The sequence below is a fragment of the Bradyrhizobium sp. SYSU BS000235 genome, assembly GCF_049747295.1.
Classification (GTDB): Bacteria; Pseudomonadota; Alphaproteobacteria; order Rhizobiales; family Xanthobacteraceae; genus Afipia.
In genome coordinates, this window is sequence record NZ_JBMHJM010000001.1 from 3,293,620 (window position 1) to 3,350,882 (window position 57,263).

Annotated in this window: 50 protein-coding genes, 2 tRNA genes and 1 pseudogene (2 of these 53 only partly in view); 33 read left to right on the forward strand and 20 right to left on the reverse strand. The window is 55.6% G+C overall.

Features of this window, described 5'->3' with window-relative positions; translation table 11 throughout:
* Together ACP0KA_RS15330 and ACP0KA_RS15335 are read left to right on the forward strand one after the other, a co-directional pair.
* A protein-coding gene (locus ACP0KA_RS15330) for a hypothetical protein (RefSeq protein WP_424629607.1) crosses the window boundary here: on the forward strand, positions 1-595 show its 3' portion. It extends 311 nt beyond the left edge of the window; only the last 595 of its 906 coding nucleotides appear in the window; its start codon lies beyond the left edge, outside the window; its stop codon occupies positions 593-595.
* 321 nt (positions 596-916) lie between these two features.
* Positions 917-3,019, forward strand: coding sequence for a pentapeptide repeat-containing protein (locus ACP0KA_RS15335; RefSeq protein ID WP_424629608.1), 2,103 nt, complete (start codon positions 917-919; stop codon positions 3,017-3,019).
* A 1,727-nt stretch (positions 3,020-4,746) separates the two neighbouring features.
* Here the strand turns inward: ACP0KA_RS15335 and ACP0KA_RS15340 are convergent.
* The 4 genes from ACP0KA_RS15340 to ACP0KA_RS15355 all read right to left on the reverse strand — a co-directional run bounded on the left by ACP0KA_RS15340 (position 4,747) and on the right by ACP0KA_RS15355 (position 7,293).
* Positions 4,747-5,283: a DUF4142 domain-containing protein gene (locus ACP0KA_RS15340; protein ID WP_424629609.1), complete on the reverse strand. Its 537-nt coding sequence runs from the start codon at positions 5,281-5,283 to the stop codon at positions 4,747-4,749.
* 221 nt (positions 5,284-5,504) lie between these two features.
* The gene (locus tag ACP0KA_RS15345; RefSeq protein ID WP_424629610.1) at positions 5,505-5,696 is read right to left on the reverse strand and encodes a DUF3606 domain-containing protein; all 192 of its coding nucleotides are present in this window, start codon (positions 5,694-5,696) and stop codon (positions 5,505-5,507) included.
* Between the two features lie 167 nt (positions 5,697-5,863).
* A complete protein-coding gene (locus ACP0KA_RS15350) occupies positions 5,864-6,028 on the reverse strand; it encodes a hypothetical protein (RefSeq protein WP_424629611.1) in 165 nt (54 codons plus the stop codon).
* 989 nt (positions 6,029-7,017) lie between these two features.
* Positions 7,018-7,293 carry a SemiSWEET family sugar transporter gene (locus ACP0KA_RS15355; protein WP_424629612.1) on the reverse strand — a complete coding sequence of 92 codons (276 nt, stop codon included), beginning with the start codon at positions 7,291-7,293 and terminating at the stop codon, positions 7,018-7,020.
* Positions 7,294-7,551: 258 nt separating this feature from the next.
* Here ACP0KA_RS15355 and ACP0KA_RS15360 point away from each other — a divergent pair, with 258 nt between their 5' ends.
* From ACP0KA_RS15360 to ACP0KA_RS15370, 3 genes are all read left to right on the forward strand, one after another.
* Complete coding sequence (locus ACP0KA_RS15360) at positions 7,552-8,721, forward strand: zinc-dependent alcohol dehydrogenase (RefSeq protein ID WP_424629613.1); 1,170 nt, start codon at positions 7,552-7,554, stop codon at positions 8,719-8,721.
* Between the two features lie 144 nt (positions 8,722-8,865).
* Positions 8,866-9,318 carry a YidB family protein gene (locus tag ACP0KA_RS15365; protein ID WP_424629614.1) on the forward strand — a complete coding sequence of 151 codons (453 nt, stop codon included), beginning with the start codon at positions 8,866-8,868 and terminating at the stop codon, positions 9,316-9,318.
* 25 nt (positions 9,319-9,343) lie between these two features.
* The gene (locus tag ACP0KA_RS15370; RefSeq protein WP_424629615.1) at positions 9,344-9,604 is read left to right on the forward strand and encodes a GlsB/YeaQ/YmgE family stress response membrane protein; all 261 of its coding nucleotides are present in this window, start codon (positions 9,344-9,346) and stop codon (positions 9,602-9,604) included.
* A gap of 256 nt (positions 9,605-9,860) precedes the next feature.
* On the opposite strand, the pseudogene ACP0KA_RS15375 reads toward ACP0KA_RS15370, so the two are convergent.
* The 4 genes and pseudogenes from ACP0KA_RS15375 to ACP0KA_RS15390 all read right to left on the reverse strand — a co-directional run bounded on the left by ACP0KA_RS15375 (position 9,861) and on the right by ACP0KA_RS15390 (position 13,771).
* Positions 9,861-10,222 (reverse strand): annotated as a pseudogene (locus ACP0KA_RS15375) (CsbD family protein).
* Positions 10,223-10,393: 171 nt separating this feature from the next.
* Positions 10,394-10,918: a hypothetical protein gene (locus ACP0KA_RS15380; RefSeq protein ID WP_424629616.1), complete on the reverse strand. Its 525-nt coding sequence runs from the start codon at positions 10,916-10,918 to the stop codon at positions 10,394-10,396.
* A gap of 879 nt (positions 10,919-11,797) precedes the next feature.
* Complete coding sequence (locus tag ACP0KA_RS15385) at positions 11,798-13,075, reverse strand: DUF892 family protein (RefSeq protein ID WP_424629617.1); 1,278 nt, start codon at positions 13,073-13,075, stop codon at positions 11,798-11,800.
* 441 nt (positions 13,076-13,516) lie between these two features.
* The gene (locus ACP0KA_RS15390; protein WP_424629618.1) at positions 13,517-13,771 is read right to left on the reverse strand and encodes a hypothetical protein; all 255 of its coding nucleotides are present in this window, start codon (positions 13,769-13,771) and stop codon (positions 13,517-13,519) included.
* Between the two features lie 1,069 nt (positions 13,772-14,840).
* Between ACP0KA_RS15390 and ACP0KA_RS15395 the strand changes: the two genes are divergently transcribed.
* Positions 14,841-15,218 (forward strand): response regulator, encoded by a 378-nt coding sequence (locus ACP0KA_RS15395; protein WP_424629619.1) that lies wholly within the window; start codon positions 14,841-14,843, stop codon positions 15,216-15,218.
* 17 nt (positions 15,219-15,235) lie between these two features.
* On the opposite strand, the gene ACP0KA_RS15400 is transcribed toward ACP0KA_RS15395, so the two are convergent.
* The 3 genes from ACP0KA_RS15400 to ACP0KA_RS15410 form a co-directional block, all read right to left on the reverse strand.
* On the reverse strand, positions 15,236-15,979 hold the full coding sequence (locus ACP0KA_RS15400; protein ID WP_424629620.1) for a Crp/Fnr family transcriptional regulator: 744 nt from the start codon (positions 15,977-15,979) through the stop codon (positions 15,236-15,238).
* Positions 15,979-19,143: a CheR family methyltransferase gene (locus ACP0KA_RS15405; protein WP_424631617.1), complete on the reverse strand. Its 3,165-nt coding sequence runs from the start codon at positions 19,141-19,143 to the stop codon at positions 15,979-15,981. The genes ACP0KA_RS15400 and ACP0KA_RS15405 overlap by 1 nt, the downstream gene beginning before the upstream one ends.
* A gap of 416 nt (positions 19,144-19,559) precedes the next feature.
* Complete coding sequence (locus ACP0KA_RS15410) at positions 19,560-20,558, reverse strand: chemotaxis protein CheB (RefSeq protein WP_424629621.1); 999 nt, start codon at positions 20,556-20,558, stop codon at positions 19,560-19,562.
* An 89-nt stretch (positions 20,559-20,647) separates the two neighbouring features.
* Between ACP0KA_RS15410 and ACP0KA_RS15415 the strand changes: the two genes are divergently transcribed.
* The 5 genes from ACP0KA_RS15415 (at position 20,648) to ACP0KA_RS15435 (ending at position 27,100) form a co-directional block, all read left to right on the forward strand.
* A complete protein-coding gene (locus tag ACP0KA_RS15415; RefSeq protein WP_424629622.1) occupies positions 20,648-21,043 on the forward strand; it encodes a response regulator in 396 nt (131 codons plus the stop codon).
* 2,327 nt (positions 21,044-23,370) lie between these two features.
* On the forward strand, positions 23,371-23,550 hold the full coding sequence (locus tag ACP0KA_RS15420) for a DUF3551 domain-containing protein (protein WP_424631618.1): 180 nt from the start codon (positions 23,371-23,373) through the stop codon (positions 23,548-23,550).
* 348 nt (positions 23,551-23,898) lie between these two features.
* Entirely contained in the window at positions 23,899-24,189 is a 291-nt protein-coding gene (locus ACP0KA_RS15425) for a hypothetical protein (RefSeq protein WP_424629623.1), read from the forward strand.
* A 172-nt stretch (positions 24,190-24,361) separates the two neighbouring features.
* A complete protein-coding gene (gene ligD / locus ACP0KA_RS15430; protein WP_424629624.1) occupies positions 24,362-25,282 on the forward strand; it encodes a non-homologous end-joining DNA ligase in 921 nt (306 codons plus the stop codon).
* Between the two features lie 885 nt (positions 25,283-26,167).
* Positions 26,168-27,100: a PhnA-like protein gene (locus ACP0KA_RS15435; RefSeq protein ID WP_424629625.1), complete on the forward strand. Its 933-nt coding sequence runs from the start codon at positions 26,168-26,170 to the stop codon at positions 27,098-27,100.
* Between the two features lie 95 nt (positions 27,101-27,195).
* Here the strand turns inward: ACP0KA_RS15435 and ACP0KA_RS15440 are convergent, their stop codons facing one another.
* A complete protein-coding gene (locus tag ACP0KA_RS15440) occupies positions 27,196-27,384 on the reverse strand; it encodes a hypothetical protein (protein WP_424629626.1) in 189 nt (62 codons plus the stop codon).
* A 1,134-nt stretch (positions 27,385-28,518) separates the two neighbouring features.
* Here ACP0KA_RS15440 and ACP0KA_RS15445 point away from each other — a divergent pair.
* From ACP0KA_RS15445 to ACP0KA_RS15455, 3 genes are all read left to right on the forward strand, one after another.
* Positions 28,519-28,932: a hypothetical protein gene (locus tag ACP0KA_RS15445; protein WP_424629627.1), complete on the forward strand. Its 414-nt coding sequence runs from the start codon at positions 28,519-28,521 to the stop codon at positions 28,930-28,932.
* Positions 28,933-29,597: 665 nt separating this feature from the next.
* A complete protein-coding gene (locus ACP0KA_RS15450) occupies positions 29,598-30,533 on the forward strand; it encodes a DUF72 domain-containing protein (protein ID WP_424629628.1) in 936 nt (311 codons plus the stop codon).
* 69 nt (positions 30,534-30,602) lie between these two features.
* Entirely contained in the window at positions 30,603-31,196 is a 594-nt protein-coding gene (locus ACP0KA_RS15455) for an SOS response-associated peptidase (protein WP_424629629.1), read from the forward strand.
* Between the two features lie 130 nt (positions 31,197-31,326).
* Here ACP0KA_RS15455 and ACP0KA_RS15460 read toward each other — a convergent pair whose 3' ends face one another.
* Both ACP0KA_RS15460 and tal read right to left on the reverse strand, forming a co-directional pair.
* A complete protein-coding gene (locus ACP0KA_RS15460; RefSeq protein WP_424629630.1) occupies positions 31,327-33,294 on the reverse strand; it encodes a transketolase in 1,968 nt (655 codons plus the stop codon).
* Positions 33,291-34,511, reverse strand: coding sequence for a transaldolase (gene tal, locus ACP0KA_RS15465; RefSeq protein WP_424629631.1), 1,221 nt, complete (start codon positions 34,509-34,511; stop codon positions 33,291-33,293). The genes ACP0KA_RS15460 and tal overlap by 4 nt, the downstream gene beginning before the upstream one ends.
* 505 nt (positions 34,512-35,016) lie before the next feature.
* On the opposite strand from tal, the gene ACP0KA_RS15470 reads away from it, so the two are divergent.
* The 4 genes from ACP0KA_RS15470 to ACP0KA_RS15485 all read left to right on the forward strand — a co-directional run bounded on the left by ACP0KA_RS15470 (position 35,017) and on the right by ACP0KA_RS15485 (position 36,843).
* A complete protein-coding gene (locus ACP0KA_RS15470; RefSeq protein WP_424629632.1) occupies positions 35,017-35,241 on the forward strand; it encodes a hypothetical protein in 225 nt (74 codons plus the stop codon).
* A 41-nt stretch (positions 35,242-35,282) separates the two neighbouring features.
* Positions 35,283-35,945 (forward strand): guanitoxin biosynthesis heme-dependent pre-guanitoxin N-hydroxylase GntA, encoded by a 663-nt coding sequence (gene gntA, locus ACP0KA_RS15475; RefSeq protein ID WP_424629633.1) that lies wholly within the window; start codon positions 35,283-35,285, stop codon positions 35,943-35,945.
* Positions 35,915-36,517 carry a DUF1989 domain-containing protein gene (locus ACP0KA_RS15480; protein WP_424629634.1) on the forward strand — a complete coding sequence of 201 codons (603 nt, stop codon included), beginning with the start codon at positions 35,915-35,917 and terminating at the stop codon, positions 36,515-36,517. Before gntA ends, ACP0KA_RS15480 begins: the two co-directional genes overlap by 31 nt.
* 143 nt (positions 36,518-36,660) lie before the next feature.
* Complete coding sequence (locus ACP0KA_RS15485; RefSeq protein ID WP_424629635.1) at positions 36,661-36,843, forward strand: hypothetical protein; 183 nt, start codon at positions 36,661-36,663, stop codon at positions 36,841-36,843.
* A 197-nt stretch (positions 36,844-37,040) separates the two neighbouring features.
* On the opposite strand, the gene ACP0KA_RS15490 is transcribed toward ACP0KA_RS15485, so the two are convergent.
* The 4 genes from ACP0KA_RS15490 to ACP0KA_RS15505 form a co-directional block, all read right to left on the reverse strand.
* Positions 37,041-37,637 carry a cell envelope biogenesis protein TolA gene (locus ACP0KA_RS15490; protein WP_424629636.1) on the reverse strand — a complete coding sequence of 199 codons (597 nt, stop codon included), beginning with the start codon at positions 37,635-37,637 and terminating at the stop codon, positions 37,041-37,043.
* Between the two features lie 86 nt (positions 37,638-37,723).
* Entirely contained in the window at positions 37,724-40,996 is a 3,273-nt protein-coding gene (locus ACP0KA_RS15495; protein WP_424629637.1) for an error-prone DNA polymerase, read from the reverse strand.
* Positions 40,993-42,516, reverse strand: coding sequence for a Y-family DNA polymerase (locus ACP0KA_RS15500; protein ID WP_424629638.1), 1,524 nt, complete (start codon positions 42,514-42,516; stop codon positions 40,993-40,995). Before ACP0KA_RS15500 ends, ACP0KA_RS15495 begins: the two co-directional genes overlap by 4 nt.
* Positions 42,431-43,183 carry an ImuA family protein gene (locus tag ACP0KA_RS15505; RefSeq protein WP_424629639.1) on the reverse strand — a complete coding sequence of 251 codons (753 nt, stop codon included), beginning with the start codon at positions 43,181-43,183 and terminating at the stop codon, positions 42,431-42,433. Before ACP0KA_RS15505 ends, ACP0KA_RS15500 begins: the two co-directional genes overlap by 86 nt.
* Positions 43,184-44,282: 1,099 nt before the next feature.
* Between ACP0KA_RS15505 and ACP0KA_RS15510 the strand changes: the two genes are divergently transcribed.
* The 3 genes from ACP0KA_RS15510 to ACP0KA_RS15520 are packed head-to-tail and all read left to right on the forward strand — an operon-like array spanning position 44,283 to position 47,918.
* Entirely contained in the window at positions 44,283-45,455 is a 1,173-nt protein-coding gene (locus ACP0KA_RS15510) for an ABC-three component system protein (protein ID WP_424629640.1), read from the forward strand.
* Positions 45,448-45,942 (forward strand): three component ABC system middle component, encoded by a 495-nt coding sequence (locus ACP0KA_RS15515; protein WP_424629641.1) that lies wholly within the window; start codon positions 45,448-45,450, stop codon positions 45,940-45,942. The genes ACP0KA_RS15510 and ACP0KA_RS15515 overlap by 8 nt, the downstream gene beginning before the upstream one ends.
* The gene (locus tag ACP0KA_RS15520) at positions 45,942-47,918 is read left to right on the forward strand and encodes a DUF3732 domain-containing protein (RefSeq protein ID WP_424629642.1); all 1,977 of its coding nucleotides are present in this window, start codon (positions 45,942-45,944) and stop codon (positions 47,916-47,918) included. The genes ACP0KA_RS15515 and ACP0KA_RS15520 overlap by 1 nt, the downstream gene beginning before the upstream one ends.
* A gap of 161 nt (positions 47,919-48,079) precedes the next feature.
* On the opposite strand, the gene ACP0KA_RS15525 is transcribed toward ACP0KA_RS15520, so the two are convergent.
* Positions 48,080-48,916, reverse strand: coding sequence for an aspartate dehydrogenase (locus tag ACP0KA_RS15525; RefSeq protein WP_424629643.1), 837 nt, complete (start codon positions 48,914-48,916; stop codon positions 48,080-48,082).
* A 211-nt stretch (positions 48,917-49,127) separates the two neighbouring features.
* Here ACP0KA_RS15525 and ACP0KA_RS15530 point away from each other — a divergent pair.
* Together ACP0KA_RS15530 and ACP0KA_RS15535 are read left to right on the forward strand one after the other, a co-directional pair.
* A tRNA-Cys gene (locus ACP0KA_RS15530) sits at positions 49,128-49,203 on the forward strand.
* A gap of 16 nt (positions 49,204-49,219) precedes the next feature.
* Positions 49,220-49,305 (forward strand) — tRNA-OTHER (locus ACP0KA_RS15535).
* A gap of 120 nt (positions 49,306-49,425) precedes the next feature.
* On the opposite strand, the gene ACP0KA_RS15540 is transcribed toward ACP0KA_RS15535, so the two are convergent.
* Positions 49,426-49,680: a hypothetical protein gene (locus ACP0KA_RS15540; protein ID WP_424629644.1), complete on the reverse strand. Its 255-nt coding sequence runs from the start codon at positions 49,678-49,680 to the stop codon at positions 49,426-49,428.
* 177 nt (positions 49,681-49,857) lie between these two features.
* Between ACP0KA_RS15540 and ACP0KA_RS15545 the strand changes: the two genes are divergently transcribed.
* The 10 genes from ACP0KA_RS15545 to ACP0KA_RS15590 all read left to right on the forward strand — a co-directional run.
* Positions 49,858-50,088 (forward strand): hypothetical protein, encoded by a 231-nt coding sequence (locus ACP0KA_RS15545; protein ID WP_424629645.1) that lies wholly within the window; start codon positions 49,858-49,860, stop codon positions 50,086-50,088.
* Between the two features lie 573 nt (positions 50,089-50,661).
* Complete coding sequence (locus tag ACP0KA_RS15550) at positions 50,662-51,150, forward strand: hypothetical protein (RefSeq protein ID WP_424629646.1); 489 nt, start codon at positions 50,662-50,664, stop codon at positions 51,148-51,150.
* 34 nt (positions 51,151-51,184) lie between these two features.
* Positions 51,185-52,168 (forward strand): formylglycine-generating enzyme family protein, encoded by a 984-nt coding sequence (locus ACP0KA_RS15555; protein ID WP_424631619.1) that lies wholly within the window; start codon positions 51,185-51,187, stop codon positions 52,166-52,168.
* Between the two features lie 23 nt (positions 52,169-52,191).
* The gene (locus ACP0KA_RS15560; protein WP_424629647.1) at positions 52,192-52,695 is read left to right on the forward strand and encodes a hypothetical protein; all 504 of its coding nucleotides are present in this window, start codon (positions 52,192-52,194) and stop codon (positions 52,693-52,695) included.
* A complete protein-coding gene (locus tag ACP0KA_RS15565; protein WP_424629648.1) occupies positions 52,692-53,153 on the forward strand; it encodes a YidH family protein in 462 nt (153 codons plus the stop codon). Before ACP0KA_RS15560 ends, ACP0KA_RS15565 begins: the two co-directional genes overlap by 4 nt.
* A 156-nt stretch (positions 53,154-53,309) precedes the next feature.
* Complete coding sequence (locus tag ACP0KA_RS15570; protein WP_424631620.1) at positions 53,310-54,857, forward strand: arylsulfatase; 1,548 nt, start codon at positions 53,310-53,312, stop codon at positions 54,855-54,857.
* A gap of 80 nt (positions 54,858-54,937) precedes the next feature.
* Positions 54,938-55,861 carry an HAD family hydrolase gene (locus tag ACP0KA_RS15575; RefSeq protein WP_424629649.1) on the forward strand — a complete coding sequence of 308 codons (924 nt, stop codon included), beginning with the start codon at positions 54,938-54,940 and terminating at the stop codon, positions 55,859-55,861.
* Entirely contained in the window at positions 55,848-56,219 is a 372-nt protein-coding gene (locus ACP0KA_RS15580) for a DUF1622 domain-containing protein (protein ID WP_424629650.1), read from the forward strand. The genes ACP0KA_RS15575 and ACP0KA_RS15580 overlap by 14 nt, the downstream gene beginning before the upstream one ends.
* 12 nt (positions 56,220-56,231) lie before the next feature.
* Positions 56,232-56,474 carry a DUF3302 domain-containing protein gene (locus tag ACP0KA_RS15585; RefSeq protein ID WP_424629651.1) on the forward strand — a complete coding sequence of 81 codons (243 nt, stop codon included), beginning with the start codon at positions 56,232-56,234 and terminating at the stop codon, positions 56,472-56,474.
* Positions 56,471-57,263: the 5' portion of an HlyD family secretion protein gene (locus ACP0KA_RS15590; protein ID WP_424629652.1), read on the forward strand. Its footprint extends 149 nt past the window's final position; the window shows 793 of its 942 coding nt (coding positions 1-793); its start codon is at positions 56,471-56,473; its stop codon lies off the right edge, out of view. Before ACP0KA_RS15585 ends, ACP0KA_RS15590 begins: the two co-directional genes overlap by 4 nt.

Below are 57,263 nucleotides of genomic sequence, written 5' to 3' on the forward strand. Positions count from 1 at the left end.
AGATCTCGGTCGGTTGGAAATCTATCGGACACATGTCGCTGTAAAGGACGTGAACCTGCTGTCCGTTTTAATTGCAGCGAAGATTGTTGAGAAGAAGCAGACCGATAAGGGGCGCGCCGCTGAAGCAGCTAAGGAGGAGCCTCCACGGTACATCGAGGTTAAGCCGGAGGTGTTCCGAGTCCCTGCCGGCGATCCTGACCCTAAGCTCGCGTCCGTCATGATGCCATTCGGAAAGGAATTCAATAACGTTCACATAGCGCTCAAGCAGGCGTGCAAGGATGCCGGGATTACGCTCGAACGCGTGGATAATATCTGGCAAGAAGACGCTATCATCGACGACATTTTTTCGTTGCTGTATCGATCCACTTACGTCATTTGCGACTTCACAGGTAAAAATCCGAACGTCTTCTATGAAGCTGGCATCGCTCATACGCTGGGCCGGGCTGTCATTCCGATTGTCCAAAAGGAGGACCACGTTCCCTTCGATTTGCGGCACCGTCGCTATCAGCTCTACGAGGACAGCAAGGATGGTCTGACTTCTCTACAGGCGGCCATTACTAACAGGCTTAAAACGCTAATCGTGCTGAAGGGCTAACGCTAGCAGCCTATGCTGTGTCTTTGAGTAGCCGAGCTGTCTGAGAGTGTGTGTGGAGTATCGTTGCATAGTTAGATTCGGAGTTTGGAAGATTGCTGATCAGAATTGATCACCAAAGTGCGTGCGGAGTGGCAAAGATGGCCGCAGAGGCGACGATCGGCGCCGCTATTATCAGAAAGCGATAATTTCAACATCTTGATGTAAGGCTTTTGAATCTGAGATGTGGGCATATGAGTCTCGCCGAGCAAAGCAACCGCCCGGGTCATGCAGCCGCAGTGATGTGGACTAAGACGTGGCCTCTAAGGGCAGGATAGAATTTTCATGATGTCCGGCGTCAAAACAGATGAATCTACAAACGCAGGAAAAATCGCCGCGTCGGTCGCAACCGTAAATTCGGCCAGCGAGGTGGCTCGAAAATCCTGGCTAGGCTTGTCCAGTCTACTTGTCTTCTTGCTTGTGACAGTTGCTGGAATAACCCACATCGACCTGCTATTGGACTCGCCGGCAAAATTGCCGCTGGTGTCGATTCCGGTGCCGCTTGTTGGATTTTACATTGTTGGTCCGGCGCTCCTAGTTATCGCGCACTTCTCTTTACTGCTTCAGCACGAGCTGTTGCATCAGAAAATTCGATCGCTCCAAGTAGCGATCAACTCCCAAGTTGGAAGAGCGCGGCGGGAGGCTATCGGATACTGGTCACAGGTTGATACTTATTTCTTTACTCAAGCTCTTTCGAGAGGACAGTTATCTCTTCCTGTGAGCCTGTCACTAGCGGTTGTTACGTCAATGTCGGTGGTTCTATTTCCGGCTGCTGTTCTGTTTTATTTTCAAGTCACTTTTTTGCCGTATCACAAGATCTCGGTTACCTGGTGGCATCGTATTTGTCTGTTGTGTGACGTCGCTCTGCTACTCTTTTACGCGGAATCGGTGTGGAGTGTCATGCGGGCTAATCCCCGACGGGGCGCGTCGAGGTCGCTTAGGCCCGGCGTTTTTCCTTTAAGTTTGCGGTCTTCTCTTGTTGTCATATCGAACCGCATAAGATCTCGAAGATTGATACGTGCGGCACGCTTATTAGGTCACTTCGGAATAATTAAGCTGGCGCTTTCGTTGCTGTGTCTATTTTCAATTGCTATCGCCACGGTACCTGACGAATTTTTGGATAGGATAGGTCGCCGGCTGTGGCCAGTGAGAGTGCCTCTTTATGCTCCGGACCGAATGCAAGATCCTCTGGCGGGACAAAGCCAGCGTTTGGTCTTTTATCCCACGGCGTTCTTTTTTGAGAGATATTGGAATCAATCATCGAATGAAGGGCCCGGCTTTTTGGGTTTGAGTCGCAACCTTGTAATAGTGGGTAGCGACCTAAGCGGGCGCAGCTTTCGTTACAGAAACTTGGATTATGTTACTTTCTCGCGCGTGAAATTAGAAGGTGCCGATTTTCGCTTTGCTTCGTTGTCCGGCGGTCGTTTCTTGGCAAGTCAAGCTCAAAAGACAGATTTTTATGGTGCAACAATGCGCGCGGCACAGTTCATTGTTACTCAGGCACAAGAGGCGCAATTCGGTAGGGGACGTCTGGAGCGAATCTTAACAATCGGATCGCGATTTAATGGAGCGAATTTCGATAATGCCGTCCTTAGTTTAGCGGAATTGGATAATAGCGATTTTGACGGCGCCTCATTCGACGGCGTCGATCTCGAAGCTGCTTACGTCTATCAAAGTAAAATGCGTGGAGTGATTTTTGATGCCGCATGTCTTCAAGGAATGGTTTTTACAGATAGGGGGGCGATCGATGATGGCTTTTCGTATGAAGACTCGGGGCGGATGAATGATTTCCGCGGCAGCAGTTTTCGCGGTGCGGGCGTTTGGCAATCTGTTCCCCCTTTCAAGCAGGCCGTTCAATACGTTGACTTCGAAAACGTTGGGCTATCGGCGGTAGGTACGAGCCAAAAAGAGAGGCTGTCCACGCTCTTCGAAAGTCTTACCTTCGTTGCTATTCCAGAAGTGGTGGAGAGACGTATTTACGATTTGCTCTCTCCGGACTCTCCAAATTGGAAATCGTCATCTGAATCCAAAATATGGAGCAATTTTCTGAAGTCGGTTGAAAATACTGCGGCGACGAAGGACAGGGGACAGTTTTTGGGAAAACTTATCTGTAACGACGATAGCAACGAGGGATGGACAGCCAAAGCGATTGCAAGGCACCTCGATGCTCCGTCTACAGCTAAGGAAATTCTTCAGGGCGCTATCGGCGCACTCGATCAACTTGATTGTGCTGGGTCGCGTAAAATCGATGAGAGCCTCAAGGCGAGGCTTAAGCGCCACGCGCAAACGACGTTTGCCTGGGCAGATGAAAGCCTTACCGAGAAGAGGCGCGACGCGCGGTGGGGGGGCGGAAAAACAATGCGAACCTCGATCTGCTCAGTTGATTGATGCTGAATACCTCTGCTGATGTGCGAGAAGTGTCGCATATTACTAGTAAGTGATAATGCGGAGTTTTCTCGCCTGCTCGCAGGCGTAATTCGGACTGGCTGCGTGCATCTCGCCTAAAAGCCATTCGCTCTTAGCGCGAAAGTAAGCAGGCTTCTTCTGCCACGACAGCTTGGTTAGGTCGGCTGGTCGCTCTGTCCTAGGGACTGATTATGCATGAGCTTTACTCTGTCTCCCTCTTTACAATGCTGCGGCCCGAAGATTTCTCACGCTAGTTTCAATATTTTGGTTCCTACGGATGTGTTTGAGAGAAGCCCCGCAAAATGCGTGGTCCCATTTCTAGTTCCGTTCCAGTATCGCAAGTTGAGGGCCGACTGAGGCGTGATGATCGGATCGAGGTTCGCAAGTTAGATTTCCGGATTGCTGGCGGCACCGCTATTGGCGCACTTCAACCGAATGTTGCGATCGCTAGCAAAAACACAAAATGAAGTCAGTTGGCCGGCTGATAGGGAAATACTCGAAATGGAGTTAGTCCGCGGACTGATAAAGAAATTCGCGAAATGGAGTCAGTTGGCTGACTGATAAGCAAAGACGAGAAAACTTATCAGTTGTTCTGTGCGCTCGCGTAGGGATGCGGTGCCTTGCGGGCGGCGTGCGGTCGGGCCTGTACTTTCGGCTTGTTAGCCGAGTGTACATCACGACGTTTGAATCCGAGGCTAGGGTTCATTGCCTCGCTTTCCGGCGGCAAAGTTTGACAACATTGATTTTCGGGGGGCCGCGGAAAAACTTTACACAGCGACAACGGTCGGGCTGCAGGATTCGGAAGGGTCGCGCCAGTTCAAACTGTTTAGCAAAGTCCGAGCCGCCTCAAGCCGCGCTACGTCGAGTCAGGCGAGCTGCTTCAGCAGCGGCTTTCCGGCAATGGATGGTGTTACTGAGCGTGCTTGCAGCGCCGTTACTTCAAGGTGATCCATGCGCTTTCAGGAAGAATCCGGACTAGGCGTCTGGACGCGGCTTGGGCGTCCGGGAGAAATCTGGGCACGAGGGCGATTCCCAAACCTGCGCATACTGCGTCGTAAGTGACGGACATGTTGCCGGTGCTGATGTGCTACTGGCCGCGGATTGACTGATCGTCGATCGTCCAATAATTGAGTCGCTGATTGTCAGGATCCCACGATGGTTCGCAAGGTCGAATACCTTCTGCGGTGTGCCGGCACGCTTAAGATAATCCGGTGAGGCCACCAGCCACATGTCGGTGGGTTCAAGCAGCCGGCTCACGTCGCGAGCTTCGCATTAATCAAAAAGCGGCGCCCAATTATGGAGCGCGGCGACTGTCTGATATGAGGTCCCAATAAACGGCGACTGTGCGCCTTATTGCCGGGTTTCCCGCTCAGTGTTTGTCCGTGCCCGTGGGATCCAGGTCATTCGCGGCTATTGTCACCCACTTCATTGGCTCCTTCGAGGAGGACAATTTCCTCCGCGCCAGCGATTCGATCATGCGATGATGTTTCAAGAAAAGTCGCGTGGCTTGTTCAAGTTGCGCACTGATCGGGCATGTTCCGTCCAAGGTAGCCAGAACACGTAGCGACACGCGACATCGTTGCGGCAGTCCGCTGGTCACCTTTACGAGGAAATGGACATATCGTTCGCTTGTCATCGCAATACCTCTCGCCGAAATGGAGGTAAAAGTCAGGACAAGCTGAACGCCCGCGTTGAGGCTCGGGAACGAATTACTTCTCAGCCTTCTCCAACTTTTGTGCCATCTCCAAATGATGCTTTAGCGCAGGCAGAGTCTTTGAGGCCCAACTTTTCAGGTCGGCGTTGTCGCCACCTTTGCCATATCGCTCAAAGAGGGATACAGCATCTTTGTGCGCGTCGACTTGCATATCAGTGAAGCTTGCACTGAAGTCCTTGCCTGTAAGGCCTTTAAGTTTATCCAGTTTGCTCTTGTGTGCGCTGTCTAATTCGGTAGGAATTTGCGCGCTGACTTTTCCGCCAGAGACAAGTGACTTCAATTCCGAGCTGGTTTTGGTGTGATCTGTCACCATTTGAGCGGCGAACGTCTTCTCTGCAGCCGTTCCTTTGTTTTGAGCGAGCTTATTCGACTCGATCTCGAACATGTCGCTGATAGCGACTTCCTTAACAAAGTCTGCGGTTGCCGGAGTAACGCCCAGTGCGGAATTTACACCCGTCTTCTCCCCAACAGATTGTGCGAGTGCTGGTGTAGCTACAAGCAGGCAGGCAAAGATGAAAGCAGTACGTTTCATGGTGCTCTCCCGAAATTGTCTCTTGGGCGGAAACCCGCTGATTTCGCAACAACGGAAATGATCTTGGTGGGTTCCGTTAGTGACAAGTCGTCCGACGGCCGATTTCCGCAGATTCCGAAGGCAGGCTTAGCCCGGCCTAAGCCGAGCTGAGACGCAACCCCTGCAAGGATCACCGCGCGTGGACAACAGGACGATCGATCCCAATCGCCCATGGAAGAGACCTAGTCGCCGCGCTTCTTGTTTTGGATATAATCCTCAACTGCCGATACACTTACACCAACCGCGCGCACAGCTTTTTGTAGCTCTTCCTCCGTGCACCGCAGACGATCGGTCCAGTACCTTACTTCATAGGGATCATCCACGCTGACCTTACTCCGATCCGGTTCTCCTCGATTATCTCGATCGTCTGCCATTGTGAATCCTCCTCGGACGAGCCCTGACAGTACTCCAACAGGCAGTGGTCGCTCGGAAGCTCAGAAGTTAGAAGTGATTACTGCGCGCCGTCAGAATACCCTGGGCGTTGTCGTGCAGTGGCACGAAGAGCGAAACGGTAGTAGGGCACGCCAGCGCGGCTCACGAATCATTTTCGATCTTCGTGGACAGGCCGCGACTTAGGCTTCTTGTTTCGCTTCTCGTTTCTTGCCTTCTCTTCGACAGAGGTCACGTCCTGAGCGCGTTCCTTATCAGCCGGTTGATCTTCACCCCTGTTGTCGCGGACGATGCCTTGTTGGTCCTTGGCGGTCATGATTGGCTCCTTGGCGGGGCCAACGCGCGACATCATCAAGTGTTCAACGGATACGGTTATTGAGTTGATGGCTTGTCTCCGGACGGTCTTCTCCCGCCAGCAAACACTAGGCACTGATGCCTGCGACCTAAAGAAACGGCAGTGCGGCTTTGACGGGAAGAAACGTATAATCCAATTGACGGCGCGGACGTGATTTTCAGGAATCATCTTAAGCAGGAAGAGTTTGGGGCGCGAGGCCGCCCCGAAAATAAAGCCTAACCAAACGACGTGTCAGTGCGATTACTCCGCACCTACCGACGTTCACAATTTGCGGTAGAATAGCTGCCGCCCGAACCGGCGACAGCGTTTGAGTTTTATGATGTCGATAGAAGCATGGTCACGGCGGACGGAGTGACGGCCGCGAGTTTCCCTCGAGCGCCCTATTGTCGACCGACAAAAAACTCGCACCCAATTTAGCCCACGTTGGCCATCTGTCATTCACCTATGTGAATCATTCCTGGAATCATCGTTTGAGATCCGGGCAAAAGATTGTTGAGGGGTGCACCGAAAACAAAGCGATTATTAACGGGTGTTAAAGCCGGAACCTGTTCGGCACGGTACGCTGTAAAAAAGAGAGTGGTGAATGCAGGCGGCATCCTTTGTGTTGCGTCCACTCGACACTTGTTCACATGCACGTCTGACCTGCCGCGTCCGTTGCGATAAATCTTCGAAAGGAAGAGACAATTGGGAGTCAATCTCATAACCCGTGAGTTGCTTGACGAGCAGGAGTTTCAGAGGTTTCGCAAACGGGAAGAGGAGCTGGCCAGGGTGACTTTTTGTATTCTGAATGCTTGCCCCGTTCATATGCGTGATTTTATCATCCTAAAAAAGATCGTCGAAGGGAAAGCTCCGGAGGAATCTAAAGGGCAGTGCTCCAAAGGTAGATCAACTAGGCTGAAATACCGATGAGTATTAAAAGGGTGGGCCACGCGATATCTGCCGCGCCCGGATTACCAGAGCTTGTTCAATCCCCACATGTCGCGGACCTTCAGGAGCAGAACAGCTCCCGATAGTGTTGCTCCCACGAAATTGGCGGCCACGAGCACCCAATCCCCTTTCATCAGTCCGTACCCAATCCAGCCCATTAGGCCCGCGGTGAGGACAACAAGCGTTCTCCAGGACAAGCCGTCAGTTGCGCCAGCTGGCCAAGCTTTACAGACCTGCGGAAGGTAAGAGAGAGACGTAAGCCCAGCTGCAGCGGTCCCTACGAGTGTTGCTAAATCCAAGGCGTTGCCTCCGTTGAGATGCAGCCATGGCTAACGTGGAGATCCTCACGATGTTGCACCGAAAGAAACGGCTTAATGTCTGAACTGTGCAGAAGGAATTTTCCGGTCTTTCACCCTTCCGAGCCGGCGACGGTTTATGCATCCGCTTAGACGTGATGTCATTTTTACCTTACGGGAAACGATAAGTAGTGAGCGACCTTCCGGAACAAGCTCATAAGCCGAAATTTGTGGTCAAGGAGATTGAACCGGAGGGATGATATGAAGGCATTAACCTGGCACGGGAAGAGCGACATCCGCTGCGAAAGCGTTCCAGATCCGAAGATCGAGGACGGTCACGACGCGATTATCAAAGTGACAGCCTGCGCGATCTGTGGCTCGGACCTACATATCTTCGATGGCGTAATCCCTTCGATGGAATCTGGCGATGTGCTCGGCCACGAGACGATGGGCGAGGTGGTCGAGGTTGGAGCAGAAAACAAAGCGCTAGAGGTCGGCGATCGGGTAGTAGTCCCCTTCACGATCTCTTGCGGCCAGTGCTTCTTTTGCAAGCGTGGCTTCTATTCAGGATGTGAGCGCTCTAACCCGGACGCCAAGAAGGCCGAAAAGATGTGGGGTCATTCCCCCGCAGGCCTTTTCGGTTATTCGCATCTGCTCGGCGGATACGCGGGCGGACAAGCCGAATTTCTTCGCATCCCCTACGCGGATGTAGGTCCCCTCAAGGTGCCCTCCGGGCTCAGCGATGAGCAGGTTCTTTTTCTGTCGGACATTTTTCCGACCGGATACATGGCCGCCGAATTCTGTGATCTGAAGGGTGGCGAGACAGTTGCCATCTGGGGCTGCGGGCCGGTCGGCCAATTTGCGATTAGAAGTGCCTTTTTGCTTGGCGCTGAGCGTGTCATTGCAATCGATACGGTACCGGAACGTCTCGAAATGGCCCGGACTGCGGGTGCCCAGACAATCGATTTCAGACAAGATGACGTTTACGACCGCATCCAAGATATGACGAGCGGCCGCGGCGCCGATGCTTGTATCGACGCGGTCGGAACCGAGCCGTCTACAGCATCCGGTTTTGATGCCGTCGTCGATCGCATCAAAGTCGCCACCTTCATGGGTACAGATCGACCACACGTTCTGCGACAGGCAATTCACTGCTGCCGCAATTTTGGGACCGTGTCGATCGTGGGCGTTTACGGTGGCTTCCTGGACAAGATACCCATGGGGTCAGCAATCAATCGAGGCCTGACGTTTCGCATGGCTCAAACGCCGGTGCAACGCTACCTGCCCCTGCTCCTCGAACGAATTGAGAAAGGTGAAATCGACCCTTCATTTGTAATCACGCATCGAGCGCCTCTGGAGGATGGCCCCGAGCTGTACAAGACCTTTCGAGAGAAAAAAGACGGATGCGTAAAAGTAGTCCTGCGGCCTTAGCTATATAGCTCGAGTTCACGTCCGGCTGGCACTACCGGACGCCAGACTCTCCGGCCCATTGTCGATTGCGGTGGACAATTCAATGCGGAACCCACGCAGAAATGGAACGTTGCCGCCGCAGTCACTCAGCGTCAGGAGCTACACATGTCACGCGGTTTCCCATCGATGACGGCGTTGTTGGGTTTGCTCGCTCTGGCGGGTTATCAGAACAGGGACAAGCTCGCGGAGTTGCTGAAGGGCGCGGGCAATACCCAGCCCGGTGCGAGCAACGAGAAGGGACCGTTGGACGGAGTGCTTGGTAATTTGAGTGGCGGGCTCGCGGGTACTGGGATCGGAGGGCTCTTGGGCGGCGGGCTCCAAGAACTACGCGAGCGTTTCAAACAGAACGGTCAGGGAGATGCCGCAGAGTCTTGGATAAATAAGGGACCTAATAAAGAGCTTCCGGCCCCTCAGCTGAAACAGGCCATCGGACCAGACGTGTTAGCTGCGCTGGAGCAGCAAACCGGCCTGTCGCAAGAGGAGCTTTTGGCGCGACTGTCGCGTGAGCTTCCTACGGCTGTCGATCAATATACGCCTGACGGCCGGCTCCCCCACTAGACAACCAATAGCGAAGGATCTGCACATGGGCATTATATGGACGATCATCATTGGGTTCATTGCCGGCGTCATTGCGAAGTTCATAATGCCGGGAGACAACGAGCCGACTGGCTTCATTCTCACGGCCATTTTGGGAATCGTGGGAGCGTTTGTTGCGACGTTTCTTGGCCAGACGCTCGGTTGGTATCGCCCCGGCGAGGGGGCAGGGCTGATCGGCGCCGTGGTTGGCGCCATTGTCGTTTTGCTGGCTTATGGCATGATCGCAGGACGTCGACGTGTTGTCTAATGGAGCGCAAGTCGACAATGGGTTATCTGCAAAACGGGATTGAACCCCTGGATCAACTGGCGTCGCTACTCTCGATGGCGGTACCTTTTCTCATCGGGAGTATTGCCGGTTGGTACATGGGCGATTTGATCCATTGCTTCCGCCGATAATCACCCAGCGATGGCTCGTTCCTTGTTCCATCGCGGCGAGGTCCTATCTTCGGCGCAGATACTGCGCAGAGATTTCCCGAAAGTTGCGCGCAGTTGGCGCCGCCCATTCAGCGATCGGAGTAGTCGCGCGAGGTACGGTGCAATGGCGGTCTGTTGAGCACCAGTGCCAGCACGAAGCCAATGGCGCCGGCAACGAGCAATGAGCCGAGAGGTTGCTCCTTCACAGTCGAGGCGAGTGCGCGGCTACCTTCGCGATAGTATTCGCTACCGGTGTCCATCGCGTCCTTCGCGATGTTACCTGCGGCTTCGCCAGCGTCGACGCGACATCTTTGGCCTGACCATAGAGGTTCTGCGCAACAGTCGACGCTTGTCGTACGCGCCCGGTAGCTTCGCCTGCGGCAACGCCCTTTGCACTCTCGACTTTGCCCGCTGCATCATTTGCAGCGCCTGCAATTCTATCGTTGTCCATTGAACATCCTCCTGATGTGCTTGCCAACTGCGGTCATTTCTGTGGGGTCCGTCGACCGGCTCGGATCACCAATTCTGCGGAGATTCATGAGACCGCTCCGCCAGTATGCTCGCTGCCTTGGCGTTTGCTTGGTGCGGCGCCGTAGTTGCAGGCGATGTCAGCTGAGTCCGCCTAATGCAGGGTGGCTTTCGTAGCGCCATGGGATGCGCCGCTCACAGCTTCCTGTGTGATCCGCAGGATGCGCCGCGGTTCCTCGATATACTGGGTAAATGCGTTCTGCCAAAACTCGCTGTAGGCCTGCTGCAAATCTGGCAATGACCGGCAGTCCTGAATCGCCTTCATCAGAAGCATTTGCTGTCGCGACCGCTCGCCAAAGAACTCGAACCACTCATGGGCGAAATCTTGGACAATCATGCTTTCCTGCAGTTTCGCTCTTTCCGTCAGCGCGTTCTCGTTCAACTCGCTCGCATTCGCGAGGCCATTTTCCGCGGATGCGGGGGGAGTGCCATGACTAACGGTTTCTGCAGGCGCATCGAGGGTAACCGGTGTGATCTTTTTCGTAAATTTGTCGAGAGAGTCCTTTCTCATCGTTTTTCGAGCGTCCCTATCGCTCGCTCTCGAAGCTGCGGTGAGAGTTCGCTTCTTCATCGTTCTTCGAGCGTCCTTATTGCTCTTTCTCTTTGATTTGGTTGTCATCTATCTTATCCCCAATCCTAGATCGCGGGCGCGGGGAAGGCCGGTAACGAAAATGTCTCTGACCTTTGCCATCGTGTTTCTCCTCGGATTCCTTCGAATCTTGATCTCGTCCGCCGGACGATTGGCGGCCCTTGGTTGCGTGGCGGCAACGCTCACGATCAGATTGTTCAGCGATCGATACCGCTGCGCTTCTTTGGTACCGCCGACTCCGACAACGAGTTGCCACCATCGCAATCGAAAGCTAATTGTTCTGTTCCCTTAGAGGACGATCGGTCGCGCCTTTCTATTACGGCCGGCGCCGGCTCACCTGGTCGCTTAAGGCTGACCCCAGGCCTGGATAGGCAATGCTCCTGCTTCAACGAGTTTCGTCGGCGCGCTGCGGTTTCCGGCGAGAGGAACAAGCAGTCATGTGGATCGTTCGCAGTCACGTGTAAACAAGGAGCGAATCCATGAAGACCATTCTTAGTGCTATCGTTGCGGCTGGACTTCTCACCACCGGTGCAATTGCCCAGACGAGCCAGCCCCAAGGTGGGGCGAACCAAAGTCCAACCAGCCCGACCTCGGAAACGTCCAAAGAGGGGATGCGAGGCGGCGCGATGAACAGCCCGACTGCTCCATCAACCACGGGAGCAGGGACCTCACCCAGGGGGTCGGCGACTTCACCGTCACCGACAACGCAAGACCGGAATCCAGCGACTGGAAATGCCGGGACATCGGGAGGAGAAGGCGGTAGCGGACGCTGACGATCACTTAGCGGAACGCCGGGACCCACGGGCTAGACCATGTCTGGCCCGTGGTCGGATAATCGATCTAAGGAGCGCATATTGGGTCCCGGGTTAACCGCCTGTGGCGATTGGAAGCTAATACGTCGTTGTCTTATTATACCGGAGCCGTTTGTTCTACCGCTTCCGGCATCTTTGCAACCGACATCAAACTGCGGGCAATCTGGTTTAGCAGTTGGTCGGCGTTCTCTTCTTCAGCCAGTGACTTTGAAAGGAGCGCAACGATGGCGCTGTGTCGGGCTTGCTGTGCTAAGTTTTTTGCGGTGGTGTAGCCCGAGATCTCGTAGTGTTCGACGCGCTGTGCTGCGCCGATAAGGGCTAGGTCAGCAAACGCATCCTCTTTGCGCTCCCCTTTCTCCATTACTTCCTGTCCTTCCTCGACTAGGCCCATCATTCCTTTGCAGGGCTTCGCTCGAGCAGTAACATCGAGCAGCGAAAAACACTCGTTTAGCCTTTCGATCTGTTCCTCGGTCTCGAGAAGATGCTGCTCGAAGCATTCGCGCAAGCGATCAAATCGAGCGGATTTAGCCATTTGTGGTAGCGCCTTCGTCAGCTGCTTCTCGGCGTGAAGGATGTCGCGAAGTTCGTCTATCAAGAGTTCCTGGATACCCTCCGGAACGACTTGAGGCGCGCTCTCAGTCTTTATTGCTGCGTCAGGTGCCGATCCATTCGGCGAGAGAGCTGGCGATGTTACGATCTCCCATTCTCCCCCCTCATTCCATGGGCCCCTCGTATCAATCTCACCTTCGTCTCCCACTCCTGTCGAATCGTTGAAAAACTGGTTCACGAGGCCGGGAGTCGGTGCGATCTTGCCGATCGAGAAAGCAGGCTTCTTCATACTTTCGAGCGCCGCGGAAAATGCTTTCATGTGTGTGATTTCGCGAGTCATCAAGAATTGCAAAGCATCCTTGCTGCCAGCGTCATCGCAAAAATTGATGAGTCGCTCGTAGACGATCTTGGCGCGCGCTTCTGCTGCAATGTTGCTACGGAGATCGACGTCGAGTTCGCCGGTAATCTTCAGATAGTCGGCCGTCCAGGGATTGCCCTGAGAGTTGAAGAGATTAACACCTCCGCCCCCGGCAATCGCGATTAGCGGATCAGCTTCGGCCTTCTCCCGATCAAACTTCATCGGCTTGAGATGCATCCGCGCGAGGCATCCTACGATTTCTAAATGACTCAGTTCTTCAGTGCCGATATCCATAAGAAGATCTTTGCGGTCCGGATCTTCGCAATTCAGTCCTTGGATGGAGTACTGCATGGCTGCAGCGAGCTCCCCGTTAGCGCCGCCGAATTGTTCAAGCAGCATATTCCCGAAACGCGGATCGGGCTCATCTACTCTAACGGTGTACATAAGCTTTTTGACATGGTGGTACATTGGCTGCCTCTCTGAGACGAGGGATGATGACTACCAAGCAAACGTTTTTGGGTATGTTCCGGTGGCGCAGTCTATGATTCACATCTCTGAGCAATCCATCCTTCTCGCAACGCGAATTCGGGAGCGAAGCAACGGTCGGCACGGCTATCGTGAGAGCTGGCCCATGTGTTGGGAGCCGAAGGAGAGTAAAAGACGAGCCAAACCGGGTGCTCATGGCGAGACGTGGGCAGGTTACAGATTGTGATGGCCTGCGCATCGGGGCGATCGAAAAAGGAGGCCGGCTGGCATTAAATGAGCACCAGCCGGCCGCTGCCGCGCCGACTTTCAGCAGGAGACTTCGGTCAACGCGACTCTTATCGAACCTCCATCAGTCAGGCCCGTTCCCAATTGGACAGTGTGGAGGGAAAAACATAAACGGGTCGCGGCGCGCGGGATCGCATGTCAGAGATCTTCGCCGCCACTTTCGGTCGGTTCCCACTGCTCTTGAACTAACAGAACCATCGCCGCGTGCGCAGCTGAAATCGCTCCAACGCCGGACGCCGCCGCGATCAACGCGTCTGCCGCAGTCCGTGCGCTTTGTGAATCTCTCACTTCGGCCGAAAGCTTTAGAATATACGTGCGCGCATCGGCGAGTGTGAACAGGGGATGTCCATTGGGCAGCTCCACAACGGCATCGAATTGCGTATCCCAAGGCATTCCAGGGGCTCCTACGCGATACACCCGGTCGCTGACAAAACGCGAATTAATTTTTTAGGTTCCTGCTTCGCTTCGCCAGCGCCGGCACGCGCGAGCAGTGTCATGCTCGGGACGGAATCTCCGACGTTTGTAGATCTTCGTCGGGCAGCCCGGCCGGTGATAAAGGGGGAAACCGGCCGGGTGCCGGTGATCTCTGAAACTCAGAGACCGTAGCGAAGTTGAGCGGGAGATGGAGAGCTTTCTTCGCCTTACGATGAAAGCCAATCTTCTCGGCTCGTTCCCAGAGAAATAGGTCACCTCGTGACCGAACACATCGAAAAGACCCCAAAGCATATCGCGCCAGAGGAGAAACGTTACCGTTTATCCCAGCCCACGACGCGATTCAGCCTCGAGTTTGCGCTGCTGTCGCTTGACTATGCGTCGATCTACAAATGGAAAGCCCTCGTCCTTAGCCTTTATTTGAACGGAGGCGATCGATCGTTTTAGCCGAGCCGCGGCGCGCGCTGGAGATGCTCCAGCAGTGACGAGAGCCCTTAGTTCCTCGAGTTGTTCAGGCATCCAGGTGCGGCTAGTGATGTGGGTTCGCATTAAGTGTTTCCTTGAGCTGCTGGGGTGGGACGCGGACCATCTCGATGGCAGATAACCCTTCGATTCTTCGACCCTGTCGCAGCAACCCTTCGCAGCCGTGAGGAGTGTCTCCGCTTCTTGCAGAAGTGGGGACGTTGGGCACTTGATAGAGCAATGTGTGGGTCATTCTGGCCGCTCCACTACTGGTGGCATTGGCCTATTCTCCCAAGTGCATATAGATGCGCACCCTCATATGTTAAAAACCCCGGCTAAACTGCGGTCTCCTGACAGTTTTATTTCAATTTCGGCGCTGCAAAGGGGGCGTTCTGAAGGAACCTGTCAGGATTAATTACCCAACTGCGTCGAATGCCGGGAGAAAATCGCTGGATTTTGAGGAGCAGCCGCGGTCGGTGCCTTTTGGTTCAGGAAGGCACTGAGACGCTGTGATGCAGTTTGGCAACCATTAGCTCTCCACGGCGTTTGAGTCGTGGGAGATCAGATCATGAAGCATCCCATACTGATCGTCGAAGACGAATATTTCATCGCTGACGATTGCGCTCGGTTCGTCGAAAAGGCGGGCTATCGAGTAGTCGGCCCCTTTCACAATGTAGACGAGGCGAAGGCGAATTTGCCCGATTTTCTCTCTGGAGCGGTGCTGGACGTAAATGTCGACGGCATTTTAGTGTACCAGCTTCTCGACGAACTACTTAAGCGAAATGTCCCTGTCGCAATTTACACTGGATACGATGGCAACGTCATTCCCGCGAGATACTCCCACCTCTCAATAGTTACTAAACCCCGGGAATGCCGGGACGTAGTGGAGCTCCTCTGTCGGCAAATAGAGCGTACGGCAATTGGGGAAACATCCAGAAGTCTTTGAATACGGAATTCTCGGTATCAATGCTTCTGGTAGAGATACAAATAAGTCGGCGAGAACAACGCAATTCGTTTAAGCCCGTTTAAGTCTTCGATCCTTAGGATTCTTTCGCGCAACGATATTAACTTGGCGCTCCGTAGCTCCTGGAGCGTCCGGTTGAGATGGACAACTGACAACCCCGTCGCATCTGCCAAATCCATTTGCGTCAAAGGAAAACTGCAAGTATTTCCGTCTAGTAAACCAACCGGACGAAGACGCTCGAAGAGTTCGCACAAGATGTGCGCCACTCGCTCCAAAGCCATACGGCGACCGAGGTTTACCGCCCACTCTCGCTGGATCGTTCCCATCAAGAGGGTTTCGCACCAGAATGCTTCGCCAAGCGACGTGTGAGTTTTTATAAGTTGTTCGAAGCGCGCTCGCTTAATGTCTGCGTAGACAACAGGTGTAATCGCTCCGATGGAGTGGTCCGTTCGCGATAAGAGGTAAGCGTATGCGTCGCATGTTTCTCCGGGCAGGACAAAATTAAGAATTTGCCGACGGCCATTTTCCAAAGCCTTGTAACGACAGAGCCAACCCGACAAAATAATCCGCACGCTGTCGATACAGTCTCCCTCGCAAATCAAATCTTCCCCTGCACGTCCCCGCCGTATGGCTTCACGAATGGCCTGCTCAAGGGCGACGACTTCGTCATCAGCAAGTTGACGCATTACCTTGAGCCGCTGGATTACAGGTCGCGCTGGGCTTTGATCGAGCAGCGACGTCATTAGTCGCTCACTATCGGCGTGTGCAGGATCCTTTGGCTGAGCGGAACACTAATCGTACAGTGAAGACCCGAGATATCGAAAATCATGGTGGTCTGCCCTTTGAACTCAAAAGCCAGTGTCCTCTCCAGCAATTCAGTCCCAAACCCCCTTCGAGTAGGAGGGCTCACTGGCGGACCAAGTTTCTCGTGCCATACGAAAACGAGCCGTGGCGGAACAGCCGATTCTTCCAAGTTCCAGTTAACTTCGATACGTCCCGATGGGTCGCTTAGTGCTCCGTATTTTAGGGCGTTCGTGGCCAGCTCGTGTACAGCGAGCGCGAAAGTCTCCGCGGCCTTCGGCTGTAGGCGGACAACCGGCCCCGAAACAAGCAGCTGTTCCCCCTCTGTTGCATTGTAGCCGAGCAATTCCTCGACGACCAAATATTCAAGATCGACACCTCCTTCCGGATCACGTGTCACCAGAGCTTGCGTTCTGGCAAATGCGTTGAGCCGGCCATCGAGGTGAGACGCGTATTCCTCCACGTTCAAGCTTGTTTCTGCAGAGCGTCTGGCTATGGAACGAACCACACCAAGGGTATTTCGAACGCGATGTTGAAGTTCAGCCAGCAGCAAGCGTTGCCGTTCCTCCGCCCGAATAAGAGCGGTGACGTCTACAAACGTGATAACCACGCCCGCGGCAAAATTATCGATACTTCGATAAGGCGAGATGCGAACGATGTATCGCCTTCCAGTATCATTCGAGGTCAACTCTCGTTCTGCACCCTCGAGTGTGCGCATCACTCGTAGCGCATCGTCATACAGTTCCTCGACTGGAATGCGAGCTTTGATATGAGCGATTGGTCTGCCGATGTCCGTTTCAACGAGATGAAAAAGTTGAGTAATCGCCGGCGTAAAATTCGTGATTTGAAAATCGCTATCAAGAAAAACAGTCGCGATCTCCGTGCTCTCAAAGAAATTCTTGAGGTCGCTGCTGGCCCGGGTCAATTCCTGGACACGGTGAGAAAGCTCTCCATTCACAGTCGTCAACTCTTCGTTCACAGACTGGAGTTCTTCGCGGGATGTCTCTAACTCCTCGTTTGCGGATTGAAGCTCTTCATTTAGGGATTGATACTCCTCATTTGAGGATTTTAACTCCTCGTTCGTGCTCTCAAGCTCCTCGATCGCTGCCTCTAAGCGCTCCCTAGTGGCATGTAGTTCACTTTCTAACTGCGCGACGTGCTCGGTTCCGACAACTACATTCAACGCGCGATCGTTGTTGGGTACCGCGCGCACCGGTCCATTTTTAAATAGGACAACAAAGTTGCGCGCACCGACCCCGTCCGAAAGCGGTTCTACGGTTATGTCGACTGGCACCAACTTTCCATAAAGCTCAAGCTCGATTTGTTCGATGACAGCGGGTTCGTTGGCTCCAGCAGCTTGAATGAGCGCGTTTCGTAGTTCTAAACGCAAATCTCGATGCACAAGACTTAACAGATCCAGCGTCGCGGCCCCGGGAGTTGGCTCAATATAGCGGCCGGTGTGACCGGAAAAATGAAGTATTTGGAAGTTGGCATCTACTATGACGTAAGCGGGGGAATAGCGCTCCGCAATCCGCTGCGCGCGACGTTCTAGGCCTACATTCTGACCGAGAGATCGTGCGGACGGTATTTCTGCGGTTGTCCGGCCTGAGGTCGTCGTGATGGGAAACTCTGGAGGAACTCTCGTGCCAGTATCGAGCCGCTTAAAAACTCGCGCTCGACGATCCACCGGCGTGAAAAGGGTAGGTTGGCGAGTAACGTTCTCTGAATTTCCGAGAAAAAGAAAGCGTTCAGGCAGAAGTGCAAAATGAAACAGTGGAATGACGCGATTTTGCAGCTCTGCGTTTAAGTAGATGAGGAGGTTGCGGCAAGAGACCAAATCGAGCTTTGAGAATGGCGCATCTTTGATGAGATTGTGTTGCGAGAAGATACACATCTCCCGAAGTTCTTTGACCACACAATACGTGTCGCCTTCGCGGACAAACCATCGCCGCAGTCGCTCCGGCGTCATGTTGGTCTCAATGTTTGTGCGATAACGTCCCGCTCTGGCCGCCGCGAGCGCTCGACCATCAATATCGGTTGCAAAGACTTGCGCTTGCCTAGGCGAGTCGATGCGAGCCATGTGCTCGCGGATTAAGATACCGATCGAGTATGCCTCTTCACCGGTAGCGCAACCCAGCACCCATATACGTACCTGTTGGCCATCAGCCTTATCCTCGAAAAGTTTTGGGATGACTTGCGTTTCTAAAACCTCGAATTCCCGCTTGTCCCTAAAAAATTCGGTGACGCCGATAAGGAGGTCATTAAAAAGCTGTTTGGGCTCTTCTTTATCGCTTCTTAGAAAATCTGCGTACGTAGAAATATCCTCAATCTGAACGACCTGCATGCGCCGCTGTACGCGGCGAAGAAAGGTGTTTTGCTTGTAACCGTGGAAGTCGTTGCCTGTTCGAATGCGCAGGACATCGGCAATGCGAGACAAAGATGTCGAGGCAGCGGCGAGAACTTCATCGTATCCTTGCTTGTCCTCCAAGCGTCCAAGATGTCGAACGTAATCCTCAATATGGCTAGGAATTTCGACTGCCGAGAGCACGAAATCCGCGATGGCGGCCGCCGAGTTACTGTCCTCCAGTCCCGCCGAACTCTCGATCGCGGGCTTTTCCGCTATCGCAAGTCCTCCATGATCCTTGAGCGTAGCAACCCCTAACGTTCCATCGGCGCCCGTCCCGGCTAGGATAACGCCGATTGATCTTTCAGCTCGCTGTTCCGCGAGCGAGATGAGAAAGCTGTCGATCGTAGCTCTCTCGCCGGCTCGTTGCTCAGCTGCTCTCACCGCGAACTGATCGCCTATGACAGTAGTGATCATTCCGGGAGGGCAAACGTAGATCGCGCCGCCCTGTATCGAAGAACCGTCGCGAGGTTCCGCAGGTGCGAATCCTTTAGACGCCCCCAATAACTCTCCTACTTGCGCCGAATTGATTGTCTCTCGATGCTGTAAGGCCAGAACGATCGTCACGTTAGGATCGGGGTCGAGCTTTGACAAAAATCGCTCGATACTCGACTTCTCAATCGCTGAGGCGCCAACCCCGACAATCAAAGGCAAACCTGCCTTTCGCACTGAGTCCGGTGCACGAGGTTCTTGACTCTCCATATGCCGCGCGCCCTTGATAAATGAAAGCAATGCTCCAGTACCAGACTTTGCACCTTTCTGGCGTAGAAATCCATGGCGCCCGTGGGCAGGCATCCCTAACACGTTTCGAAATCGTTGCGTCGGCTACTGTTGCAAGCCCCCTTGAACTTCGCCGATGACGCGCTCGAGATAAGAGATTCGGTGTTTGATTAGCTCGCAATGACGCTCCCATTCCTGTTGGGTTTGTCTGAGCAGAAGCAACAGGTGTTCCGCTTGCTTGGTGTCGTGCCCTGCGACTTGGAGATTTGACAAAAGCCCCACTTGAGTCTGTATACGCTTCCAGCCCTCCTCAATGTCCTTGGCCGCCCTGGACAATACTGCTCGCTCCCTTCTCAGCTCTTCCGCTCGATCATTGAATGGATCTCGCATCCGTTGTCCTATTTCTTTAACCGACGATCGAGCGAACGGAGCACTGTCTGGCGGAGAAGGTCCCCGTGAGCCCGATATTCCTCCGAGCGTTCCTGATATATTTCCGCCAGGGAGGCTCTTCCGCTATCGCAAGCGCTGTCGCGCATTCGTGAAACGAGCTCGGCTCTCTCTTCAATAATACGCAGCGCAATGCGTAGGGCCTCGTCGACGCGGCCTTCCTGTTCTCCCGCTAAAGCATCTGCCGTATATCCGTGACCGACTTGACAGCGAAAGCGAAGAGGCCCGCCAAATTTGACCTGCGAAAGAACCCCACCGCAGCTGGGACAAGTCAATGGAGCCGGATCGGCGAGCGGGAGGAGCGTGTCACTTCCGATACGCTCCCCAGCTGCTATTTCGACCTCAAGTCTGATCTCAGGCGGTATGGGCTTAGGAGCATCGGGAATCTCCTGAACCAACTCGGAAAGAACATCACCAAGCTTGGCGCCCGATACACAAAGATCGACCACCGTCGCCTCTAATGCTCGGCGGGGCATCTCATCAGAGATAGCGTCCGCAGGATCTTGCACTAAGGTGATGCCGCCGCACCGTTTGATCGCGTTCAGGCCAGCCGCCCCGTCGGATAAAAACCCACTTAACACGACGCCGATCACTCGAGGTCCATAGTGGAGCGCTGCAGAGCGGAAGAGCGGATCTATTGCTGGCCGCGACATATTTTCCCGCGGGCCTCGGCCCAAAATCATCCTATCTTTGAACACCAACAGATGGTGATCGGGTGCCGCCAGATAAATGTGCCCATTCTCGATTGCCATGCCACTTTCGGCCTGGCGAACCGGCAGCTTCGATGCGGCGCTCGCTACAGTCGAGAGAATGCCGATGCCTCGGGCAGGTATGTGCAACACAACGAACACAGCCGCCTGTAAAGAGGCCGGCAACCGGCTCAAGACATCCTTCAGCGGCGCAGATGCTCCTGCAGAGCCGCCAATGACGACAATATCGCGGTTACGCATGGAACCTGCCATGTTATTAGCCCGTTAGAAAAAGTTGAAACTTCTCTGGATGTTCCGGGGCGAGAGGTGACTAAAGGGGGAGTACCTCGATGCAGACGCCGACACCTGGAAGTAACTCACTCTCGGGACACTGCGTCCTTATTGTAGAAGATGAATATTTTCTGGCGGAAGATCTCGTCGACGCGTGTCGTCGGTTGGGTGCTGAGATTGAAGGCCCGTTCAACAACCTCCAAGAGGCGCTGGACACGTTGAGTAACCACGAAATCAGCGGAGCCGTCCTCGACGTGAATCTGAAAAATGAGAGGACTTTCCCCCTCGCGCATGCGTTACGAGAGCGAGAGATCCCATTTGTCTTCACCACGGGCTACGACCGCAGCTTCATTGCGGCAGAATTCCAAGATGTACCTTTGTGGGGAAAGCCATTCGATATCGGGGCGATGACCAATGAGCTTGTCGATTTGATTTTGAAGAGCCAGAAGATCTAAAGCGCGTATCTCGCTGATGTTGACTAGCCGCAACAGGAGTTGCCGAAACCTAGTCGACCTTCAGTTGTTCAAAGAGGCATTCATTGCCTGGTAGGGATCGTGCGTGACGACCGATCCACGAGTTGGATTAAATCCATGTATAGGCAAAGGCGTGGGAAAATCCGTCTCGCTTGGTTCACAATTGGCTCACGTCCAAGAACATTTCTTTTTACGTGGCTCTGCTACGCGTTGAGTCGACCACCAACCCGGCTGCGCCCATCATGAAAGCGCGGGAACAGTGCCAGATCATCACGGTTGGAATGAGGGCTCCATGAGCCTTCTAAAGGTCGATCGTTGGGTAAGCGATTGCGCGATTGTAGACACAACGCGGGATTTTTGATGCGATGAGCCGCTCAGTCTTCCTTGGATTTATGATGTTAATTTTTGTTGGTGCGACGAATTCAACGGCGGCAAATCGAGCCCCCGAGCTTCCTCCCGGCGTGACATGTGGCTTGGTCCGAGATCAAGTTGCCCAGCATGGGAAAATTGTCGCTTATACTTGGGCTAAGTTGAACGGGTACTCGAGAAGGGAGATAGCTGAAGCGCGGAAGTGTTTACGCACTTAACTTGCGCAAGCTGGCATCTGCATTGGCGAGAGCCGTTCCCGCGCGAGCTACGCCTGCTCCTATTTCGAACGAAGTGTTGTTGCTGGGCTTCGCCGCTTGCGAGCCGGTGCGCCAAATTGATGTAGCGTTTAGCCTCGCCCTTCCGAACCACTATGAGTTGGGGGCGTTCCGGCTTGCGACGCAATCATCCGCCTCCTACGAATTCCCATCCATCGCGCCGAGAGCGTGACCGGCGATTGAGACGACGCATTCCTGAGAAAACCGAGTGGGTATGTATTTCTTTGCTGTGTTTGCCGTTCCCCCTACGCGAGTAGAGATCGGCATGTCCAATCCGGGTCGATAGAGCCCCGAGGTATACCTCAAAGCCGACGCGCTGCCCCCACCGCAGACGAGCTCTTTAATTCGCCCTGGGGACACCTGGCGCGCACATCCGCTATGTTCTGAAAAACACAAACCAAACGCCTGCTAACAAGATTATAGATCCGACTGTACTCGCAGTTAATAGAGCTAGGATCGTCGGTCCGCGCTCTCCTTGTCTCGCTTCCGTTGCTGTTTCGACTGTCCGGGTGTGTTCGTCGATTGGTTCTGTTTTCGGCATTCTGATCTCGCTGGGCAGCATCAGGCATTTTTGTAAAGAGCCAACACTACGGCGGTGCCGGTGTTCCGTTTTTAGTGGTATCGTCAGTGGCAAATGCTTCGCCGTTGGCCAGCCGAGCTAGATGGGAAGCGGGCGGGCCAAAAAACTTTCGGCTGGCTCAGGTGCGACTAGCCGGGAAGTTCATCTTGCCCTCAAACCAACATCAGAAACGAAGCAGCCCTACGGCCAGCTTAGCTCGAACAGTAATCTTTCGTGAGCGTTCCGGAAAAAGTAACAGTTGGCCACTAAGCCACATGTCTGTCGTGTATCCGACACAATCAGTGCCTCTCTCCTCCGAAAAAATCGCGCCGTCACAACTATCCGCGGCGCGCTAAGTCTTCTTGGGCCTGCCCCTGGGTGGAAACACGATAGCGTAATCGTCCGCAGTTTTGCGCAACTGTCCTGCGCGCTTCAACGCTTCCGAGCGCTCGGGCCCGGGCGGCAATCGACGGGCTTCCTCTAGCGCATCGTCTGCAATCGCCGACAACTTGACAGCCTTCCCGGGCAGAAGAGGTTTAGCGCCGGCACTCTCATTTGGCATTGAACTTCGCAATTGGATTGAATGGTCCCGGCCGGCGGAGTGCTGATCGCCAGAGATACGACCGGGCCGATGCTGCTTGGCAGGGTTCAGCGGCGGGCTAAAAACGCGGAGCCCTCGAAAAAAGTTCCCAACAAAAAAAACCGGCCGTCCGGTCCAGCTGGCTCGACTTTGTCCGCCGATTGTCCCGTCGTCCGCGGCCGTCATCCACTCCGATACGTATGCTATGACGACAGCACACAAGACACTGCCATTGGTATCGCATATCCCTGTGACCAATGTCGCAAGTGGTCGAAGCACCGCACTTCGGATCAACGACCGTCTCCGTTCGTGCGTGGACGCGTCCGTTCGTGCGGGTGGCTGTCCAGTGATCAACCCCTCACACGCTCGCGACGCCGCCATGGAGTTGTTTCTATCGGTCTGATCGCGTGGTGATCTGGGGGCGACGAGCATGCGGCGCTTCCCGGCGCTTAATCGGAACAGCCGCGCAAGTTGCAGCTTGACGCAACGCAAGCAAGCATGACGGAGTAAAACAGTGAAAATCTTAATGACGGTTACGGTTTTGGCCGCGTTCGCGGCTGGTGGCGCTGCGAACGCCACGAACTATAAGTATTGTCTCAAATCGTCCCCCGGACCAGGGGATTGCAAATACCAAACCTATAAGCAATGCCAGGCGGCCATGTCCGGAATAAACGCCACGTGCGTTAGAAACTACGGACCACGGTAAGTATTTAGATGAACAGCCGCGATCCCATTCGGGACGCGGCTTTCGCTATTATAGATGATCCCCTTCGAACTTCCGCCCCACGCCGCCGTCGCAACCTCTTGATTGCATCAACCTTCGTAGCGAAAGCTGAGCATTTACCTTTAGGTTCTTGTCACCGAGCTATTCGCATTCGTTTAAGACGGCCAGATGTTCCGACTCTACGGCGTACGCCTCAGCCCGTGCTGGCGCACACTATGCGGACCAGCCCGGTATTTTTCAATTTGGACCAGTTAATGATCATGCAGAGGCCGCTGGAACACCCCTAAAAGAAACCGGTTAGCCGTGAAAACGAACCGAGGGAGAATGAAAATGAAGATGTTGATCACGGTTGCTGCTTGCGCCCTGCTCGTTACGACGTCGTCCTTCGGACAATCATCTGGGATGAGTCAAAAGGAGAAGGAAGGCATGGCACGCCGGAATCCCATACCGGGTAATCTGAATGCGGGGGGAAGCTCGGCAGCGGCACCTTCGACGGCCTCTCCTGGCGCATCGACAACTGGTGCGGGCGCAGGGGGTGCGGGTGGTGGAGCTGGTGGTGCGGGAGGCGGAGCTGGTGGCGGAGCAGGCGGAGGCGCAGGTGGCGGCGGCGGAGGTCGCTGACTGCAACTGGCACTAGACGTTGTCCGCGCTCGTTTAGGCCGCGGCTTTATTAGCTTCGAACGGTCAGTCAAAGGCGTCCGCCCAACAACAGCAGCGCTGATGGTTGGATGTATATCTCAGCGTGGGGCCTCGTCGCAGGAGCGACGGGGCCTCGGTGTTTTAGGAGCTATAGTTGCGTCGCGTAGCGAGGGAAAAGCTCGGCAAGAAGGCTGTATTCCCCGGTTTCGTTAAACCGGCACTTGCGGAGCAGTTATCACGGCCGCCCAAGGGCGAAGGATGGATTCACGAGGTCAAGTTTGATGGCTATCGTGTCCAGATCCACATCGCGAACGATGCGGTGAAGGTCTTTACCAGACGCGGCCATGACTGGACTTCTCGTTTGAAGAAGATCTCGACGGACGCTTGGCACATCAACGCGCGTTCAGCAATCATAGATGGTGAAGTCGTCGCGCCAGCAGCTGACGGGGTGTCCGATTTTTCAGTGTTACAAAAGGAGATCAGAGCGAAGCGATCGGACAAGCTCGTTATGTATGCGTTCGACCTCTTGTATCTCAATGGCAACGACCTTCGAGCCATCCCCATAGAAGACCGGAAAGAGCGACTGCATGGTCTGATCCGTAAAACCAACATTCTTTTCAGCGAGAGTTTCGAAGCTGATGGAGCAATTATGTTTGCTCGTGCTTGTGAAATGGGAATTGAGGGTATCGTTTCAAAGCGCAAGGGCAGTAGGTATCGCTCGGACAGAAATAATGATTGGATCAAATCGACCTGTCGCCAGCGGGAGACGCTTGTCATCGTCGGCTATGCGCTGAAGGAAAATCGCTTTGATGGGCTTTACGTCGGACGTCGTGACGGCGAGGTCCTTGAGTATGCAGGCAAGGTGGACCATGGATTTTCGAGCGAACAGGTGGCCGATCTTCAAGAGAAGTTCAAAGGCCTCGTTCAGAATACGCAGGCCTATACGAAAAAGATAGCGAAGCCGAAGGCTGTTTGGCTCAAGCCTATGTTGTTGGCTGAAATTGAGTATCGAGCCAGGTCAGCTCACGGAAAGCTGCGGCATCCGTCATTCAAAGGGCTCAGGGAGGATCTCTAGCGCTACCCGAAAGCGACCCAACCGAGGATCGCTAGGAGGGGAAGTGATAAAGCCCCCAGCATAATGATCGGAGAGAGGTCGATAAGGTTCTTGGAGGGTTGCTGGGTATTATCATTGTCGTTCATAACAATTCCTTTGACGCACCGGCCTTCTCAATTCAACGCTCGTCTCGCCACGACGCGCGCCTTTCGAAGCAAAACCAGGACCTCTTGTTCGCGCAGGAGAAGTTCCTGCGCAGGAAGATCGCGTGAACCATAGCCATCCCTGATCATGTCGCGAAGCTGAAGGCAATGCCGCAAGATATCTCGTCGTCGGACGGCCAGGGATTGCAGCGGCGACAGTGAGCGAAGCCACTCGATGTGAGCGACTGTCTTTTTGGCGTATCGGTCTGCTATTTCTTGTTCGCGTGACGCCATTAATTCCTCCGCATCGACGCTCCCCATATTTCGATAATCTCAATCTCGCGGTTATGAAAGTGCGACATCACATCGTCCAAGTCGCGGCAATCAAAAACGTCCCCACAGACCGTACACCGGCCCAAATGCTCTCGCACCATTTTGGTTGTCCAACCTGTGGGTGAACCCTTGCTTGGTCGGTCCATCGAGGGCCTTTCGCGCGCGGACGTGTGCGGTGCTGCTCGGGCGCTTTCGTAGTGTTCTTTCGCGACACAAGCGTGGTTCAATCGGCAAGAATGAGTGGTGTTCCCTCTCATCGTTGAGGTCCGATCGACTCGGAGGTCGGCTGAACACACGGCTTAGCCCGCGCGCCGCTCCGTACCGGTCTCATAACCGCGTCATGGCGCCGCAGGTCGGAACACCCCTGACAGTCGCAGCTCCCTTTACTGAAGCGTGTTTGCAAGCACGCTTAATTTGAGCGGAGGCCAACATGACATCAGTTCCAAGCGACAGAGACACACGCCGCGTATCGGCGGTTTCGGCGTCGGACGATATCCGAACAATTATGGTGCACGAGATTTCGTGGGGTGCAGTGTTCGCGGGAGCGGTAATGGCTCTCGTGCTGCAACTGATTTTGAACATGATCGGACTAGGTATCGGTTTGGGAACGGTAGACGCTACGGCCCGTGGCACGCCAAGTGCATCGACACTGTCTATGGGAGCCGGGCTTTGGTGGATAATTTCCGGGGTAATAGCGTCGGCTGTCGGCGGATATATCGCGGGCCGACTTTCGGGTAAGCCATCAGATTCCACCACGGCTTATCATGGTTTAATAGCATGGGCTGTCGCGACATTAATCGTGGTCTATCTTGTGTCGTCCGCAGCCGCAAACATGTTCGGCGGGGCGTTCAATTCCGTCTCCTCCGCAATGGGCGGCGCGGGTAAAGCTGCGAGTGAAACTGTTCAAACAGCAGTACAATCAGTTGCGCCTTCATTGGATAGCGTTGGTGACCCGTTCTCACGAATTGAAAATCAAATTCGGAGCGCCGCAGGTGGGCAAGATCCCGCCGCCCTGCGCGACGCAGCGACCTCGGCAATGCGGGCTGTGATCACCGACGATCCATCGCAGCAAGCGGCGGCACGGGAGCGGGCGGCTGAGGCCTTCGCGAAGGCCCAGAATATTTCGTCCGACGAAGCTAAGGCTCGCGTGAATCAACTAGAGAAGCAGTACACGGAGGCGGTCGCACGGGCCAAAGAGACCGCGCGCCAAGCAGCTGATAAAACTGCTTCGGCCGTCTCCCGCGGTGCGCTCTTCGGTGCTATTGCCCTATTGTTGGGAGCGTTAGCTGCTTATTTTGCAGGCCGGGCAAGCGCTGTGAATCCGACAGTGACCGGCTCGCTCGGAGCCCGGGCGAGAATGTAGCGAATCCTTATCCGAGCTTCGAAGGGAAACAATGCGTGTCTTCTCTAAGCGTCTGCTTGGTTGCTTAAATGCTGCCGATGTTTAGGAAGTCGTCATCAAAGAGCGAGAGCGCCGGCATTCTCCTCTTTAGGCAGAGCAACGGGCTCGTCGAGGTCTGGCTCGGTCATCCCGGTGGAGCCTTCTGGCAAAATAGGGATCTTGGTTTTTGAAGTATTGATCGGTGCGGGAGAAGAGGCGCTCGCTGCCCTAGGCTTGCCGACGATACCTGCCGACAAAAATCCCATCACGCTCATCTGGGTAGTGAGTAAGAAGAATAAATTGAGAGCGGTCCGAACGTCATGACCTCAGGGATCAGGCAAAAGGCGCACAAGGCCGCGGGTATCGCAGAGGTTGTGCAAAGTCCCCCCAAGATTCTTGAGGAAATCGAATGACAAGCCGTTGGTAGAACGACGTCTGAGTAGCTTCGAGTAGTCGGGTCGTCCTTTGTAATCGATCGCGTTGGCATCGAAATACTTCCAGCGTCAATGAGCATCGGCCGCGGCAATCGCGGTGACGTCGCATCTCTGGGCTTTTGAGGTGGCCCAGTCGGTGCGTTACACACAGGTGTTTTCCGACCGGGCCTGTCGCTGCTCGACACCCAACGACACCTCTCGAACTAGGCAGATTTCGTTGCGTTCCTAGCTCTTTAGAAAGTTGATTTCGGCCGGTAGGCATCTCTTGCCTGCTTCCAGTACGGAATTCCGGTAGTGCGGATAACTACGACCGGGCGAAGTCTTCGCGGACAGGACACTCTCTATAAAAACGGCTTCCACTTCACAAACTCCGACGGTCCAGGCGGAGATGGCTAGGCATCTCGTAGTGCGAGGTAAATGACCGCACGATGCATGCGCTTTGACCCAAGTGACGGCTCCGATGGAACGATTGCGGGAACTCGGCATTGGTAAGCGCAAATTTTAGGCAACGCTGGGAAGGCGCAAATGCAAATCGCAGAAAATCGACTCACGGGAGTTGGAATTAGTTGGGCATCGGTCGTAGCGGGCGCTGTTGCGTCTCTTGCGATCACCCTAATTCTGCTCTGGTTCGGGATTGGAATGGGCTTTTCGGTCGTCTCGCCATGGAGCGGCTCCGGTGTTTCGGCCGGAACATTTAAGGTTGGCACTGGCCTTTATCTCATAGTGGTCGCAATGATCTCCTCTGCAATCGGGGGCCACATCGCCGGTCGCTTGAGGAGTGGCTGGGAAGCGGTGCACCCGAATGAGGTGTTTTTTCGTGACACAGCAAACGGGTTTGCCGCGTGGGCCCTGGCCACCGTTGTGGGCGCGATTCTTCTGGCATCGGCTGCAAGCACTGTTGTCGGCGGCGCAACAAGCGGCCTCGGGCAAGCCGTCGGTGCAGCGACTGCGCAATCCGCTGGGCCAATGGATGGTTATGTCGATCAATTATTGAGATCGGACGCGACTAGCCCCCCACCTGCTGGCGACACCGACCAAGCTCGTGGAGAGTTGACTCGTCTATTCACCTCGGCGTTCCGCTCGGGAGGGAATTTCAAGCCGGCAGACCGTACATATGTCGCGCAAGTCGTCGCGCGGCGAACCGGATTGAGTCAGGCGGATGCGGAAAAGCGCGTCAACGATGTGATCACCGATGCTAAAACCTCGCTCGATAACGCCAGAAAGGCGGCCGCACAACTTGCTTTCTGGATGGTGGCTTCACTCTTGGTCGGTGCGTTCTCGGCCAGCATCGCAGCCGCCGAAGCGGGCGGTATCCGCGATCGCAATTGGGCAACGGATACGACGGAGCCAAAAGCCGTCACCCCCGTAGCGACAAGATAAGGAGAGAGAAATGCCAATCCTACTTTGGTTGCTCGGAATTCCGCTGCCGCTAATCCTACTCATCCTTCTCCTTCGATAAGAAGGTTGGCTGTTGCGGCCTTTTCATTCGAGAGGCCGCAACAGTATGAGAACGATTTCATACACCGTAATGGGTGTCGATCGACTTTGTTCGAGACGGGTCCCCCAATTCCAATCGTTCTCAGAAGCGTACTTGGGGGTGCCTTTGAGTTGCTGTTCGGTCACGTTCGTCTTGTGTCCACCTAGATTGGTGTCGTACTTCAATGAAGAGGATAGAAATCTTCTCCCATTTTAAGAAAACCTCCGTATGCCAACACAGCATATGAAGCTTGGCCGCTTGTCTTCAATCATCACGCGCTTAACGGTCCTGTTTTTTTCGTTGTTGGCGCCATGGACATCGGTGCGTTCGACTTTGTAGCTGCCGATTAGCACTGTCTGGACGTTCGGCTGTTAGTCAAATTTCATTTTAGCTCCTCGCCCTGTGCCAATGCGCTCGAAAAGCTGAGGGTTCCTTTTCGGTAGGGCGCGAATGGCCTCCATTCGTCCTTTACCCGGATCCCGTCTGAGCGAACGAGGGATGAACGTAAGAGACAATGCGGGAAGAACGGGCGGATATGAATATCGGAGCGAACGACGTGGGAAGAGTCATGTCCCGACTGCGAAAAGTGATCGAAGGAGCAGCATCAACAGTTGAGGAACGACGCGAGCGACGCCAGCTTCGGCGGGAGCTGCAGCGCAGCGGCAACATAAAGCGCGCCGCGAAGATGCGTGTTGCACGACGGAGGATGGAAGCGGTTGAGGACCGGAAAATCTCGAGCAGGTTGAACAGACCTGTATATGTCGGGTGCTCAGGCTGGCGTTATTGGAAATGGCGAGACTCGTTTTACGCGAACCTCGCACAAGAAAAATGGTTTGAGCACTATTCTCAAGTGTTCGATACTGTTGAAATCAACGCCTCTTTCTATTCCTGGCCCACAGTAGCGAATGTGCAAGCCTGGAGGCGCCAAGCGCGCGACAGAGATTTCGTTTATACGGTCAAGGTTTGCGAACTCATAACTCACGTGAAGCGCTTCAAGGGCACTAAAACTCTTATTCGCGACTTCGGCATGATCGCTGACATTCTTGGCGATAGGATGGGTTGTTTTCTTTTTCAATTGCCTCCGAGCTATCACTTTACGGAAGCGCGGCTCAGATCAATAGTGCGCCAACTCGATCCGGCACGACGAAATGTAGTGGAATTCCGGCACAAAACGTGGTGGAACGCCCAGGTTTTTCGCGCCTTCCGGAAAGCTGGGATCGTGTTCTGTTCCTGCAGCGGCCCGCGGCTTCCTGATGATCTTGTTCGGACCGCGGATGAAATATATCTGCGCCTGCACGGCCCTTTGCGCTGGTACAGGCACGATTATTCGGACGACGAATTGAAGCAGTGGGCCGACAGGATTAAGGCAAGTGGCGCAAAGAGAGCCTGGATCTATTTCAACAACGACTACGAGGCTAAGGCGACGACTAACGCTCTAAGTCTCCTCGGCTTGATTAGTCCCGCTCAAAAAACGAGGCATCGTCGGACTCGGATAGAGGAATAACAGAACTGGTCGGAAGACTAGTGGCCTGTTCAGATACCTGACCGTCAATCCAAGTCATGGTTTGTGTGCATGTGTAACGACTACGAGCAACATATCCGCTGGAAGCAGTACTGCGATATGATGCAGGCGTTGGAGCTCGGGATTCCAACAAAGCAAACCGAACTTGATCTGCCGGTGGCTGATGACATCAAGATCAATGATCTCGGACCGGTGATGCGTGCTGCGGGGAACGGTGTAGAGCTCGTTCCTATGAACTTCAGCTTTCCTCCATCCAGCCCGCGAGGCGGTCCGGTATTCAATTTTCGCAGCGAGGGCCGTAATTTCGAGAAGTCCAATCGATGCCTAATTCCGGCTTCAGCGTTCTTTGAATTCACTGGAAAGAAATACCCGAAAGCCAAGCATCGTTTTACGCTCAACGGAGCGTCGTTTATGGCGATCGCAGGAATCTGGCGGGATGGCAAGAACGGTGGAGCTCCGGCCTTTACCATGCTGACGACGGAGCCGAGTTCCGATGTCGCGCCCTATCATAACCGACAAGTTGTTGTGCTGAAGCCAGAGGATTGGGCGCACTGGATATATCTCACAAGGTCGCAAACGGAGCTGTTGCGTCCCCTTCCCGAGGGATCCTTAGAAGCGGAAACGGTCCGCGAAGGCAGCGACTAATTAAAGGATTAGAAAAAGCGCCCGCGGCTTACCTGCCGCGCTGTTGGCCCCAAGCCTTCGCCTAAACGCCGAGCAGAGCGCCTGGCCTGAAAGCGCGCCCCCCTGGGGTTTGCTTGCCATGGCGCTCTCATTACGCGGCTTCTTTGATGGATGCGACAATATCGGCCACAGCGAGATGGACATATCCGAGTACGTCATCTGGCTTGCGGCCACTCTTCGGCATCATGTGTACTGCCAGCGACTTGATGAGGGGCGCATCCTTTTGTGCTGCTGCGGCTTCGGAAAGTTCGCTACCCAAGCCACCGACATAGCTATCCTCTACCGTCAAGATGGTTCCGCCGCTGCCCGCGAAAGCTAGGATCGGCGCCGTGTCCAGCGGCAGTGCATAGGCGTCGACAACGGCAACATCGATCCCGCCTTCAGCAACTTCGTCAGCAGCTTTGAGACAGCTATGGACCATGTATCCACATGCGACGAGGACGAGCCGTCGAGTCGAAGCACCCCGCCGCAGAACCTTATGTCCGCCGAATGGAAAGTCGGTATTCGCATCGTATAACAAGGGCAAGTCCGCGCGAACGGCGCGCAGGTAGCAGGCGCTCGGGAAGGCAGCCATAGCCAGGACCAGCGAATAGGTGCTCACAGCATCGCTCGGGGTGAGGACCGTTACGGCCGGATTTCCTCGATGGTCCGTGCTGTGCGCGAACGCGCGCATGAAGGCAATATCCGCGAGCGCCATCTGACTCGGGCCATCGGATGCCAGCGTTACTCCAACGTGGGTTCCCACCAGTTTGAGGTTGGCTCCTCCGACAATCGCCATCTCGATCTGATCGAACGCACGTTCAAGGAAGCGGCCGAAAGTGCTCGCGAACGGGATCATGCCGCCGCTGGACAGACCCGCGGCTACGGAGATCATATTCTGCTCTGCAATTCGCGCCTCGAAGTAGCGGTCTGGATAGGCTTCGGCGAAGTCGAGTGCGTATGTGGAATTCTTGACGTCGGCATCGAGCGCAGCGACATTGGGGTATGCTGCTCCTAATGCCTCCAGTGCCAAACCAAACGCGCGCCGCGGCGACAGCACATTCTTCTCGGACAGAGTTGCTGCAACCTTTGGGTTGGCAGCTACTGCCGTGTCCATATCGACCGGTATCGACTTGGCTTGGCCCGCTGAGACACTTGGAGGCCGGTTGATCCGGAGCGCGTCTTCATTCGTTGCTCGATCATCAACGTGAAGCCCGAGTTCCTCGGCTTTCCGATCAAGGTCGCCTAGCGCTGCATTGAGATGTTCCCGGGTAACCGGCGTCCCATGATGACCCATCCCAGCGAGGCTCGGCACACCCCAACCCTTGATCGTCCGCGCGATGACGCAGAGGGGTTTGCCTGCCCCGAGCTCCGCCCGACGCCGGAGTGTGTCCTCGATCTGGCTCGGATCGTGGCCATCGATAACGATTGCCGACCAGTTGAACGCTTCGGCTTTGCGCTGCAGTCCTCGCCACTGCTGTGCCTCGGCGACGAAGTCGCTCTGTCCGAGGGTATTGCAGTTCATGATGGCGACGACATTGGTCAGCGCGTGGTCGGCGATGAAATCCATTGCCTCCCATATCTGGCCCTCGCGCGACTCGCCGTCGCCGATGATGCAGTAAATCGATTTGTCCAAAGTGTTAACCCGGGCGGCCGCGGCAAGTCCGGCTGCCACCGATAGGCCTTGGCCGAGGGACCCCGTAGCAGCGTCAAAGAAGGGGAAGCCGAGCATCGGGTTGGGGTGGCCGTCTATCGGACTGTCGATGCTCCGTAGCGCCATCAGGTCGTCCATCGTCATCGGCCGGGGCGCGCCTCCCGGCGTGATCGTGACTCTGAGATCGGCGCACGCCGCATAGATGATTGGGACGGCATGACCTTCGGATAGAACGAGCCTGTCCGATCCTAGGGCATCAGGATGTGCGGGATCCCAGCGCATCATCCGATACATCAACACGGTCGTCAGATGGGCTAGTGAGAGCGCGGTCGTAGGATGACCGCTGCCGGCAGAAGTCGTAGCCTTTATCGCTAGTTTGCCTAGTTCGATGGCCTTGGCATGTACCGCTTGTGTAACCGGGGTCATGCCAAGGCTCCTTTGCTGGTTTCGGCTGGTGCCGCGGCGGCGGGTGCTGAGAAACCGGTCCCGGTCCCGCTGCCATTGGCGGGCCTAACTGCGCCGGCAAGGATTACTTCAGCGCCTGCGCTTTTCAGTTGCTGTTCGACCGAAGCAATCAGTTCATTCCAGCTCTGAATGAATGACGCGATGCCGTCATGCTCCAGAACATCAGCAACATTAACAAGATCGATGCCAAGTTCCGCCAGATCGTGCACGATCGTTCGAGCTTCTGTGTAGCGGCGACTGATGGTGTCCGGCGTGGTGGCTTCAAGATGGCTGAGTGCCTGCAGAGTAGCCTCTGGCATGGTATTGACGGTGTTGGGAGCGACTAGTTCGGTTACGTAGCGCGTCGCAGCAAAGGCCTTGTCTTTTACCCCTGTCGACGCCCACAGTAGGCGCTGCATCGATCCGCCTTCTGCGGCGAGCGCGCGCCATCGATCAGAACGGGTAGCATCTTCGTACACCTCATAGGCAAGACGTGCGTTAGCGAGGGCCGCTTGCCCATGCAACTCCTTCGCCTTTGCGTTCGCCAATTTCGCGAGGCGCTGGTCCACTTCGGTATCAACCCTGCTGATAAAGAACGACGCGACACTTTCAATGCCAGTCAACTCTTCACGGCTGGCTGTGCGTTGCTCCAGACCGGTCATGTACGCGTTGAGGACTGCGCGGTAGCGATCAATTGAGAAAATCAGCGTGACGTTGACGCTAATGCCCGCGGCGGTACACGCGGTGATGGCCGGCAATGCTGCCTGGGTTGCCGGAATTTTGATAAACAGGTTCGGGCGATCAACCAGCCACCACAGGCCGCGAGCCTCGGCAGCCGTGCGCTCCGGATCGGCCGAAATCCGCGGATCGACCTCAATAGAAACCCGGCCGTCCTTCGTCCCACTTTGATCAAACAGAGGTCGCAACAGGTCGCACGCTGCGCGGACGTCCCAAGCAGTCAGCAGCCGCACGGCTTCCCCAATCGCCGTGCCACGCAGGGCAAGTTCTCGAATCTGATCGTTGTAGCCCGAGCCGTCGCTGATTGATCTCGCAAAGATGGTGGGGTTTGTCGTGATACCAACGACCTGCCCGGATTTGACACTCTGTCTTAAATCACCAGAGGCGATTCTTGCCCGGCTCAAATCATCCAGCCAGATGGAGACGCCAGCCATCTGCAGGTTTTCGAAAACATTGGCCATATCGTCTCATCCCGGCGGTTGCGTGAGCACATCCTATTTGGGAGTGCTCGGTGTCCCGGGCTTTGAACGAGTTCAATGGCCTCGAGAATACACTGCAACGCCTCAGAAGCTGATATGGCACCAAACTAACGGGCTTGCTTGTATGACAACGCGTTAACTTCGAACCCTCCAGTTCGCGTGGCATGAACGCGTGAATAGGCGAAAGACATCGATTACGGAGCGCAATGAACGCTGCGCCACCCCGCGTGGGGAGGATGATTCCCTCCAATCTGTAAGCAAGCACAGATGCGAACGGCGAGGCTTATCTCAAGTTAAGTTTGAACACGATTTTTCTCGCTCTTGTGAAGGCTGAACTTGGACACATCTTTGTCTAAGTTCCTCATGCACGCAGCGCGGTGACATTAAAGTGCGATTTCAAAAAAGTTCTCGGAACAGGAGTAGGTGTCGCCACTTAAGCCCGTATGTAACTGATCTCCAGCACTCAGTCATCGAAGCGCGTCTGAACATGCTTTTTGGCGTCGATGAATATGACCGACTTTTTGCAGGACTTTCGGTCAGGAATATCAAGGACGGCATTGCGGATGTCTACGTGAACGAAGAGTTGTCGAGTCTGGAAATTGAAATGCTCTATCTGCCGTTACTCGCACGGTTGGTTGAATTCTGTTGCAATACAATCATCAAAGAAATCAACGTTGTCCCGCGGCTGCTGCGCTACCGAAAAATGACGTAGCGACTGAATACGAATAGTGAGGTTGAATGACGGAATGTCCGATGGGCATTGACGATGCTGAAGCTTTTCGTGAATTGGTGAGGTCGTCCGCATTTCCTTGCGTGGGCGCGAAGTCCGCGTTGTCAAAAGGTCAGATGCGGATCCTTGTGGCTCGCGACATCCGTTCAAACTGGGACGATGTACGTATTTACGATGGCATTAAGGAGATCGTAGACAACTATCGCCGCGATCGTGAACTTTTCCAGACATTCATCGTCATTTTCCGCGAGCCCACTAGGTTGAGCGAGGAGACATTTGAAAGATTTTTATGGGAGCGGGTGGAATCGCTTACAAATAAAGATGCTTGGCATGGCCAGCGACACGATGCGCGGGTAAGTTCAGATCCAGAAGATCCTCATTTTTCGCTGAGCTTTGAGGAAGAAGCGTTTTTTGTCGTCGGCCTCCACCCAAACGCGAGTCGCCAGGCTCGGCGTTTTAAATTGCCTTCATTGGTTTTCAACCTGCACGACCAGTTTGAACGGTTGCGCGATGAGGGTCGTTACGAAAAGCTTCGCGAAGTCATTTTAGAACGAGACGTGACGCTATCTGGATCGGAAAATCCGATGCTAGCTCGACACGGGGTAAATTCTGAGGCGAGACAGTACAGCGGGCGATCGGTTGATGAAGACTGGAAATGTCCATTCAATCCGGTAGTTCGCTCATGAGAATAGCGCCGCGAAGTGGCACCGCCTTCGTTCTACAGAAGGGGCAGGTTCTCACGATCAGCGATCCCTTTGGAGAGCAGGTAGCGGATCTGGTGGCTTTTTCTCAAGATGATTCCCGGGAAGCCATTTCGTCCGGCAGGAGCTTGGATTACGCGAGCAAATTGTTTCTCACTAGCGGGGACTTGATTTACTCTAACCGCAGCAATGTTTTTCTTGAGATCGTGGAAGATACGGTTGGTCGTCACGACTTTCTTCTGACCCCCTGCTCAAAGGATACGTTCCGCATCATCTACGGAGACCAGGATCCCCATCAAGGCTGTTTCGGGAATTTGGAAAACGCTTTAGCACCATTTGGAATAGGGCCGGATCAGATTCCAGTAGCGTTTAATTGTTTCATGAACGTGAATGTTGACACCACAACAGGAGTCATCCGAGTTGATCCACCACTAAGCAAAGCGGGGGATTTCATCAAGTTCAGAGCCAGTTCGGATCTTGTTATCGGACTCACAGCGTGCTCGGCGCTGCAGTCTAATAACTTCTCGTTCAAACCAATCGACTTTGCGATCGATTGAGCGGCCGAAGCTTATCGCGTGTGTTGCGATGATCGATGCTGAATATCCTGAATCGTCTCATCTCAAGGTGGTGCAACTCTTCGTTTCGCTTGTGAGTAGGGAACAACCAGAGCTCTGCGAGCTTAGCCAAGCTGTGAGGACAAATGAAAAAACCCTTTTATCTCATGGCCGGCATTGTTGCCGCACTGTTTGTGATATTGGCGGTGACAGTACCGCTGGTCACTCCCAAGGATCAGAAAAAGGCGATAAGCGAAACGATTTCCCGCGGGGCTGATGAACGCACTATTTTCAAAAAAGAACGTGAGCCAGCAAAGCCCGCGTTCTAGGCAAGAGGAGCCAACAGATGGACCGAGAGAAACCAAACGATGATCCGCGACAGCGGACCGACAAGGAAAGCTTTGAGCAAACAAGGCAACCTTGGAAGCAGCCGGTGGAAAAGGAGCAAGCCCCTGGCGAACTTTCACCAGACGACCTCGAACGGTGGCAGAGAACCAATACTCATTGATTCTCGCTAAAGCTCGCCTCAGCGCTTCGCCCGGCGCAGAGCGTTATCCAATTTTTCTTTCTGCTTCTCCCAACGCGCATCCTCCGTCCGGGATCGTTTTTCAAGTGCAGTTCGTTCGATTTCCATTTCGCGCACCGTCTCCTCGTGGTTAATCCTGGCTTCTTCCAACGCTGCTTCGGCTTTTGCGATTGCATGCTCTCGGCGAATGCGCTCGGCATCTTCTTTTCGACGTTCGCTTTCGCGCTTGCGCTGCTCCCGCTCATAATCCAGCGCGGCTTTGCGGGCCGACGCTTCATCAATAGCCAGATGCCGCCCCTTTCGGGGGCTTCGCTTTGCGCTTCCCTTCCCTGATCGGTTCTTTCCAGTGAGGTCGGTAGGCAACTCGGATTGTTCTTTAAAAGCTCCGGCCGATCCGACAGGGCGCTTCATAACAACACCCGGTTTGGATATCGTGGCAGCGACGACCTCGGGATCGTCAACCTCGTTTGCCAAGCCTTGATGGAACAGGTTGCTCTTTGAACCCCAGGCTTCCAAGGCCGCTTTCATCGAAGGGGCCGCTATGGCCAAATCGAAGAAACCCATCGACGTTTGATAGGTTTTAAGTTTGCGTGCCATTAAGTCGCGCCATCCGATGAAAGGGTGCACCGCTCGCTCTATGTGAGATCGTAACGAGCTCAATCATATTAGAGATTGTGGGCACGTCACCGAAAATCGCGCGTCTTTAACTTGATCGTGTCGATGTGCAGATCCGGGATGTAGATGTCCCGCGTTCGCCAGCCTTTTGGCAACCCGCGGGGATCGGGGGTAGGCGAACCATGATGGAAGTTGTCGCCACGGCCGTGCGGCAGTGGAAACGAGGCGTCTCGCTCGCCGACGCTTGAAAGATCTGCAGATAAGTCTGCCAGCTGTTGCGCTACCAGATGGACGACTTCGCCCTCTCGCTGGATGCGACCGCGCACGGCCAGCATGCCGGCTGAGAGCACAGTGCGGCGGAAGGTCTCAAATACTTTGGGCCACACTACGAGGTTGGCGATCCCTGTTTCGTCTTCAATGGTGATAAACATAACGCCTTTGGCGCTACCTGGTCGTTGTCGGACGAGAACCAGCCCGGCGGCCTCGAGGTGTCGACCATCGCGCGCTTCCATGGCATCGGCGCAGGTCACGATGCGACGTTCTTGAAGATCTTGCCGCAGGAATGAAACCGGATGGGTGCGGAGAGTAAGGCCAACGTGGCCGTAGTCCTCGACGACCTCACTGCCGGCTGTCATCGGCTTGAGCGATACGGCTGGCTCAATGACCTCCGGAACGATTGCATCGGTTCTTGCTGCCGCAGCAGCAAACAGAGGCAGCGGCTCATCCCGCAGCGCGTTGATGGCCCAGAGCGCCTCCCGCCGAGCGAGCTCGAGCGATGGCCGAAACGCGTCCGCCTCAGCCAATTGCACAAGCGCTGCGGAAGGAACACCAGCCCGCCGCCAGAGATCATCAACGGAGGTGAAAGCCCGGTCGGCTCTGGCACCGACGATGGTTGCCGCATGCGCATTGGCCAATCCTTTGACCATACGAAGACCAAGACGGACAGCGAAGTGAGATTCGTCGTCCGTCAGCTCCAGTGTACAATCCCAGCGGGAGGCGTTGACGCAGACTGGTCGAACGACGATACCATGTGCCTGGGCGTCACGTACAATCTGCGCTGGCGCGTAGAAGCCCATTGGTTGCGAATTCAGGAGCGCAGCGCAAAAGACGTCCGGATGCCAGCATTTCAGCCAGGACGATGCGTAGGCGATCAGAGCAAATGAGGCCGCGTGCGACTCTGGAAATCCGTAACTGCCGAAACCCTCAATCTGGGTGAAAGTGCGCTCTGCGAACCCCGGTTCAAAGCCATTGGCGACCATGCCGTCGATCAGCTTGGTCTTAAACTTTGAGACGCCGCCCGAGAATTTGAAGGTCGCCATCGATTTACGAAGCATATCGGCTTCGCCCGGCGTAAAGCCTGCGCACTCGATGGCAACCCGCATGGCCTGTTCCTGGAAGAGGGGGACGCCAAGGGTCTTACCAAGCACCTTTTCGAGTTCGGGCTTTGGGTAATGCACCGGTTCAAGGCCATCGCGGCGCCTGAGATAGGGATGAACCATGTCGCCTTGTATTGGACCGGGGCGCACGATCGCGACCTGGATGACAAGGTCGTAATACGTACGCGGCTTAAGGCGGGGCAGCATAGACATCTGCGCCCGTGACTCGATCTGGAAGGTCCCAAGCGTGTCGGCCTTCCGGATCATGGAATAGGTCCGCGGATCCTCGGCAGGGATCGAGGCAAGGTCGAGGTTGATGCCCTTGTAGTCGGCTAACATATCGAAGCCGCGCTTCATCGCCGTCAGCATTCCTAGCGCAAGGACATCGACTTTCATGAAGCGAAGCGCGTCGATGTCGTCCTTGTCCCACTCGATGATCTGCCGCTGATCCATTCGGGCAGGTTCGATCGGCACCAACTCATCAAGGCGATCGTGAGTAAGGACAAAGCCGCCCGGATGCTGGCCGAAGTGGCGGGGCACATTCAGGAGTTGACGAGCAAGATCGAGAGCCAGACGAAGCCGCCGGTCGCCCAAATTGAGATTGAGCTCCCGCACGTGCTTTGCATCGACGCCGGTCTCCGACCAGGCCCAGACTTGCGACGAGAGGGTTTTAATAAGGTCTTCGGTCAGACCGAGAGCCTTGCCGACGTCGCGGAGCGCTCCTTTGGTGTGATAGCGCACGACTGTAGCGCACAGCGCAGCATGGTCGCGGCCGTAGGTGTCGAAGACCCACTGCATGACGATCTCGCGCCGCTCGTGCTCGAAATCAACGTCGATATCCGGTGGTTCGCGCCGCTCTTCGGATACGAAACGTTCGAAGAGCAGGTCGTTACGGCCGGGATCAATCGAGGTAATGCCGAGCACGTAACAAACAGCCGAATTAGCGGCTGAACCTCGTCCTTGGCAAAGGATGCCTTTCGAACGCGCAAAGCGCACGATCGAGTTCACGGTGAGGAAATAAGGGGCGTATTGGAGCTTAGCGATGAGCGATAGTTCGTGATTGAGCGCCGCACTCACCTCATCAGGCAGACCTTCCGGATAGCGTTGGTCGGCGCCTTCCCAGGTTAGCTTTGCCAAAGTCTCCTGAGGCGAGAGCGTTGGGTCGTTGCGCTCCTCAGGATATTGATAGGCAAGTTCCTCCAAATTGAAGCGGCATCTGTCCACGATCTCGATGGTCCGCGCGAGCGCCTCGGGATATTGCGGAAACAAGCGGCGCATTTCCTCTGGCGGCTTCATATGGCGATCGGCGTGCCGTTCGCGGCGGTCGCCAAGCTCGTCGATGGTGACGTTGTGCCGGATGCAGGTGACGACGTCCTGCAGAATGCGACGGCTTGGCTCGTGGAAGAGTACATCATTGGTGACCACGGCTGGCACGCGAGCTTGAGTCGCCAAATTCGCGAGTTCAAACAGCCGAAGCTGGTCATTCGGTCGCCGCCGCAGCGTCAGCGCCATATAGGCGCGATTGCCGAAGCACTCCCGCATGCGCCTAAGCCGCAGAGCGCAAAGATCATTAGCGATGTCCGGAGCGAGGATGGCGATCAACCCGTCGCTATAAAGAGAAACGTCATTCCATTCGATCTGGCACTTGCCCTTGCCCCCTCGTTGCTTGCCAAGCGACAGCAGACGGCACAATCGGCCGTAGGCGGCGCGGTCGGTGGGGTAAACCAGGAGCGACATGCCATCGGCGAGATCAAGGCGGCAGCCAACAACAAGTCGGACCCCAGTGACTTTCGCGGCCTCATGAGCCCGCACGATACCAGCGAGACTGTTGCGATCGACAACCGCCAGCGCTTCGATCCCAAGGTTTGCAGCGTGGGCGAAGAGGTCCTCGCAGGAGGACGCGCCACGCAGAAACGAGAAGTGTGAGGTGACTTGCAGCTCGGCATATCGCGGTTGTTCGCTCATCCGAACACCCCGTGCATAAACCAGCGATGCGATCCGGTCGCCGCGTTTTCTCCATCACCAGCGCGAAAGATCCAATAGCGTTCGCCGGCCTCATCCTCGACCCGGAAATAGTCTCGCACCGCAATCATCTCCGGATCTCGCGTCCACCATTCGCCATAAACCCGTTCGGGACCGTCCGCGCGCCGCACACGTCGGCGTACTCCTCGCCAGGTGAAGGACACAGGTGGATGGTCAGGAAGGAGAGCCACTGTCTCGATCGGCTCGGGCTGCGAAAAGAGCCGCGCTGGACGCGGCCAGTCGCTTGTCCACGTTGTCCCGGTGGCGGGTGACATTGGCCCGATGCGGCGCACCGACCGTTCCGGCACATCACTCTGAAAAGGAATTGCGCGGTAAAGTGCGCGCTCACCTACGCGGTTCATGAGAGTATCGACGAGATCGGAGACATCTGGGGCCGCATCATCAACGAGCGATGTGATGGTCTGCCTGGCGTTCAACGGTTCGGCGATCGTTGCGGTGATCGACATCAGTTCGATGCCAAAGTCCGGCTCAATGGTTTCGATCTTGTCGCAGAGGAGACGAGTGAGCCGTTTAACGTCGCGTACGGGCGTTGCTGTCCCGACTCGTGAGGCTTGGGCCCGGCTATCGACGCGGTGACAGATCAGATCGAGGCGTCTGGCGCCCAGTCCTTTGGCTTCGAGTTCTTCGCAGAGTTGAACGACGAGCTTTTCGATATAGCGAGCAATCGTCTCCGCTGCGCCAATCGGTTCGGCGAAGGCGCGACGCACTTCCACGAGTTCGGGCAAACGGATCGGCACAATGACCTCGACACCCTGACCGATCGCTTGGTCAAGGCGGCGTCCCAGCTCGGGACCAAAACGCAAAGTCAGGGGGGCACGAGGCTGGGTTGCGATCTCGATGATGCGCTCAAAGCCGAGCACATGCAGGCTCTCAACGAGGTCAGCCGGCAGACGCAAAGCTGCGATTGGTAAATTGGCGACAGCCGTGTGAGACGCACCCGGCGGAGAAATAAGCATTGGTCGCGCGGCGTAGCGTGCGAGCGCGTGTGCTGCGCCCCATGTATCGGCGATAGCTGCCCGCGCGGTAATGTTCGATGCGGCAAGTCGAGCGATCAGTCCATCGAGCATCGCGGCTTCACCACCATGGAGGTGATCGGCACCAGTAGTGTCGACGACGATCCCATCAGGCGGATCCGAAGCAACGATCGGGGCGTAGCGCTGAAGCACCCATAGAGCGAGGCGTTCAAGCGCTTCGTTGTCCGCCTCGGGATCAGCATCTTGAACGATGAGATCTGGGACCAGCACCTGTGCCTTGGTCGCGGGCATGCCGATGCGCAGGCCTGAGGCTTGAGCTGCGGCATCCGCAGCCAGCACGGCCCTTCGTTTTCCGTCATGGCCAACGAGGACGAGCGGGGCCTCACGCGGAGGCGCCGCGTCGCCCGACTTCCTTCGCACCCGGTCGGTCGGCCAGGTTGGAAGGAAGAGCGAGACGACCCGTGTCATCACAGGCCTCCAATTCGAAATCCGCACTTTCACCCGCGCGACAGCGAATGAGTTCAACAAGCCAGCGATGCCGGCCAACACCAGGAACGGGGAGGGTCTCCGATGGCAGGACGGAAATACGCCAGCGCGTGGTTGCTGCTGTCGGCTGTCCGAAATCTGCTGCCTCCGTCTGTCGCCGCCATCGGCGTAGGGCAAGACCAACGGTACCGCTGCCTTCCGCGCAATGTGCAAGGCGGCGCGATGACGTCATCGATAGTCGTGCGATCTCAGCGACAACGGCGCCAAGACCGCCGTGCCGGAGGCCTTCTTCCACGCAGGCGAGCACGGTCTTGTCGTCGCCCACTTCGACATAAAGCACACGATCAGGTGCGAGGCCGGACTGAGCGAGCGCAGGAGCAAAAAGATCGGGCCGGGTGATACACCACAGCACCTTTCCTCTCGTACGGGCGGCGATCCCAGCGGCAAAGAGTGCCGCTGCGGCACCGTCAATGGCGCCATTACCTCCGCCGGCGACTTCATGGAGGGCGCCTAGCGCCAAGCCGCCAGCGGGAAGGCGCGCGTCAACTTCATCGATCCCAAACGGAAGCACCGATTTTACACGCCGGTTCTTGCTCCCGATTCTCTCGATCTCGGCGCGCAGCGATTCAATCGCGGACACCATAGGCATGCGCGGCACTAGCCTCATCTAATAGATTTGCACGAACCCGCCGGCTTCGTTCTGCCGTCAAAGGCGGGAAGACACAGCGTCTTTGTTCACTTGACTTGATGAGAACAAAATAAGAACATTCTGTAGCGGCCGTCAATCCGGAACTTGGACTTTTTGCCGGGCCAGGGGGGGCAAAACACAATTCAATGGCCGTTGTGATCAATGATATCGCGGGCCGTGTTCTTGCGCGGTTTCGTTGGTCATCGCGTCCTGCATCAACGGTGTCGGAGTTCGCGTCATGAAAAATTTTGCCGACGACCTCAAAGAATGTTTTGAAGGCGCAAGCTTTTTTTTACAAAGGCGCGTGGGAGTACGACCCTAACGGAAAGAAAGAAGACGGGACCGCCCGCGATTGCACGGAGTTGGAGTCGAAGATGATCGATATTTTCGACCGGTTATCAGAAATGGTTGGGACGATTCCGCCAGATAGATGTCGTTGCTTGAATTGATGCGTCGAGAAATTGGGTACAGAAGTCCGCAACGAAATCGCAACGAAATAGGCGATTTTGACGTGAACAAAGCGAGACGAGGCGGCTGCCGTTGCCAATATAATCAACCGCTTAACGCAAATGTACTGCGTTCGGGACGCAGGGGTCGCAGGTTCGAATCCTGCCACTCCGACCATCTAAGGTATTGAGATAATTTAGATTTGTGTATTGCTTCCTTGCTCAACCTGGGCGCGGGGTACAGGTTAGGGTACGGATTTGGCAGACCTTGACCTTCTCACTAAAAATTAGAGCTGAACGGCGTGTTTCTGGCCGCATTCGGTGTGTGTCGCATCTTTTGGGCGCGGGTTTCCGACATGCAGTACGTGTTGCATGCAGGGCGCTCAGATATTGCGCCTACCTATCTCGTAGATGTCGCACAGGCCGCGTTTGCATTTTCCCCGAGCGCACTACCGCGACTACTTTTGCTTGAATTCGAGCAAGCGGTTTATTTTCGCTTTGCCCACGTGCGACACGTATTAGACGAGTGTAGGGCCTTGTAACGCGCTGGTTGTGCCGGCTTCGGTCAGACTCGACGCATTTTCTGACGAGACTACTGTGCCGTGCGGTGGGCCATGAATGTTGCTCTGAAACCGGTCAAACATTCCGCACAAGGACCTTATCTTGGGTTTGGCCTTCAGCCTGTACGCATGTGCAGGCATCTTTTGCTTTGTCCAGCCGGCGCTCGGGTGTCGGTTGAGTTTCTCGACGACGTCGCCGTTCATCATCCCGATGGCTCGGTGGATGTAGAGCAGACGAAAAGCGCGATCCGAAAAAATCCTGTATCGGACTGGTCGATAGAACTCTGGAAGACCTTTTCCAACTGGGCGGAAGGACTTGCGGCTGGCGAGCTTCCCGTGAACAAGACGCGCTTCACGCTATACGTCACTCCACCAAGGACCGGAAACTTTGTTCAGGCATTGCATGCAGCAACCACCGCCGAAGAGGTTACCGCTGCCCTCGACAACATAAAAAGCAAGGTGGCGCGGCTGAAAGTGTCGCGCGAGTGCGACACATATCTCAATAATTTCTTGAATGCTCCGCCGGAGCACCAGCAGACAATTATCTCAAATTTCGGCTTCATCTCGGATACCGATGATCCAGTAGCGGAAATTCGCGCTCTTATCGCGGCCACGGTAGATCCAGCTCTGTGGGACGACATCTGTGCCTATGGCATCGGCTTAGCTAAGGAGCGAGCGGATCGGAGAATTCGTGATAAGCTGCAGCCGGTCCTCGATGGTGATCAGTTCAAAAATGATTTTCGTCTGTTTGTTCAGAAGACCAATACTCCTGGGCTCTTGACCTCATTCACCACCGCTCCAGCACCTGCCGAGCTGAAGGCTCTCATAGAGTCGCGCCCTGTTTTCATCCAGCAACTGGAATTGATCGGTGTTGAAACCCCAGAAATGGTGAGAGCGGTTAGCGACTATCTTCGCACCTCCGCTGATAAAACGACTTGGGCTGAGGCCGGTCTCATTTTCGAAGAGAATCTTTCAGATTGGGATGACTTCCTGATAGCGCGCCATGGGTCGATTGCAGGCGAAGTGACTGATCTTCACAGCGAAAAAGATGTCAAGGTTCGTGGGCGGTTGCTTTATCGGCAGTGCGCGTGGATCGAAGCGACCCTCGACGCTCGCAGTGTGCCAAGTCATTTTGTGCATGGATCGTTTAATGACCTTGCCAACCTATTGAGGGTCGGATGGCATCCCGACTACGCAGCCTTGCTTGGCGACACAGGTCATGAATAGACCGCTTTCAGAATTGGAAATTATTCAGAATCCCGCGCTTGGGGCGTATCTTCTTTGGCGCTTCGGGATAGGCTACCAATCGAACGACGGGCACCAAGCTCCGTTCCACCTTTTTTTTCTCGTCCTGCCACTTGTATTACACCGGCATACGCTCAGCAAAATCTCATCAACGCAGCGTGCATCCGGACTGGCATTGTTCGCCGCTAAGCTGGCCGAAGAGCGCGAAAATCTGATGGCAATACATAGCCGTACACTCTTGTTGCGTCGGCTAAGCTTGCAGTCCCTCGCCATGGGCACCGAGCACCGCTTGTTCTCGATCAGCACCAGCAACGCGACCGTGCGCGCTAACACGGCGGATGAACAGTTCTGCGTCCCGCCATTACCTGACCGCATCACGCCGCTCGCCCGCGCTCCCGAGAAGCTCGGCTATTGGTGCTCACAATTTTCGCTGCACCAGATCTCCACTACGCTGATGGTAGACTTTTAATGTATTTCCAATTGAGCAAACTCATCCTTTGGCCCCGCCTGGATGCTGAACCCCGGGTCGTCGATTTTGAGCTCGGCGTCGTCAACGTCATCAGCGGCGCTTCAAAGACGGGTAAGTCGGCCGTCATTCCCATCATCGATTATTGCCTTGGCTCTGAAAAATGCACAGTGCCGGTCGGCGTTATTCGCGAAAATTGCACGTGGTTCGGGATCGTCATCAATACCATTGAGGGGCAGAAACTTCTGGCCCGACGAGCACCGGGGGATCAGCAAAGCACAGGTGATATGTATTTCATCGAGGGACCGAACGTTGATGTGCCCCGTCGTATCGAGGGGAAAAACTATAACCTCGACAGTGTGAAGGCATCGCTGAATCGGCTGGCCGGCTTGACGAACCTCGGTTTCGATCCATCGTCGGAAGACGGTTTCAAGTCGAGGCCCAGCTTCCGCGATTTGATGGCCTTTACTTTTCAGCCTCAGAACATCGTAGCAAATCCAGACGTGATGTTTTTTAAGGCCGATACAAATGAGCATCGGGAGAAGCTTAAGACCATTTTTCCTTATGTCTTGAACGCGGTAACCGCCGAAGTGCTGCAAGCGCGCTTCGAGCTTGACCAGCTGAACAGGAACCTGCGCCGGAAGGAAAGCGAACTACGCGCTCTCGTAGCCGCGAACACGGCTTGGCAGGCCGAGGCGCAAGCATGGGCTCGCCAAGCGATCGAGCTGGGTGTTCTCGACGCGGATCGCGTGCTGCCCGCCGAATGGTCTGATGTTCTCGATCTCCTCCGTGAAATTGCAAAATCGAAGGGATCGAATGCTCGACCGTCGCTGCGGGGACTCGATACGACTCTTGGGCGGCTCGACGATCTCAGGACACAGGAGACCGCCCAGGCGGCAGCACTCGCCGAACATCGGCAGCGGCTCAACGAATTGCGTCGGCTCCGAGAAAGCGCGGATGCATTTGGGTCGTCTATTCATATTCAACGTGACAGGCTTGCTCTTGCCAAATGGCTAAAGGAGCTCACGGTTGCCGCTCCGTCCGAGAGTCTCGTCGCGGTCGGGCGTGGTAGTCGAGATGAATTGCTTTTGCTGTGCGACAATCTGGAGGAAATTGAGGTCAAGCTCCGGGCGCAGCCGACTTTGTCGGATACGCTTGACAAGGAAACGCATCGCGTCCGGGTTGCCACGGAAGAAGCTCTCAATGCTCTCAACGAGACCCGGGCGGAGATTGCAAACTTGGAACGTCGCTCCGAGGCCGCCCAGGCGGCAGCCGATCATTTCGACCGGACGGAGAGGTTCCTTGGGCGCGTGGAGCAGGCCCTCGTGCTGTATGACCGCGCGGATCAATCCTCCACTTTGCGAGATGAAATCGCCAAGCTACGGGCGCGCGCCGACGAATTACAGCGGACCATCGCAGAGGCAGGCGTTCATCGGAAATTGCGAAATGCCACTACACGTGTCGAAAGTGCGGTCAACCGCTTCGTTCCTCAGCTCGACGCAGAGTGGAAGGAAGCGCCTGTGCAGCTTGCGATCGACGATTTGACGATAAAGGTCGTTCGCGGAACACGCAGCGACTTCCTCTGGGAAATCGGTAGCGGCGCCAACTGGCTTGCTTATCATATTGCAACGACCCTCGCGCTGCAGGAGTTCTTTCTATCGGAGACCAATCACTGCGTGCCCTACCTCCTCGTCTATGACCAGCCCAGTCAGGTCTATTTTCCAAAGCGTGCTGCCATCCGGGATGACGACCAGAACATTGACCCACAATTTCGCGATGAAGAGGACATCCAAGCGGTACGCAAGGTTTTTGCCCTCTTAGGACAGCAAGCGGTCGCGCACAAGGGGCGCTTGCAGATCGTTATTCTTGATCATGCAGGCGAAGACGTTTGGGGTAGTCTGCCGGGCGTGCGGCTTATCGAGGAATGGCGCGGACCCTACGCGCTCGTGCCGCGTGAATGGTACCAGTCGCAAGCATGATAAGGCCGTCCACGCATCTTCGTGTGCCGCTCACGCTCGACCATTTCGACCGACATCCGGGAAAGCCTGCTGCTTCCCACCTATCAACGCCGCCTGCACCAGCCAGGTTGCCGCCGCAGCCGTTGAATAAGCCGTCTCGCCCTTCCGAGCGAGCGTCTCACTCAGATGACGATCGTCCGATCCATGTTCTCGAGTGCATGCAGGATACTGTATGCGGTCACCGCGCTGGTCTTGGCGTTGCTCGACATGCTTGGTCCAGCGAGCTCGACGGTCAGACGCCCGAGTTCGCCTTCAGCCTCGAACCAACCGCGATTGCCCGACGCGTTCGGATCGGCAACAAGTTCGACGGTCGTCCGTTGCAGGCCGGCTCCCGCGATGGCGATGGTCGCGGCGAGGTTCGCGTTGCGGGGAAATCGGGTTGCCGCTTCCGCTGCGGAGCCTCGAAAAAAAGTCACCGGACTGCGGACTGCGTCAAGATCGATCGCCGCTTCGGCCGGTGTCCCGCGCCAGGCGTTCGGTGGTTTCACAGAGACATATCGCACGCGCAGGTCGCGGCTGTATCGCAATGCCCCCAATCCATCGAGACCTGCGATGGCACCGGCTGGAATAAGCATTCGTGCCCCGGAGGAGGATGCTGTTGCTGTCAAGCGCGCTTTCAGCTCCTCGTCGACCAGAGCTCCGGTGGAGACCAGCATCAGATCGTGTCCCGCGGCCAGGATTGGCTCCGCAAGTTCGCGGACGGCAGGCTGACCAGCTGCTTCAACGACGACCTTGGGAGCAAAGGAGATCACTTCGTCGAGCGATGTTGTCAACTGAATGCGTTTTGCGTAGCGCGCTCTCAGCTCGTCGATCCGATGAGCCTTGACGTAGACGAGGAGCGAAAGATTCGTTCCAAAAGTGACGCTGTCCAGCAAACGATCAACCAGCGTTTGACCGATCGCACCATGTCCAAGCACCGCAACGCGAGACAACGCGGGCCGTGAGCGGACGTGCAACATGCATCTAACTCCAGGATCGTGGTGCGAGGAGGGTGCTCTGTATCGGCCGAGGCCGCAAGTCATCTCATGACGACAGCAGTGTCGTCTGTCAATTCAGGCGCGGTTTGAGGGCTATTGCGGGCGGGTGCGGGAGTTTAGTCAGTGAAGGTCGTTTACCTTAGGGCGAGGATCGTGTTGTTGAGAGGCGCCGGCGGTGACATGATCGTTCCATGGCCCGGTGGCGGAATGTCTACGCGGGAGCGCGGCAAACGCTTCTTATCCTGGTTCAAATCCAGGCTGGGCCTCCAAGTTTGAAGAGTTCGTGGAAAGGTGGCTGAGTGGCTTAAGGCACCGCTTACGCGGAACACGGGTAACCGTGTCGAAGGTTCGAATCCTCTCCCTTTCCTCCATGCTTTTTGGACCCGGCTCAGCCCTGATAGGCTTGGCCGGGTTTTTAGCTTCCGCTTTCCGGTTGTGATGTCGGCCGAGAGAACTCTGTATGGAAGCCAATCCGGGCAAACGTCTCCCCGCTATTCCAATGGATCCTTGTTCTCGTCGATGAGCTTCGGCGGTTCGTCGTAGCCACGTCGACTGCTGTAAAACAGCAAGACCATCAATCCCACGCCGATCAGCAGCGAGAAAAAGATCCCGAGGCCCATCGCGATGTAGGCGTGGTTTGATACCGGTGTTTCGTCACCCACGGTCAGCCCGTCATAGGCAAACCAAGCCGACGCTCCGAGAAGGACGAGCAGAATGACAGTAAGCAGCATAGTTCCGATACGCATGAAGAGCTCCTGTCTTCGTCCAACGTGCCGTTCCACCAGGGGTTCTGTCGTGCGCGACTCTTGAACTGATGGATGGTAGGTCGGTCAGCAATTCTGCCACATTAATTTTTCCAGGAAAGCGGTGCAGCACGCAACTCGCGAAGCTCACGGCGATTATTTGCGCAGAAGGAGTTCGCTATGATCGACCAAGTCTTCGAGCCAAAACTGGCAGCGGCGATGAGGTTCGCCCTGGACGAAGCGTGCCGCAATCTTCCGGCGCGCTACAATTGTCACGATTGCCGGAGTTTTGTCGCTACCAAAATTATCGAACGCGTAAGATCGGGTGAGGAAAGCACTGAGAGCCTTCTGAATGCCGGGCGTGCAGCTGTCGCTGAGATGATCACGCTGCATGGCCGTCAGGCTGCTTGAGCATTCAGAGTCCGCGGCACCACCACGCAGATTTTCGCCTGTCTATGTTCACGGGCCGGTGAGACGGCCCGCGTTAATGGCATCAACGCGTCCCGAGCATTCTTAGATCAAGTATTCTTGAGATGATGTGCGGTCTTATGGTCTTCTGATCAGCCAGCGCAATAAATCTATAAATTGCGGACTGGATATACAGGCTTCCTTTACTCACGGCGCCTGTCGCAAGACTTGCCGCGTGTCGCGCGTCTTCATAAGTCTTGCCATGCATCTCAATATAACCTAGCCTTGACCGATAAGCTGCTCTGCAATCGTGGAATGTCCTTCGTGTGATGCGGTTTCCGCAGGAAGAAGGTGGCGATGCGGCAAATCACTTTATCTCAAGACGTTTGATTGCCTCCGCCTTTGAGCGGAGTGAAATGATTCTGTTCAGCCGTTGTAGGGCTGATGCACGCTTTCAGGTTGCTGAAGATATCTGCTGCGCGCTGCATGATAGCGCGGAGCATTTATGCGTCGGCTCTATCAGGCGAAGGGATAGGCATCACGTTAATTATTTAGTGAAGTCGGGGAGTAGCGTTCATGACGGAGTTCAGGCTTCCAAAAGTGTTGGTTCAAAAATCATCACAGCTTGCGATTGCTTTCACTGCCTTAAGTTTCTCGATCATGTTGAGTGTGTCCGCCGAGCGAGCACACGCGGTACCGCTCCTCCAGAAAAATCAAACTTCAGACCGCGTCGCCGGAAACGCGCCTGTTATCGACGTTCGGGCTGTCGTCCGTAGAGGCGGTGCAGTCGTCGGGCCACGCGGCGGTGTCGCTTATCGCAGCAGAACCGTTGTCCGCGGCGGAGGGGCCGTTGTTCGGGGCGGTGCGGTTGTTCGGCGCGGTGCCTGGGTGCGTCCGTCCCGCTATTGGTGGCGTCCAGGTGGGGCCGTCGCTGCCGGTGCAGCCATTGGCTTTGTGACTGCGGCGACCGCAGTGGCATGGGCCGGATCGCCGCCGGCACCCGGCTATTGCTGGTATTACACCGATGCGTCGCGCCAGCAGGGATTCTGGGATGCTTGTCCTTGACGATGAATCGTAGCGATGGTGACAGGCTATGACGATGTTGCGCGCAAACATCGAGCAAAGCGATCAGCGGGCGGAAAGTCGCCAAAGGGATGACATGGTCTGGATTCCAGGCGGCACGTTCCGCATGGGATCCGACAGTCATTATCCCGAGGAAGCGCCTGTTCATCGGGTTTCAGTGGACGGCTTCTGGATGGACCGCACGCCGGTGACGAACCGGCAGTTCAAGACGTTCGTCAAAGAAACGGGGCATATCACCTTCGCGGAGATTCCCCCCGATCCAAAGGACTATCCCGGCGCATTGCCGCACATGCTCTATGCGGGTTCGCTCGTGTTCGTACCGCCACGCCATCCAGTCGATCTGCGCGACTGGAGTCAGTGGTGGTCGTTCATGAAAGGGGCGGACTGGCGTCATCCCTACGGACCGAAGAGTAACATCAACGTGCACGACAATCATCCTGTGGTGCACATCTCATTCTCAGATGCGCTCGCCTATGCAAGATGGGCTGGAAAGGACCTGCCGACCGAAGCGGAGTGGGAGTTCGCTGCGCGCGGTGGCTTCGATGGTGCCGAGTTCGCATGGGGTGACGAATTCACGCCCGGCAACGTTCACATGGCGAATACCTGGCAGGGCGAGTTTCCTCGTCAGAATCTCAGCCAGGACGGCTTTGAGCGGACTTCGCCGGTCTCCGCGTTTCCACCGAACGGCTACGGCCTCCACGACATGATCGGCAATGTGTGGGAATGGACCAGCGACTGGTACGTCCCCCGTCACGAAGCGGATGCGCCGAAAGCCTGTTGCATTCCGGAAAATCCGCGCGGACCGCGCGAGTCCGAAAGCTATGATCCGTGCCAATCGAATGTGCGCATTCCGCGCAAGGTGCTGAAAGGCGGCTCGCATCTGTGCGCGCCGAACTACTGCCGCCGCTACCGGCCCGCTGCACGTCATCCGGAGCCCATTGACACGTCGACAAGTCATGTCGGGTTTCGGTGCGTGATTCGAGAACGGCCTCCGGAATAGGAATTCAGGAAGGAGCGGGCAACATGACATCCGATACTCCTTCCCGCGGCGCCGTGACCTTGACCTGGCTCGTGCTGGTTCTCGCTGTCCTGCTGCTGGTGTGGGGCGCGATCAAGTACGGCATCTCACTCGATATTCAGCAGAGGTTCTGGAGCGACATCTTCGCCCGCTTCGGTGGGCCGATGACGTTCCGCTTCTTTTTGCAGCCGACCATGGCGGCCATCGCGGCGGTTCACGACGGCCTGAAGGATGCGCGCGAGGGCCACAAATCCTTCTTCTGGACCGGATGGCGGCATCCGTCAGAGCAGACCGGCCGGCTGCGCGAAGGTCTCATCTCCACCGCGCGCATCATGCTGCTCGGTATCAGCATGGATGTCATCTACCAGTTCAAAGAGCTCGATCAGTTCTACCCGGCGGAAGCGGTCGTGATCGCGATCCTGCTCGCGGTCATTCCGTACTTCATTTTCCGCTGGATTATCGAATGGATCGCGCGCCGCTGGATGCATCATGGAAGGCCCGCACAATGACTCAACCGGTCACCCGACAATCGGACCCTGATCAGATTTCCGTCGAGCTGTCGTCGCGCCGGACCGGGATGTCGTTCCAGCGGACGCGGATGAGCGCGGACCGCACGTTGATGTCGGTCATCCGGACCTCGCTCTCGCTCATTTCGTTCGGGTTCACAATCTTTCAGGTCTTCCAGAAGCTGCGCGACCAGAATGTCGTGACACATGCGGCGTCCGCGCGGAATTTCGGCGTCGCTTTGGTTGCGCTGGGCATTTTGATGTTGATCGGCGGCATCGTTTATCACGGCCAGTTCATGAATCATCTGCGAGTAGAACGTAAGGCGATGACCGAGGCTGGCCTTATTCACGGTGAGAGCAGCTTCCCGGTGTCGCTGACATTGATCACCGCGATCGTTCTTCTGTTCGTCGGTATCGCGGCCATTGTCAGCATGCTGTTTCAGGTTGGCCCGTTCGGGTGAGGAGGTCGTATGGCCAAGCGTCCTGCAAAGAAATCATCGGCAAAACAGGTCAAGAAGTCTCCGGCCAAGGCGACAAAGAAAGCTGCGGCCAAACCAAGCGAAGGAAAGACGACAAAAGCGACGGAGTATTCAGCATCGAAGAAAGGGAGTGCGCGTATGGCCAAGACTGACAAGCCAAATATTCTCGTCATTTGGGGCGATGACATCGGCATCTCAAATCTAAGCTGCTATTCGCATGGGTTGATGGGCTACAAGACGCCCAATATCGATCGCATCGCCAAGGAAGGCATGATGTTCATCGACTCCTACGGCGAACAGTCGTGCACCGCAGGCCGCTCATCCTTCATCACAGGCCAGAGCGTGCTTCGCACGGGTCTGTCCAAGGTCGGCATTCCGGCTGCACCTGTCGGCATGAATGACAAGATCCTCACGATCGCCGGGGCCCTCAAAAACCAAGGCTATGCCACCGGCCAATTCGGCAAGAACCATCTCGGCGATCTCAACCACATGCTGCCGACCAATCATGGCTTCGATGAATTCTTCGGTAATCTCTACCACCTCAATGCCGAGGAAGAGCCGGAGATGTACGACTACTATTCCGAGAAGGATTTCCCGCATCTCGTAAAGAGCATCAAGCCGCGCGGCGTCATTCACTCCTGGGCGACTGACAAGGATGATACGACCGAGATGGAACGCTGGGGGAAGGTCGGAAAGCAGAAGATCGAGGACACCGGCCCGCTGAATACCAAGCGCATGGAAACCTGCGACGATGAATTCGTTGCGGCTGCCAGCGATTTCATCAAACGGCAGAACAAGGACGGCAAGCCGTTCTTCGTCTGGCTGAACACCACGCATATGCATTTCATGACGCATACGAAGAAGGAGAGTCTTCGCCAGGCGGGGCGCTGGCAATCGCCGTATCACGACACCATGATCGATCATGACAAGAATGTCGGCCAGATGCTTGATCTGCTCGACAAACTCGGCATCGCGGACAACACGTTCGTGATGTATTCGACCGATAATGGTCCGCATCGGAATTCATGGCCTGATGGCGGCATGACGCCATTCCGCAGCGAGAAGAACACGAATTGGGAAGGCGCCTTCCGGGTCCCGATGATGGTACGGTGGCCGGGCAAAATCGCACCGGGCTCCGTGTCCACAGAGATCGTCCAGCATCACGACTGGTTCCCGACGTTTCTTGCCATGGCCGGCGAGCCCGACATCGTCGAAAAAGCCAAGAAGGGCTATCAGGCGTGCGGCCGCACTTACAAGAACCATATCGATGGCTTCAATCTCTTACCTTACCTGACCGGCAAGGAGAAGGAGAGCCCGCGAAAGTTGTTCATGTACATCAGCGACGACGGCGACATCCTCGCCGTGCGCTATGACAACTGGAAGGTTGTCTTCATGGAACAACGCCTCGCCGGCACCATGGGCGTGTGGGCCGAACCCTTCGTGCGCCTGCGTCTCGCGAAGTTCTTCAATCTACGGACCGACCCCTACGAGTTCGCCGATATTACGTCGAACTCCTACTACGAGTGGTTGCTCTATCACGCCTACATTCTGTATGGCGCAATGTTCATTGCTCAGAAATTCGCGGAAACTTTCAAGGAGTTTCCCATTATTCAGAAGCCCAACACGTTTACGATCGATGATGCGATCAAGACCATGGAAAACACCATGGGCGGCGCGTCGCACTAAAGCGAGCGAAGTCAGGCGGTGGGAGGTTTGCCGCCTGACTTCAATTCTTTAAAGTCTTTTGAAGTTTATGAGGAAGAATCATGACGAGTGATGTGCTTCCTTCCTGGAGCGATTGTCCCGCACGCACCGCGATCATTGATTTTGTCTCCAAGGTGACCAACAAAGGTGGTCCGGACTACGTGCCGCCATCTGAGCGCATCGCAACCTTCGACAACGATGGAACGCTGTGGTGTGAACAGCCGATGCAGGTCCAGTTGTTCTTCCTGCTGGAGCGGGTGAAGCACCTTGCGGAGAAGTATCCCGACATCAAGGATCGGCAGCCATTTAAGGCATTTCTCGCACACGACATGGCGACGCTCCATTCGCTGGGGAAGCGGGCCTTGATGGAGCTGGCATTCGCGACCCACGCCGGCATGACGGAAGACGATTTCGAAAAGATCGCCCGTGCCTGGCTTGAAACCGCGACCCACCCGAAGTTTCAACGACTGTTCAAGCATTGTACTTATCAGCCGCAGATCGAATTGCTCGACTACCTGCGAGAACATGATTTCAAGATATTTATCGTCTCCGGAGGAGGCATCGATTTCATTCGTGCCTTTGCCGAAGAAGCCTACGGAATTCCGCGCGAATGCGTGGTTGGGTCGAGCGCCAAGCTGCACTTCGAAATGCAGAGCGGTCAGGCCGTTCTGATGAAGGTTGCTGAACTCAACAGCTTCGATGATCGGGATGTGAAGCCGCAGAATATCGGTCTCCATATCGGGCGCCGGCCCATTCTGGCGTTCGGAAATTCCGACGGCGATCTCGCGATGCTCAGATACGTGAAGACAGGTCCCGGCGCGCGACTAGCGCTGCTTCTGCATCACGACGACGGCGTGCGCGAAACCGCCTATGGACCCGAATTCAAACTCAGCCCCCTGATGGAAGCGCTCGAGCGCGCAGCGGAGTACGGAATCACAGTCGTCAGCATGAGAAATGACTGGAGGGCGGTCTTTGGAGACGCTTAGCCTGATGAAGGAGTGGCTTGTTTTCTGGACCGAGGTCTCGGCGACGCTTATCGACGCCATCGCGCTGGTGATCGTTGTCGTTGGGACTATCGAGGCCGCGATTGGTGGCTTTCTCTTGATGTTCGGCTCGCCGGATGGACACGAGAAACGTGCCGTTTGGCTGCGTTATGCCCGCTGGCTCGTTGCCGCGCTGACCTTTCAGCTGGCCGCAGATATCATCGAGACATCGATCGCACCGAGCTGGGATGACGTCGGACGCCTTGCGGTGATCGCTGTGATTCGAACTTTGCTGAATTACTTTCTGGAACGGGATCTCGAAGATGTCCGCGGCCGGCAACGTGAGAGCGTGACCCCATAGCGAGGAGAAGACATGTCGACGCTCGATGTTTTTGCATGGATCGTTCTCGTCATTCTGGTGGCCAGCGCCTTTGCGATCTTCTTCATTGCGGGCTGGTTGCCGGGCCACATCGCCCAGATACGAAATCATCCCTACGCACACGCAGTCAAAGTCGCAGGCTGGGTCACATTGATCTGCGGCTTTGCGTTGTGGCCGCTCACTCTGATCTGGGCCTATGTGGATGTCCCGTCTCGCAGGACGGAGCAGACTCCATGATCGTCGCGATCCTGAACGTCTATCTCGTTCTTCTCTTCCTCATGGTGCGGATGAAGATCGTTCCTTTCAATGTATTCTGGAAGGTCTCGCCGCTGATCGTGTTGCTCTTGCTGTTGATCGGCCTGTTCATTCCCATGAATTGGGGGGCGCCACAGGGGCCGGCACTGGTTGTCCGAAACTCCGTGTCGGTTGTGCCGGATGTCGCGGGTGAAGTGATCGATGTTCCGGTGAAGGCCAACTCACCACTCAAGGCTGGTGACGTCCTGTTTCGCATCGATCCGGTGCCGTTTCAGGCGCAGGTCAACGCCATTGAAGCTCAGCTCAAGCTCGCCTCGTTGCGTTTGGCCCAGATGACCCAGTTGCTTGAGCGCGATTCGGGGCGCGCTTTCGATGTCCAACAGCGGCAATCGGAGGTCGATCATCTGAAAGCCCAACTTGAAAGCGCGCAATGGAATCTCGACAAGACGACAGTTCTCGCTCCCGCCGATGGCTACGTCACCAATCTGGCCCTCCGGAAGGGGGCTCGCGTGGCCAGCCTCCCATTGTCGCCGGTCATGGCGTTCATCGATACGGCGGATACCATTATCGGAGTCGAGATCGCGCAGATCAATGCCCGCTACCTCAGGCCCAACCAGCCGGTCGAAGCAACATTCAAATTCGCCCCGGGCCGAATCTATAGCGGCAAGGTTGAAAGCATTCTGCAGGCTATTGCCCCGGGCCAAGTGCAGGCTTCGGGGCTTGCGGTGACGCCGAAAGAAATTCAATCTGCTCCGTTCGTAGTGCGTGTCA

Coding starts and splice junctions, on each gene's coding strand:
- ACP0KA_RS15455 (WP_424629629.1), top strand. CDS start 30,603: ATGTGTAACGACTACGAGCAACATATCCGCTGGAAGCAGTACTGCGAT.
- ACP0KA_RS15490 (WP_424629636.1), bottom strand. CDS start 37,637: ATGGCACGCAAACTTAAAACCTATCAAACGTCGATGGGTTTCTTCGAT.
- ACP0KA_RS15395 (WP_424629619.1), top strand. CDS start 14,841: ATGAAGCATCCCATACTGATCGTCGAAGACGAATATTTCATCGCTGAC.
- ACP0KA_RS15425 (WP_424629623.1), top strand. CDS start 23,899: ATGAAGATGTTGATCACGGTTGCTGCTTGCGCCCTGCTCGTTACGACG.
- ACP0KA_RS15485 (WP_424629635.1), top strand. CDS start 36,661: ATGAAAAAACCCTTTTATCTCATGGCCGGCATTGTTGCCGCACTGTTT.
- ACP0KA_RS15525 (WP_424629643.1), bottom strand. CDS start 48,916: ATGTTGCACGTCCGCTCACGGCCCGCGTTGTCTCGCGTTGCGGTGCTT.
- ACP0KA_RS15435 (WP_424629625.1), top strand. CDS start 26,168: ATGACATCAGTTCCAAGCGACAGAGACACACGCCGCGTATCGGCGGTT.
- ACP0KA_RS15385 (WP_424629617.1), bottom strand. CDS start 13,075: ATGTACCACCATGTCAAAAAGCTTATGTACACCGTTAGAGTAGATGAG.
- ACP0KA_RS15550 (WP_424629646.1), top strand. CDS start 50,662: ATGACGGAGTTCAGGCTTCCAAAAGTGTTGGTTCAAAAATCATCACAG.
- gntA (WP_424629633.1), top strand. CDS start 35,283: ATGGGCATTGACGATGCTGAAGCTTTTCGTGAATTGGTGAGGTCGTCC.
- ACP0KA_RS15410 (WP_424629621.1), bottom strand. CDS start 20,558: ATGCGTAACCGCGATATTGTCGTCATTGGCGGCTCTGCAGGAGCATCT.
- ACP0KA_RS15575 (WP_424629649.1), top strand. CDS start 54,938: ATGACGAGTGATGTGCTTCCTTCCTGGAGCGATTGTCCCGCACGCACC.
- ACP0KA_RS15450 (WP_424629628.1), top strand. CDS start 29,598: ATGTCCCGACTGCGAAAAGTGATCGAAGGAGCAGCATCAACAGTTGAG.
- ACP0KA_RS15440 (WP_424629626.1), bottom strand. CDS start 27,384: ATGGGATTTTTGTCGGCAGGTATCGTCGGCAAGCCTAGGGCAGCGAGC.
- ACP0KA_RS15405 (WP_424631617.1), bottom strand. CDS start 19,143: ATGGAGAGTCAAGAACCTCGTGCACCGGACTCAGTGCGAAAGGCAGGT.
- ACP0KA_RS15570 (WP_424631620.1), top strand. CDS start 53,310: ATGGCCAAGACTGACAAGCCAAATATTCTCGTCATTTGGGGCGATGAC.
- ACP0KA_RS15470 (WP_424629632.1), top strand. CDS start 35,017: ATGCTTTTTGGCGTCGATGAATATGACCGACTTTTTGCAGGACTTTCG.
- ACP0KA_RS15540 (WP_424629644.1), bottom strand. CDS start 49,680: ATGCGTATCGGAACTATGCTGCTTACTGTCATTCTGCTCGTCCTTCTC.
- ACP0KA_RS15510 (WP_424629640.1), top strand. CDS start 44,283: ATGAATGTTGCTCTGAAACCGGTCAAACATTCCGCACAAGGACCTTAT.
- tal (WP_424629631.1), bottom strand. CDS start 34,511: ATGGCCAATGTTTTCGAAAACCTGCAGATGGCTGGCGTCTCCATCTGG.
- ACP0KA_RS15585 (WP_424629651.1), top strand. CDS start 56,232: ATGTCGACGCTCGATGTTTTTGCATGGATCGTTCTCGTCATTCTGGTG.
- ACP0KA_RS15365 (WP_424629614.1), top strand. CDS start 8,866: ATGTCACGCGGTTTCCCATCGATGACGGCGTTGTTGGGTTTGCTCGCT.
- ACP0KA_RS15460 (WP_424629630.1), bottom strand. CDS start 33,294: ATGACCCCGGTTACACAAGCGGTACATGCCAAGGCCATCGAACTAGGC.
- ACP0KA_RS15360 (WP_424629613.1), top strand. CDS start 7,552: ATGAAGGCATTAACCTGGCACGGGAAGAGCGACATCCGCTGCGAAAGC.
- ACP0KA_RS15400 (WP_424629620.1), bottom strand. CDS start 15,979: ATGACGTCGCTGCTCGATCAAAGCCCAGCGCGACCTGTAATCCAGCGG.
- ACP0KA_RS15340 (WP_424629609.1), bottom strand. CDS start 5,283: ATGAAACGTACTGCTTTCATCTTTGCCTGCCTGCTTGTAGCTACACCA.
- ACP0KA_RS15415 (WP_424629622.1), top strand. CDS start 20,648: ATGCAGACGCCGACACCTGGAAGTAACTCACTCTCGGGACACTGCGTC.
- ACP0KA_RS15380 (WP_424629616.1), bottom strand. CDS start 10,918: ATGACAACCAAATCAAAGAGAAAGAGCAATAAGGACGCTCGAAGAACG.
- ACP0KA_RS15520 (WP_424629642.1), top strand. CDS start 45,942: ATGTATTTCCAATTGAGCAAACTCATCCTTTGGCCCCGCCTGGATGCT.
- ACP0KA_RS15445 (WP_424629627.1), top strand. CDS start 28,519: ATGGATGGTTATGTCGATCAATTATTGAGATCGGACGCGACTAGCCCC.
- ACP0KA_RS15515 (WP_424629641.1), top strand. CDS start 45,448: ATGAATAGACCGCTTTCAGAATTGGAAATTATTCAGAATCCCGCGCTT.
- ACP0KA_RS15335 (WP_424629608.1), top strand. CDS start 917: ATGATGTCCGGCGTCAAAACAGATGAATCTACAAACGCAGGAAAAATC.
- ACP0KA_RS15560 (WP_424629647.1), top strand. CDS start 52,192: ATGACATCCGATACTCCTTCCCGCGGCGCCGTGACCTTGACCTGGCTC.
- ACP0KA_RS15390 (WP_424629618.1), bottom strand. CDS start 13,771: ATGCCTTGGGATACGCAATTCGATGCCGTTGTGGAGCTGCCCAATGGA.
- ACP0KA_RS15350 (WP_424629611.1), bottom strand. CDS start 6,028: ATGACCGCCAAGGACCAACAAGGCATCGTCCGCGACAACAGGGGTGAA.
- ACP0KA_RS15370 (WP_424629615.1), top strand. CDS start 9,344: ATGGGCATTATATGGACGATCATCATTGGGTTCATTGCCGGCGTCATT.
- ACP0KA_RS15545 (WP_424629645.1), top strand. CDS start 49,858: ATGATCGACCAAGTCTTCGAGCCAAAACTGGCAGCGGCGATGAGGTTC.
- ACP0KA_RS15555 (WP_424631619.1), top strand. CDS start 51,185: ATGTTGCGCGCAAACATCGAGCAAAGCGATCAGCGGGCGGAAAGTCGC.
- ACP0KA_RS15565 (WP_424629648.1), top strand. CDS start 52,692: ATGACTCAACCGGTCACCCGACAATCGGACCCTGATCAGATTTCCGTC.
- ACP0KA_RS15420 (WP_424631618.1), top strand. CDS start 23,371: ATGACGGTTACGGTTTTGGCCGCGTTCGCGGCTGGTGGCGCTGCGAAC.
- ACP0KA_RS15345 (WP_424629610.1), bottom strand. CDS start 5,696: ATGGCAGACGATCGAGATAATCGAGGAGAACCGGATCGGAGTAAGGTC.
- ACP0KA_RS15500 (WP_424629638.1), bottom strand. CDS start 42,516: ATGACACGGGTCGTCTCGCTCTTCCTTCCAACCTGGCCGACCGACCGG.
- ACP0KA_RS15505 (WP_424629639.1), bottom strand. CDS start 43,183: ATGCCTATGGTGTCCGCGATTGAATCGCTGCGCGCCGAGATCGAGAGA.
- ACP0KA_RS15495 (WP_424629637.1), bottom strand. CDS start 40,996: ATGAGCGAACAACCGCGATATGCCGAGCTGCAAGTCACCTCACACTTC.
- ACP0KA_RS15480 (WP_424629634.1), top strand. CDS start 35,915: ATGTCCATTCAATCCGGTAGTTCGCTCATGAGAATAGCGCCGCGAAGT.